Here is a 57,671-nt window from a genome sequence, read left to right on the forward strand (position 1 = left end):
TGTTGGTGCTTTGCCCGCTTCGCGGGCAAAGCACCAACATTCTGGGTAAATTCTTATGCAGAAACCTCTTTACATCACTTTGTGCTTGAATCAGCCATAGCTGTTTTTGTGAGAGCCGTGTGGAGTGTGGCTCTCACAAAAACAACCAAAATTTAAGCGCTTGAAAAGCGCTGTAATCAATCGGAGTTTGGGTTAAATAATGACGAAAAAAGGACGGGATTGTTCCCGTCCGTTCATTCTGATTGAGATGTAGCTACGAGAAACCCAACCGTTATTAGGTAAGCGCTTCTGCGCCCCCAACCACCTCCAGAATTTCCTGGGTAATAGCAGCCTGACGCGCTTTGTTGTAAGAAATTGTCAGGGTACTGATGAGCTGTGATGCGTTATCACTCGCGTTGCTCATGGCAGTCATCCGAGCCGCCAGTTCGCTAGCAGCAGACTCTTGTAATGCCCGTAGCAGTTGGTTATTCAAATACAGCGGCAATAGAGCATCAAGAATCTGAACGGGATCTTGCTCAAACAACATATCCTGTGGCGGTGGCTGAAGCGTAGGAGCGGTAACTTTCTGCCGCTCAACTTCAAATGCTCCACCCCGAGTCGTCAAGCGGAAGATTTCATCGTCTGATACTTCTAACCCTTGAGGGTCGAGAGGCAACAGGGTTTGTACAACAGGACGAGAGCTCACTAGCGAAACGAACTTGGTGTAAATCAGCTCGACCCGATCCACTTCCTCTGAGAGGAATAGGGACAGCAGTTCGTCCGCAATCATGGAAGCTTCCGAAGCGGTCGGTACTTGCTCTAGTCCAGAGAATACCGCCTCAACGGGCTCCTCGCGGCGCTGGAAGTACTGAGCCGCTTTGCGTCCCACAATGATGAACTTATAGTTACGGCCTTCAGCCTTTAACTCCTTCGCACGAGTCTCAGCCCGCTTGATGATGTTGGCGTTGTAACCGCCGCAGAGACCGCGATCGCCTGAGATGATCAGCAGACCTACAGTATTCACTTCGCGCTGTCTCAGCAGAGGCAGATCCGCATCTTCAAACCGCAGACGAGTTTGCAAGCCATAGAGAACCTGAGCCAGCCGGTCCGCAAAGGGGCGGGTAGCCAGAACCTGTTCTTGGGCACGGCGCACTTTAGCCGCTGCCACCAGCCGCATCGCTTCGGTGATCTTGCGGGTGTTTTTGACAGATTGAATGCGATCGCGAATAAATTTTAGATTTGGCATGTCGAATAGACCTCGGTTCGCTTCAGGTCATGGATAAGGATGTTTGAAGCGGAATGAACGTTGGATTTTTCCCACTATCTGCAGGAAAAATCCAACCATTCAAACATCGCTTAGCCAGCCAGGAAGGCTTGCTTGAACTCGGTAATACCGGATTTCAGAGCCTCAACGGCTTCATCGGTCAGCGCTTTTTCGCTACCAACGATTTCGTTATAGCGAGGCTTGCTGTTCGCCAAATACTCACGCAGACCCTTAGCGAACTCAGTCACTTTTTCCAGGGGAACCTCATCCAGGTAACCGTTGGTGCCGGCATAGATCAGAGCAACCTGATCAGCCAGAGAGAGAGGCGAGGAGGAAGGCTGCTTCAGTAGTTCTTGCAAACGCGCACCCCGGGCCAGCTGGTTCTGAGTCGCTTTATCCAGGTCAGAAGCAAACTGAGAGAATGCCTTCAGTTCGTCATACTGAGCCAATTCCAGCTTCAGCTTACCAGCCACTTTCTTCATGGCTTTGGTCTGAGCGGCGGAACCTACACGGGATACGGAAATACCCGCGTTAATCGCCGGACGAACGCCTGAGTTGAACAAGTCAGAGGACAGGAAGATCTGACCGTCGGTAATCGAAATTACGTTGGTAGGAATGTATGCAGATACGTCACCCGCCAGGGTCTCGATGATGGGCAGAGCGGTCATACTACCTTCACCCAGTGCGGGGCTTAGCTTCGCAGCGCGCTCCAGCAAACGGGAGTGGAGGTAGAATACGTCGCCAGGATACGCTTCACGGCCGGGCGGACGGCGCAGCAGCAAGGACATCTGACGGTATGCCTGTGCGTGCTTGGACAGGTCATCGTATACCACCAGGGTTGCTTTGCCCTTGTACATGAAGTACTCAGCCAAAGAAGCACCCGTGTAAGGAGCCAGGTATTGCAGAGCCGCAGAGTCGTTAGCGGTCGCGCTCACAATAATGGTGTAGTCCAGAGCGCCACGGTCAGCCAGAGTTTGTACAACCTGAGCAACGGTGGAAGCCTTTTGACCGACCGCTACGTAAACGCAAATTACGTCCTTACCTTTCTGGTTCAGGATGGTGTCTACAGCGATGCTGGTTTTGCCAGTCTGACGGTCACCGATGATCAGCTCGCGCTGACCCCGACCGACGGGAATCATCGCGTCGATAGCGGTAATCCCGGTTGCCATGGGCTCGTATACCGATTTCCGGGCAATGATGCCAGGAGCGGGAGATTCGAGCAGACGGGTATCGGTGGTGGCGATTTCGCCTTTGCCATCAATGGGACGGGCCAGAGCGTCAACCACGCGGCCAACCATTGCATCGCCTACAGGTACGGAGGCGATCTTACCGGTGGAGCGTACAGCGCTACCTTCTTGAATGCCTAAACCTTGACCGAACAGCACTACCCCAACGTTATCTTCTTCGAGGTTCTGAGCGATCCCAACGGTTCCATCTTCAAATTCCAGCAGCTCGGAGGCCATTACGTTGTCGAGGCCATACACGCGAGCAATACCGTCACCAACCTGAAGAACAGTTCCTACGTTGGAAACTTTAATTTCCTGGTCGTACTGCTCAATCTGCTGGCGAATAATGCTGCTAATCTCGTCGGGTCTAATTGCTACCATGGGTTATTCTCGCTGGCTACAAATAAACAGAATGAACATTCGCTGAACTGTGCAAAAGCGAGCTAAACCATTGCTTTTGCGGCACATTCAGATTCTAGACATTGGTGGAGAGGTTCAACCCGAGGCGACGAAGTTGTCCCCGCAGGCTTGCATCAAATACTTGAGAACCGACCCGAATAATCACACCGCCCAGAATGTCAGAGTCGATATGCTTTTCCAACTCGACCTGGCTAGCTCCCGTAAGGGAAATGACTTTCTGGCGAACGGCTTCCGTTTGCTCATCATTCAGTTCAACCGAAGAAATCACTTCAGCCAGAACGATTTGACGCATCTGACGCACCAGAGTCTGGTACTGCTTGCAGATAGGCGGCAGGAACTGACTCCGTCCACGATCTACCAGCAGTTGGAGGAAGCTTTGCATCACAGGATGCAGGCGATCGCTTGCCAACTGCCGCAACACAGCCTTCTTGGTTTCCGGCTTCATGAATGGGTTGACCAAAAACTGGTTCAACTCTTCGGATTCCGCCAGGGTTTCCAGCAGCACCGTTGTATCTTCGTTGAAGCGATCCACTAGATCTTGGGACTGGGCGATTGACATTAATGCCTGAGCGTAAGGCTCTACGATTTCAGCAGCTAATCTCATGCCCGACCTCCCAAAGATGCAATGCTCTGATCCAGTAGTTGATGTTGAGCATCCTGGTTCAAACCTGTTTGCAAACGCTCTTCCGCCTTTGCAATAGCCAGAGCCGCAATTCGCTCTCTCAGTTCGCGCGCAATCCGCTCTTGCTGAGTGTTAATGTCCTGGCTAGCCGACTGACGCATCCGAACCAGCTCTTCTTCCATCTCAGAAAGAATAGCGGCACGAGCTTTCTCTGCGCTTTTCTCAGCGTCTGCCAGAATGCGAGCAGCTTCTGATTGCGCCTGGGCCAGCTTTTGCTGTTCCTGGGCTAGAGAAGCTGCAGCGGATTTCTTACGGTCTTCCGCTTCTTTAATGGCTGTCTCGATGGCAGAGCGGCGATCGCCTAAAGTCTTACCAATGACACCACGACCAAAGTACAACAGCACACCAATAATGATGGCCAGGTTGATAATGTTGGTCTCCAGCAGGTTGAAGTTGAGGCCAAATCCACCTTCCGCTTCAGAAGCAAGCAAGAATACCTGGTGGGGAAGGGCCGTACCAAACAATTCGATACCACCAAAATTAACCAATGGAAACACCTCCCAGGAGCTTGTGCAAGATTTGCTGACTGAGGGCATCCACTTGTTGCTCAAGAGCCTGCAATGCTTCGGCTTTTTGCTGATCTAGCTCATGTTGAGCCTGTTCACGCTGAGCTTGGGCTTCCTGCTGGGCTACGGCAATTTTTTCGGCTGCAATTTTCTGAGCATCAGCTTGAGCCTTTGCTATGACTGCTTGAGATTGCCGACGGGTATCTGCCAGTTCCTGCTCAAATTGTTTGGCGAGAGCCTGAGCCTTCATCAGGCGTTCCTGAGCTTCTGCCTGGGTGCCACGAATATAAGCGTCGCGTTCATCTAACACCTTGCCTACAGGCTTGTAGAACAGAGCGTTGAGTACCGCAACAAGAATCAAGAATTGAACTGCCATCAGAGGCAACGTCGCATCTAGGTCAAAAAGACCCCCTTCCGCTTCGCCGACGGCCTCCGTTGCTAGCAGAATCAGTGAGTGCATCATAAAATTAACCCAACCCCTTCAGCTCGGTCAGAGCGCTCCGCTAAGTGAATGAGGGTAGGGGCACGTGGGCCGTACCCCTACTGAACCCTATGCTTAGGCAAAGGGGTTTGCAAACAGCAGTACCAGAGCAACAACCAGACCGTAGATGGTGAGCGCTTCCATGAACGCCAAGCTCAGCAGCAGAGTACCGCGGATTTTGCCCTCTGCTTCAGGCTGACGAGCGATCCCTTCCACGGCTTGCCCCGCTGCGTTACCTTGACCAATACCAGGGCCGATTGCGGCAAGGCCCACAGCCAGAGCAGCAGCCACAACAGAAGCAGCAGCGATTAATGGATCCATAGTGAGATTCCTTCCCTTGTGTTACAGAATGACGAAACGTGAACCATCTAGAAAAGCGCTTGCACGCTGGCGACCTAATTGTGAGTAGCAAAGGCTACCGACAACGGTAGGTCACAATAATGGGGACGCAATGCCCCGTCTGAGAAACTAGTGTTCCTCATGCCCTTCGTGGTGATCCTCCATAGCCTCGCCAATGTAGGCAGCGGCCAGTGTCGCAAAAATCAGAGCCTGAATTGCACTGGTGAAGAGACCCAACGCCATCACAGGCAGCGGCACAAACAGAGGCACCAGCAATACCAATACGCCCACAACCAATTCATCAGCCAGAATGTTTCCGAAAAGACGGAAGCTTAGGGAGAGGGGTTTGGTGAAATCTTCAATAATCTTGAAGGGAAGCATAAAGGGTACCGGCTGAACGTAGTTGCCGAAGTAACCCAAGCCCTTCTTGCGGAAGCCCGCGTAAAAGTATGCCAGAGAGGTAAGCAGCGCCAGAGCAACCGTGGTGTTGATGTCACTGGTGGGAGCCGAGAGCTCACCAGCCGGGATGTGAATCAAACGCCAGGGTACCAGAGCACCGGACCAGTTTGAGACAAAGATGAACAGGAACAAGGTACCAACGAATGGAACCCAGGGCCGATAGTCTTTTTCTCCAATCTGACCGCGTGCCAGATCGCGAACAAACTCCAGAACATACTCCATGAAATTCTGGAAGCCTGTGGGGATGCGCTGGGGATTTCGGCTGCCTAGGAGGGCGGCAATAACCAACACACCAATCACGAACCAAGAGGTCAAGAAGATCTGGCCGTGTAACTTCAAATTGCCCAATTCCCAGTAAAACTGTTTGCCAACTTCCAGTTCGGCGAGGGGCAATGTATGAAGAATATTCAGGAAATTGAGGGTTCCCATTGGATGAGTCTTTCCAGAATCGTTAAGTGGTGATAGTATTCCTGGAACTTATCGAGATCCGGGTAATATGGCGGTTTGCATCATGTAATAGATGACGGCCACTTTATAAGTCAGGAAACCAAGAAAAATTGGCATGATTTGAAGTTGATCTAATCGCGATGCAACTACGATCAACCCAATCAACAGAGCCAGCCGAGTAGCACCCAATTGACTCTTTTCCCGACCCAGTTGTGCCACGTTTTTCGCCAACATTCTCAAGTAAACCACACCTGTGCACGCTCCTATTAAATAATTCAGAGCGATGTTGAGGGAGTAGAAAATCCATACTGAAACGAACACAATGCCGCTTAAAAGCAGTGTGATTTTCAGCAAATCTTCCTGGAGTTTGTAAAACTCCTGCATGGAAGGATCGGGTTCAGGATTGATGCCCGACGGGGCGGGCTGTTCCTCAATGGGAGGTGTGTTAGGAGGGGTGTCTGACGAGTTCACAGGAATAGTGGCAAAGGTCCAGTGAAACGGAAGCAGCATGGCGCTGGTATCACAGTGCGATCGCCCATGGCTTTCGGTGTGATTGCGCTTGCCACTCCCGATCATATCACCGACAGGTAACAATACTTAATGCTGTGTTCGTCCCTGTCGGGTGAGTTTTTTTGAATCCTACAGGCGGATTAGTTTGATGCCGTAATGGCCTATTTGATGGTATCAGCTACCTGGAGTCAGCATCAGGAGTTGTTGTTGGAGGAGCGATCGCACCATCTCCAATCCTCCCGGTACCGATTCTAGGATTTGCCCAACGGTTTGCTGGGTATTTCCATCGGCAGCTTTCAGGAAAGCCCACTGATCATCGGTCAACGTCACAATCTGATAATCAAAATTAAATAGAGTGCGACTATCCCAACCATCCATACAAGGATTGCGTTCAGGGATGGCGGCTAGAAGAGCTGTATCGGAAGACCAATCGGATTTCTCAATGGGAGGACGACCCAGGAAAAATTCGTAGTGTGTGATGGATTCTGGATCGAGAAGTTCGATCAGTCGGTACCGTTCCCACTCCGAAAGATTAGCGGCTCGTTCCATCAAGTCGGGTGCTTTCCCAATCAATCTTTCTAAATCCCAAACTCGTGGATTTGAGAAGCCGAGGAATTCTAAGCCAGAGGCACGAATTAACTCATGCAGACTGTGAACGGTGTAGTCAATCTCCTGGGGATGGACGTACATGTCTGCAAAATTTTCATCTCGCTGATTTTCTAACGACCAGCGTTCCTGTTCCCGTTTCACCAGGCGATTGTTTTCGGGCAGGCTGGCAAAGAGATTACGCCCCACCTGTACGCCGTCGCGATAGTCACCGCGCTGGTCGCCCTGGAGGAGGGCGATCGCCTCTTGCATTAGCTGAATTTCCCATCGGCCCAAGGCACCATATACAAAGATATGCATCAGCCCGCCAGGAGCTAACTTTGGTGCAAGAGCCTGAATTCCCCGAATTGGATCCGGCAGGTGATGAAGAACACCCACACAATTAATTAAGTCAAATTCACCGGGAAGCTCAGCCGCATTATAAAGACTGAGGTGGTGAAAGGTCGCGCGATCGGCTCCCGATCGTTGGCATCGTTCCTTGGCAACCGCCAACGCACCCGAACTCAAATCAAGCCCTGTTACTTCAGCTTGAGGATTCAGGTGCACCAGATATTCAGTACCGACCCCGGTACCACAGCCCGCATCCAGAATTCGCACATCCTGCCGAGACGGTTTACGGCCCAGGCAAAAGTTGTAAGCGGCCAACCAATTCCAACGCCAGTTATAACCGGGAGGCGGCTCGTCCAGTAACGGTTCTGGTGGAAATGGATAGGTGTCGTAAAGGCGGGCCACAGCCGCACTAATCTGAGTGGGGTCGGTCATAATCGATTGAGATCCAGCATGATGAGTGTAGCGCCTGATAGACGCCTTTTTGATGGGGTCGGAGAATACGGGAGTGGTCAATTGATGAGGTGAGAGGGGTGCGATCGCACAGAATCCCGGCAAATTGGATTCTGTAGATGTAACGGGGAAAGTTACAAAACTTATACTGTCTCTAATGTAGATTCCCCCTATCCCGTATGATTGGCACAGCAATCCTGGTAACGCCTCGTAAACACTTCTTAATAAAGCGGTGCTGCGTAGACGAAACGCTCTAATCTAAGAGTTGGATTTGACCCTGATCCACGGGGTCATCACTATCCCGGTAATCTTGAAGGCTTCTGGGTCTTCGTGCGAATGGCTTTATTTTGTGCGAACGACGGGGAGCGCTCTCAGGTGTCTCGGAACCCCATCGACAAACTATAAAGAGATCACATTGAAGGGAGCTTTAGAAATCCAATGAGTGTTAAGGCAAGTGGTGGAAGCTCTGTTGCACGCCCCAATCTTTACCAAACCTTACCCGTTTCCACGATTTCCCAGGCCGAGCAGCAGGACCGCTTCCTGGGAATGGGGGAACTCAGTGAACTGTCAAGCTTTTTCAGTTCTGGTCTCAAACGGTTGGCGATCGCAGATGCCCTTACCCGGAACTCTGAACTGATCGTGTCCCGTGCGGCCAACCGTATTTTTGTCGGTGGTTCTCCCATGGCTTTCCTCGAAAAGCCTCGTGAAGAAACCCCTGTGCCCGTTGGTATGGGTGGCGTTGCCATCGATACTCAAGAAGGGATGAAACTGGGTACCGTTACCTATGTTTCTGGCGGTGGTGGCGGCATTCTAGAAGGGCTACGCACCCTATTTCTTACCCCCAGCAGTGGTCCTACTCCTCCTGGTTTCCGTCCGATTAACGTAGCCCGCTACGGCCCCGGTAACATGGCTAAGTCACTGCGTGACTTGAGCTGGTTCCTGCGGTATCTGACCTATGCGATTGTGGCAGGCGACCCCAACATTATTTCTGTTAACGTTCGTGGTCTGCGGGAAATCATTGAGAATGCCTGCTCTTCTGACGCAACCGTTGTAGCGCTGCAAGAAATGCGTCTTGCAGCCCTTGGTTATTTCCGTCAAGACGAGGAAGCTGCGTTCATTGTTGAACAGTACTTTGGTGTACTCATCAACGAATTTGCGGCTCCCACTCCTTCCAACAAGCTGCGTCAGCGCCCTTCTGGCGATCAGCAAGGCTTAACTCTGCCTCAGATTTACTTCAACGCAGCAGAGCGTCGGCCTAAGTACGCGATGAAGCCTGGTCTGTCTGCTCTGGAAAAGAACGACGTTATCAAAGCAGCCTACCGTCAGGTATTTGAGCGTGATATTACCCGTGCTTACTCTTTGGGAATTTCCGATCTGGAATCCAAGGTGAAGAACGGCGAAATCTCCATGAAGGAGTTCGTCCGCCGTCTAGCGAAGTCGCCTCTGTACCGCAAGAACTTCTACGAGCCCTACATCAACAGCCGTGCTCTGGAACTGGCATTCCGTCATATCCTTGGCCGTGGCCCCAGCTCTCGTGAAGAAGTTCAGAAGTACTTCTCTATCGTGTCCAACGGTGGTTTGTCTGCTCTGGTAGATGCCCTGGTGGATTCGGAAGAATACGCGGATTACTTCGGTGAGGAAACTGTTCCTTATCTCCGTGGTTTGGGCCAAGAAGCTCAGGAGTGCCGCAACTGGGGTCCTCAGCAAGATCTGTTCAAGTACAGTGCGCCCTTCCGTAAAGTTCCTCAGTTCCTGACCACCTTTGCTAGCTACGAGCAGCCTCTGCCTGATCAGCATGTGTATGGTTCTGGCAACGATCCACTGGAGATTCAGTTCGGAGCTATCTTCCCGAAAGAAACCCGCAATCCCAGCGCCAGCCCAGCACCATTTGGTAAGGATACCCGCCGGATTCTGATCAATCGTGGCCCTGGTATCAATAACCAATTGAGCAATCCTGGTGCACGCGGTGTTGCTCCTGGTAGCCTTGGGCCTAAGGTGTTCAAGCTGGATCAAATTCCCAGCTATACCAAGAGCTTTGCGAAGGGTGGTGGTAACAGTAAGGGCGTCAGCGTTAAGTTCTCTGAAAGCTCTACCCAAGCTGTCATTCGTGCAGCTTACCTGCAAGTATTCGGGCGTGATGTCTATGACGGTCAGCGCCAGAAGATTGCTGAAATCAAGCTGGAAAACGGGGAAATCACTGTACGAGAATTCATCCGTCAGTTGGCGAAATCTGATGTATTCCGCAAGCAAGCTTGGACTTCGCTGTACGTGGTGAAGGCGATCGAGTACATTCACCGCCGCCTGTTGGGCCGTCCTACCTACGGCCGGAAGGAAATGAATGCTTACTTCGACCTGTGCTCGAAGAAAGGATTCTACGCTCTGGTGGATGCAATTCTAGATACCGAGGAATACAACGAAACCTTCGGTGAGGACACCGTTCCTTACGAGCGTTATGTGACTCCGGGTGGTTTGGCCCTGCGTACCAACCGGGCTGGCAGCATCAGCGACAAAGGCTTGACGAAGGTCACGGTTGAGGAAGAGCCTCGCTTCGTTCAACTGGGTGCCGTATCTGAAACCCGTACTGAACCGGATATCCAATTCCGTGCAACTCAGGGTGTCAGCAAGAAGCGGGAACAAACCAAAGTCTTCAAACTTACGACTCGTACGGATGTTTCCCAGGTTGGAACCGTTATTGGTGCTGCCTACCGTCAGGTGTTTGAGCGGGATATTCCTCCTTACCTCGCTAGCAACGAGTTCTCTGCACTGGAAAGCAAGCTGAAGAACGGGGAAATTACCCTCAAGGAGTTCCTGGAAGGGCTGGGTACTTCTAGCCTTTACATTCGGGAGTTTTATACCCCCTATCCCAACACCAAAGTAATTGAGTTGGGTACCAAGCACTTCCTGGGTCGTGCTCCTCTAGATCAAGTTGAAATCCGTAAGTACAACCAGATTCTGGCAACCCAGGGTCTGAAGGGCTTCATCAACGCGATGCTGGCGAGCCCTGAGTATGCGGCAACCTTTGGCGAAGATACGGTTCCCTACAACCGTTATCTGACCCTTCCTGCTGCGAACTTCCCCAACAGCCAACGGCTCTACAACAAGCTCACGAAGCAGGACCGCGAATTGGTGGTTCCCAGCTTCAAGCCTGCAGATACCCGTACGGATGTTTCCAAGCTGCCGTTGCTGGGTCAGGCGATCGCCGCCCAGTCCAAAACCGACTACGTTGACCTGAGCCGCTCCACGGGTGGAGAAGCTCTGGTTCAAGACACCGATCGCAAAGCAGCCCGTATCTTTCGAGTAATGCCTAGCACTGGTGCAGTTGAGGTTAAAGAGGCGATTGAAGCCATCTATCGTCAAATCATGGATGTTTCTGATGAAACGATTCCTACTGAGTTACGTCGCCCTGAGCTGGAGGCCCTGCTCCAACGCGGTGAAATCACCGTTAAGGAGTTTGTGAAGCGTTTGGTGGTGTCGCCTGTATATGGCGATCGCTTCCTGCAGCCCTATCCTCCTGCCAAAGCAGCCGAGTTGCTGGTTCGTCACCTGCTGGGCCGCACTCCTGCGAATACCGCAGAGCTGACTGAATATGCAGCGCTTCTCGCTGAGAAGGGATTGGTTGCTGTTGTATCGGCTCTAATGAACAGCCCTGAGTATGGCCGCTTCTTCGGTGAAGATGTAGTGCCCTATGCTCGCTGCTCTCAAGTTCCGATGATTTAAGAGGAAACAGTCTTGCAGAGGTTGATTTTTGATGGGCTAAATCAATAAAGTCAACCTCGCGGGCATCCTCTAGTTTGATTCGTTTGGGGTTCTGTGGAAGAGCGATCGCGTATTCTCAGGAATGGCGATCGCTCCTACTCAAATCCCTAAAAGAATGTGTTTCCTTCTTCCAAGTTTTTTGAATCGTTATATCAGCTGCTTTACCGAAGCTAAGGACACGCCATCACACAGTAGTGAGTGTGCTCTTATTTGTTGTTCGGTGTATGAAGTAGTGCTCGTTAAATATTTCCCACTGAAGGCTGCATTTTGAATGCTTTCTGAATTTCCTCAATTTTTTAGGCTCTAGATATAGTTCAAACCTCCTAGTAATTTCCATTTTTCTAACTGCTTCTTCTGAAGAAACCCGTAGGAAACTGACCCAAGAACTTATATAAAGTAACCTTCGTTTAACTTTCAATTTGTGCTAGAGGAGCTCCAAATAATCGAGCTCCTTTTTTGTAAAAAACTGTAAATTCCAGGTGAGCTGTTAAATTCCGTAAAGTTTTATTGGAGGAAGGCTATCTACTATTCCTATTAACCGTATGATGTTGAGTAAATTTTGTAAGGATTTGTAAGACACAGGGAGTTTAAGTAGGCGTGGCAATTCCTCTGTTACAGTACAACCCCTCCAGCCAAAACCAGCGAGTTGCTGGTTACGAGGTTGGAAGCGATGAGCAACCCCGTCTCTTCTCGACGGATAACCTGCTCTCGCCAAGTGATATGGATAACTTGATTGAAGCGGCTTACCGTCAAATCTTTTTCCATGCGTTTAAAGCAGACCGGGAAGTAACTCTTGAATCCCAGCTGCGGAATGGGCAAATCACAGTACGTGATTTTATTCGTGGTCTATTGTTGTCTGATCGCTATAAGCGCAGCTTCTATGACTTGAATAGCAACTATCGTTTTGTTGAACAAACTGTTCAGCGCGTTCTGGGCCGGGATGTTTACAGCGAACGCGAAAAAATTGCTTGGTCCATCGTAATCGCGACCAAAGGTATTGCTGGCTTCTTCAACGATCTGTTGAACAGCGACGAGTACCTGGAGAACTTTGGTGATTCCATCGTTCCCTATCAGCGTCGTCGAGTTCTGCCCGGTCGCACTGCTGGTGAGCTGCCTTTTAATATCAGGTCTCCTCGCTACGACGAATACTACCGTGGTAAGTTTGGCTTCCCGCAAATCGTCTGGCAGACCACTGTTCGGAGCTTCAAGCCCCAAGACAAAGTTGCTCGTGCTGGCGATCCAGCAAGTTTCCTCGATATGGCTCGTAGCTTGGATGCGCGCGGTAGTGCTCCCCAAAGCCTGTCAGCTCAGAATGTTGATTACCTAAACGCTGTACCTTACCGCAAGGTTGGCTAAGGTCTGTATTGCAGATGAATAGAGCCAGGGGGCGATCGCTCCCTGGCTTTTATATGTGAAGGAATGAGATTGGATGCGAAACAGCAGTTTCACATTCAATCTCATTCCTATATAGCGGTGTGCAAGCTCGTTAAGTACAGAAACGGTGTTGTGGGGCGCTCAGCGCCCCACAACACCGTACTGAATAAGCCCACACAGCGCTATATTTAGCAATGGAAGATAATGCTATGGCACGACAACTTAAAAGCGGTCAAGGTTGGCAAATTGGTTGGGATCCTGAAGCTCCTCTCTACCGTGGCTTAGTGGGTACAGAGGCATGGGCTTTAGAGCTGACTGAGGAGGAACTTGATGACTTTTGTCGTCTTGCTACTCAGTTGGCCGATACTCTAGCTCAAATCGCCTCAGAGCTGATGGATGAGGAGCGCATCACCTGTGAAGTGGAGAGCGATCGCATCTGGATGGAAGCTGAAGGCTTTCCACACTCCTTTAGCTTACGCTTCATTCTGCTTCAGGGGCGTCGGGGTGAAGGTTATTGGGATGCAGAGGCTGTGACGGGTCTCATTCAAGCTATGCAGAGCCTCCAAGTATTTTAAGGACTACTTGTACAGGAAATATGCCTTCTCGAGCAAAACCAGCCTACTATGGCCGTGACTGAGTTGCTTCTGTACAGCTTCTGTACATATGTTGTAACAAATCAATTCTCCTTATACTCGTAGCTATTTGAACCAGGACAAAAAGAGAGGGTGCCAAGCGCCCTCTCTTTTTGTCTTATAGCCTGTGTTGTGTTAGTTAGCCTGAGTTCGGATTAAGTACTAGCTTAAACGGCTGTAGCCATAGATTTGCTTGATCAGCCAATATGTGCCATCGAGATCAGCAATACCATTCAAATATATTTTGTAGATGAGTTTGGAAGTTGACACAATAGGCAACAAATCAGCAAAGTGATTCCGTATTATTTCGGATTTAAGAGAAGTAGTAGTTTTAAACTGAAAAATAATCCGTGTTTCCGCTTATAGTCTCTATTTCGTTTCTATTAAGTTGGGAAAAATGAAGTCTTTTTCCGGATAACTATTAATGATTTAGAAGACGTACTAATGTGCGTTTTGGTTTTATAGTAAGTCGTTAGAAATCCTTTATTACAGCGCTTTTTATGCTTTTCTCTTAAATAAGATTCCATATTCTTCCTGATGTATTTGTATGTCCTAGAAAGGAGTATAAGAACATTGGAAATAATTGAAAGTGCTTCATTGGACTTCGACTTTTTTCTAAGGTTCATTGTTAGTCTGACCTGTGTTTTGGGAAAGATACAATTGTCTCCCTCCACAGGGCATCTGCTAGAAAACCCCTAGCTATTTCCTTCTTAAGGAAATCGCCCGTTGACATTGTAATTGCGGCATATTGTGCCTTTAAGGCTCCGTTCTTAGATGCTCTGATGATTATTCGGAAATCTTTGAATGTTCAAAAATGTCTAATCCAAGCAATTGTCTTGGCAATGTTAACTTCTGTTGGGTAGGGGAGTCAGTTTATTTCATTGCTCACACGTACAAAGTTTTAGGTGGTTTAACCATGGCTGTTGAAAAAGTAAACTCTTCCTCCAGCTTGGCCGAAGTAGTTGATCGGATTTTGGATAAAGGCGTTGTTGTTGATGCGTGGGTTCGCGTATCTCTGGTTGGTATCGAACTGCTGGCTATTGAAGCTCGCATCGTTATTGCTTCCGTTGAAACCTATCTGAAGTATGCAGAAGCTGTTGGTCTGACTGCTCAGGCTGCTGTTCCCTCCGCATAAAAGTCTCCGATTGGGGAGCCTTGATTGGCTCCCCAATCCTCACACTTTCATCTCCCCGTTTTCGTTAATTCGTTCGTGCTCGGTAGGTTTGCAGGCTTTCGGAAACACTAGCGTCCGGCCTGTCTTCACAAAATGGCTTCTTAGGAAGCCGGGTTAAGTTAGCCTCGTCGGAGGAGGTTTCTGTGGCTGCTCTCAAGGATCAATGGAAAGAGCAAAGACGCCAGCGGCAGTTGGAACTGGAGCGACGTCAGAGAGATGTGCGCGAAGTGCTGGATGGGTTTCAGCAAGAGCGGCAGGCCATGTCTGCTCAGCTTCGGAGTGAATTGAGTGCCTTCCAACAGGCAGTTCAAGAGGAGACACAAAGTTTTCTGGCTGATGCCTATCAGAAACGGCTGGCAAATGCAAAAGTAGTCGCTGATGCATTGCAGGCTTATAAAGCTAATCTGCATGAGCAGGTAGCTCAATTTCTTTCAGTCACGTCGGCAGAGCGATCGCTCATGTCCCAGGAGCTGTTTCAAGCTCTAGAGGCATTCCATGCATCACTGTCCGCCTCAGTTGCCGATTTGCGCTTAGCGCTGCAACAGCGCATGCAAGAAATTCAATTAGAAGTACAAGTTCTGCAGGCCGACACCCAGGATATGCTGGTGGGCTTCAAAGAACAACGAATTCAAGAGCAGCAACGGCTCCTAGCAGAACTGGCTGCTTACGTAGACGGTCTGCGGGATGACGTCCATGCGTACCTGTCGGAGTTAGAGTTGGCGCGGGTAGATCGGGCTAACCAGCTGTGGGCTATGCTCCAACAGAGCCGGGATAACCGTGCTGTTGAAATGGAAGCCCTGATGACCGAGTTTGCTGAGTTCCGCAACTACTTACAGAGCTATCGGCAGTCTCTCCACAATCTCGTGTGGGGCAACGGCGAAGCATCTGTAGAACCGCAACCTCCTGCTGTGGCTCCTCAACGTAAGGTTGCCGCTGCACCAGTTCGTGGATTCCGCCCGGTTCGCCCTGTCGCGACTGCCCAACCGAAAGTTGAGCTGCCCAAGGCGCCTCGTAGTATCCCACCAACTCCCGCTGCTGCTACACCCGCTTCTGAGCTACCGAACGTTGTAGCGCCCCCAAAGCCTGAGCCACCCAAGGTTGAGCCGCCGAAGGTGGAAGAATTCGCGCCGGCTCCCGTCATCCTTGCTGAAGCATCTTCTTCTATCGATAGCCTTGAGGCGTTGAGCGAAGCAATTCCTTTGCCAGCGGTCAAAACTGAGTCTGTAGAAGAAACACAGCCTGCACTTCGTGATCCTGCTCAGTTAGAAATGGATATTTTCAAGTACATCCAGGCCATCAATGGCGCACGCCTAACTGAGATTGAGACAGCTCTCAGCATTAACCGCTTCCAGGCTGTTGATGCTCTCCGCTCGCTCATTAAGAAAGGCAATGTGACCCAGCGCGATCGCATCTATCTGATTCCTGAGGAAGTGAACCTGTGACTACTGTCCTACAAGCCCGCCCCCGAAACTTTGTCAGCACGCCTGCCATTGAGCGTGTAGCAGCCCGTTCCCTCCGTTACCTGCAATCCGGCTATTCCGTTCACTTGCGGGGACCGGCAGGTACTGGCAAAACGACTCTGGGTTTGCACCTGGCTGATATGCTGGGGCGGCCCATCATGCTCCTGTTTGGCGACGACGAGTTCAAAACCTCTGATTTAATCGGTAACCAGACTGGTTACACCCGTAAAAAGGTGGTGGATAATTTCATCCACAGTGTGGTCAAGGTTGAAGATGAATTGCGCCAGAATTGGGTGGATTCGCGTCTAACTCTGGCTTGCCGAGAAGGCTTTACCCTGGTTTACGACGAATTTAACCGTTCTCGCCCTGAGGTTAACAACGTCCTACTGGCGGCCCTGGAAGAAAAGCTGCTGGTGTTACCCCCCAGCAACAACCGTCCCGAGTACATTCGAGTCAGTCCTCACTTCCGCGCCATCTTCACCTCGAACCCAGAGGAGTACTGTGGCGTACATGGAACCCAGGATGCGTTGCTGGATCGTTTGATTACCATCAACATGCCGGAGCCGGATGAGCTGACCCAACAGGAAATCGCTGTCCAGAAATCCGGCATTGATCGAGAGAGCGCCAGTATCATCGTGCAGTTGGTTAAAGCCTTCCGCGATCGCGTTGGAGCTGACAAAGCTTCCGGGTTGCGGGCCTGCTTGATGATCGCGCGTATCTGCCATGAGCACGAAATTGTTGTGACGCCTGAGAACGTCGAGTTCCGAGATATCTGTCAGGATGTGTTGCTGTCTCGCAGTGAGCTGTCCCAACAGGATTCCACTCGTCTGCTCTGGGACGTTTTCAATGAGCTGATCTGTGCAGAAGTGCGGGAATCAGATGTGGCGATCGCCCTCAACGTACCGGATCTCGAAATCCTGGATTTGGATTCGAGTATCACGCCCAATGGGGTTGTTGAAGATTCTCTGGCCGAGACTGTGCGTGCCTTGCAAGGGGATGAGCCTGTTGCGGGAACTGAGGAACCCTCTGTCGAGGTTTCTGACGTGCCTCACGAACAGGAGGTCTACCGCTATTTGCAAGACCATCCTCGGGCTCGGACTTCAGCAATTCAGGCAACATTGAGGCTGAGTCGCGTACAGGTCATCGACGCTATTCAATCCCTATCCCAAAAAGGGCTCCTGCCGATTCAAGGCGAAACTGATACAGCGCAATCCATTTCTGAGGAGGGCTAATCATCATGACGGCTACGGTTCCAGTACGTCCTACTGCTTCCAGCCGCCCGATGCTTACGTCTACCCAGGGATCTGGCCTGGCTGATGTTCTTGAACGGGTGCTGGACAAGGGAATTGTGATTGCAGGTGACATCACCGTTTCGGTCGGTTCGACCGAGTTGCTCAATATTCGGATCCGATTGCTAATTTCTTCGGTAGACAAAGCCAAGGAGATTGGGATCAATTGGTGGGAGAACGATCCCTACTTAAGTAGCCGATCGCAAGAACTCCTGGACGCTAATCAGCAGCTCCAGACCCGCATCGAAAGTCTTGAACGCGAGTTGAAAGCGCTCCGGGGTGCCTAAGATTAATCTTATCGAGGCGAACCATGACTCAATCCACGAAGAAACGCTATATTGACTCTGAACAATACCGTCAAATGCGTGTGCGTGATGGCGATCGACGCTTTCAGGAATGGCATTCTGCATTCCTGAAACACCAGAGAGAGTTTCTGAAGGATTTGGGTAAACGGCGCGATCGCTCAGCCTGATTGAGTAGTTTTATCAGACTTCTATACTGGAGCGTGGCAGAGGTGCGTCGGATGACCTTCGATACCTGGGCCACGCTCTTTGATAATTGTGTGTTGGTGCGTGAAAGGCTTCGGCAATGGCCAGATGTTCTAGTTGGGCCAGTCAATCCGATTTAGCCTTTCCAAACTTGGTTGCCCATGGCAACGTTAAAGCAGACCTGTCAAGTGTGTGGCGATGTCTCCCTCCGAAGCCTCTGATGCTCCCATCCAAATTGCCCCCGGCGGCGCGTTAGATTCTCCTAAAAAGGGCAAAGATGCTGGCTTGGCTCCCCTATTGCTGACGGTAATCGAACTTGTGCGTCAGTTGATGGAAGCACAGGTGATTCGCCGTATGGAAGGGGATGAGCTAAGCGAAACTGATCTGGAACGAGCCGCTGACAGCGTGCGTAAGCTCGAAGAGCAGGTTATACGCCTCTGCGAAATTTTTGAAATTGATCCGGCCGATCTCAATGTAGACCTTGGGGAATTCGGTACATTGTTGCCTAAAACCGGAGGCTACTACCCCGGTGAGACCTCCGCCAGCCCGACTATTCTCGAATTACTCGACCGTTTGCTGAGCACTGGCGTGGTGCTAGAGGGGGATGTAGATTTGGGACTGGCCCAGATCAATCTAATTCATGCCAAATTACGGCTGGTTTTGACCTCTAAGCCTCTATAGAAATTTGAGTGATTGCCTTCCAGAAGCCAATCCTCCAGGATTTATTTTATTTAAAAAGGTGGGTCGTCCTGAGAAGTTGAAGGGTATTGGCCCGGAGGCTCGGCTGCTGTGCGGCGGGTTGGCTTCAGATATTTCTCGTAGGGGGAGGGGGGCACCAGCTCTAACTGATTCTCCTTACGAGGCGGTTTGCTACCGGTGCGACGCCGGCGGGAGACGCCTTCTTCTGTCGTTTCCTCAGCTACGACTTCATATAGAATGGCTTGCTTCTCGCCTGTTCCCTTTCGCAAAATTCGCCCTAAACGCTGAATGTATTCCCGGGTGGAACCACTACCCGATAGGAGAACCGCTACACGAGCGTCGGGTACGTCTACTCCTTCATTCAATACATGGGATACGACCAGGGTATGGTAGGTACCGTCGCGAAACTTTTGCAGAATGTCGTGGCGCTCTTTGACAGGGGTTTGGTGAGTAATCGCCGGAATGAGAAAGCTTTGGGAAATTCGATAAACCGTTGCGTTGTCGTTGGTAAAGATGAGAGTGCGATCGGGGTAGTGCTGGGCTAGTAAGTCAGCTAATATCCGTAGTTTACCCTCGGTGCCGAGAGCGATCGCCCGTGCTTCCCGGTGAGCCAGCATCGCCCGTCGCCCGGCCTGAGATCGAGCACTGGCCTGCACAAACCGTTGCCATCCCTCAAGCGATCCAAGCCAGATATTTGATTTTTCTAGAAATTCGTTGCGAGTAGCGATTAAGGTTTCGTAGCGATCGCGCTCCTCTGGCGAGAGCTTGACCCGGATCGGAACAATATCATAAGGAGCCAGCGCATGACCTGCCAGTTCCTCCGCGGTGCGCTGATATACCACAGGTCCAAGCAGTTCATTCAGATCCTGGTGGCGACCGTCGGTGCGATCGGGGGTGGCTGTGAGACCGAGACGGTAGGGAGCGATGGAGGATTCGGCGATCGCCCGATTAAAATCGCTGGGTAAATGATGGCACTCGTCGCAGATCAGCAGCCCATAACGATTGCCTAAAGCTTCGGCATGGATGGCAGCGCTGTCATAAGTCGCCACGAGAATGGGGGTTCGATCCTTGGAGCCCCCACCGAGTAGGCCAACCTCTTCATCCGGGAAAGCGGCCAGTAGATGGGTGTACCATTGATGCATCAAATCCAGGGTGGGAACTGTAATCAGCGTGCTGCGAGGGGTGACCTGCATGGCCATTTGCGCCAGATACGTTTTCCCCGAAGCGGTGGGCAGCACCACGACGCCCTGTCGTTTTGCCTGAACCCAGGCAGCCAAGGCCTCCTGCTGATGCGCGTAGGGTTGTCTTTCTAAAGACGCTGCCATCTTTAGCGGTTCAAAGCCTTTTGCCTCATCTTTGAACTCAACGTCCTGTTGTTGTAGTGCTTCTACCAGTGCCCGGTAATGGATGCCAGGAATGCGAAATCGCTCAACCCGGTCATCCCAGGCGGCAAAATCGAGCCAGTCTTTGCCCCGTGGGGGCGGGTGCAGAATCAGGGTGCCCCGGTCGTAAGTCAGGGTGGAGATGCGTGCCATCAGGTTTTGCGGCCATTACTGCTTGTATTCTAGGAAGCTCGGCGGCGATCGCACCAACATTCTCGGCTAATGACAGGCTAAATCCGTCAGTGACTCCTGTCTGATTCATCAGGAGAAAACTTGCCCGAGTGATGCAGTTACCCAGTAAACTGTAGTTTGGCTAAAAACGTTATCAACCCCAACTGAATTACCGTGCGCAGGAAGGTTATCGCTGGCAACTGGAAAATGTATAAGACTCAGGCGGAGGCTAAACAATTCCTTCAGGAATTTTTGCCCCACATTGAGGATACGCCCGAGGATCGGGAAGTCATTCTGTGTGTCCCATTCACTGATTTGGCAGTGATGTCCCATAACCTGCACGGTAGCCGTGTTCGACTGGGCGCACAAAATGTTCACTGGGCAGCAGAAGGAGCCTACACAGGTGAAATCTCCGCTCCGATGTTGGTCGAACTGAGCGTTCGCTATGTCGTGATTGGGCACAGCGAGCGGCGGCAGTATTTTGGGGAAACCGACGAGACGGTTAATTTACGCTTAAAAGCAGCGCAGCAAGCTGGTTTAACTCCCATTCTCTGTGTGGGTGAAACGAAGCAACAGCGTGATGCTGGGCAAACCGAAGCTGTGATTCTGAAGCAGATCGAGAGCGATCTCGTAGATATTGATTTGAGCAATCTTGTGATTGCTTATGAGCCCATCTGGGCGATCGGAACAGGGGACACCTGCGAAACATCCGAAGCAGATCGAGTGATTGGAATTATCCGTAAAGAATTGAAGAATCCTGATGTTCCAATTCAATACGGCGGCTCTGTTAAGCCTGAGAATATCGACGAAATTATGGCTCAGAACGAGATTGATGGAGTTCTAGTAGGCGGTGCTAGTCTCTCTCCCCAGGGATTTGGGCGCATTGTGAACTATCAGTAGTAATCGACTGATCCAAACTGAACATCCTCCTGAAAAACATTTTCAGGAGGATGTTTTATGTTTGGCTCACCGGGAATTTAGCGCATTACTTAAAGTGATGATGAGCCCTCTTTTCTGTCGGGAATCCTGAAATTAATCAGGAGGCTCATCTATGCATTCAACAACACAGCACGGTTGGGATGTTGTTCGCGCAGAATTTCAACGAATTTGGGGCTATTCCGACTTTCGGCCGCCTCAAGGGGAAATTGTACGGTGTCTATTAGAAGGAAAAGATTCCCTCATTATCCTGCCGACAGGGGGAGGAAAGTCTATTTGCTTTCAACTTCCAGCGTTGATGCAGCAAGGGTTAACATTAGTTGTGTCGCCTCTCGTAGCTTTAATGGAGAATCAGGTGCAGGAGTTGCGATCGCGCGACTTACCCGCTGCCTCTCTGCACAACGAAGTTTCTGCTCACCAGCGCCGCCGAACACTACAAAATCTCCAGCGGTTGCGGTTGCTTTACCTTTCACCTGAGACTCTACTCAGTAGTACAGTCTGGGAGCGTCTTTGCGACCCAAAACTTAAGATTAACGGCCTCATCTTAGATGAAGCGCACTGTCTCGTTCAGTGGGGAGATACCTTTCGCCCTGCCTATCGGAGGTTAGGAGCTGTACGGCCTGCCTTGCTCAAACACAAACCACCAGGGAGTCAGATCGCAATCGCCGCCTTCACAGCCACTGCTGACCCAGCAGCTCAACGTATTATCCGTGATTGCCTGCAACTCCAGAACCCGGTGCAATTTCTCAATAACCCTTATCGAGAAAACCTGGCTCTTAGCGTTCAGACAGTTTGGACACCTCGCGGTCGTCGCCAAACTTTACTGAACTACATTCGTGAGCATAAAGACACTGCGGGTTTGGTCTATGTACGCACCCGCCGCGATAGTGAAGAATTAGCTGCCTGGCTAGGCGAGAAAGGGTTTCGCACGACAGGCTATCATGCTGGGCTTAGCCCACAGGAGCGGCGTCAGGTCGAAAACGCTTGGATAAACGACGAAATGCTCTTCGTAATTTGTACCTCTGCTTTCGGCATGGGCATCAATAAACCAAATGTCCGTTGGGTCATTCACTACCATGCGCCAATGCTGCTTTCAGAATATGTGCAGGAGGTGGGGCGAGCCGGACGGGATGGCAAGCCGTCAAAGGCCCTGACGTTGGTCAGTGAACGAACAGGGTGGCTTGATCCCGATGATAAGCAACGGCAGCAGTTTTTCCGAGAGCGGGAGCGATCGCTCCTTCGCACGGCTCAAAATCTTGCAGGCCAGCTTCCCAAATTGGGGGAGGTCGCGACGGTATCCCGACAGTTTAAGGATGGGGCGATCGCTCTTTCCCTCCTCCACAGCTCAGGTCAGCTACGGTGGACCGACCCCTTTCACTATGTAATTCAATCCAAAGCGAATTCTGCTGTGCCCCAAACGGCTCAACCTATAGAGGCGTACCTTTATGGGCGTGGGTGCCGTTGGCAGTATTTGCTACGAGCATTTGGATTTACAACGGAAGCGGAAGGTTTTTGCTGTGGGACGTGCGATCGCTGCCTTCGCCGTTAGTCATCGCTACCTCAGCTCAAGAGGGAGTGAGAGCTTTGCTCTCACTCCCTCTTGAGCTGAAAGGATAAAACTTATGCTTGTACGCTAGCTTCCTCTGTCCAGGTTCGTGCCGGATTGAGAGGCAGCGTGAACCAGAACCGGGCACCCCCTTCAGGGCAATTTGCGACGTGGATATCGCCCCCGTGAGCTCGAATAATTTGTTGGCAAAGATGAAGTCCAATTCCCAGGCCATTGGTATGGCGGGTATTCGGCCCCCGCTCGAATAGCTTGAACAGATACTCGCATTGCTCTGCCGAGATGCCAGCCCCGTTATCCTGCACACTGCATTGAATGCGATCGCCCACCAATTGAGCTTCAACTTGCATCTCAACACCGGGTGGATTGTGCTTCAGAGCATTTTCCACCAGGTTCTTCAACACTCGGCAAATCTGGATGGGATCAAGTTGGATTGTCGGCAAATCAGTCGGGATGACATAGTTTAAGGTCGCCTGGTTTCTGTGAAGCCATGGCTTCATTTCACAGAGGATGGTGGGAATAAACTGCCCCAGGGCAACGGGTTCGTAGTGCAAGGACAGAGGGCGAGTTACTTCAGTGTGGGTATCGAGAAGCGCATCGATCAGACTGAGGTGGCGATCGCTCCCCTGCACCATCCGTTCTACAAAGGAGCGGGGAACAGGAATCTGTTCATCATTTTGAGTGCAGGTAATACTATTTCCCTGAAGCAGATTTTGAAACACCATCTGCATACCCAATACGGGGTTCCGCAGGTCATGGGATACCGCATGGAGCAACAGCCGCAGAGATTGTTCGGTTCGCTGGAGCTGCTGCTGTTGTAAGTAGGACTGCTGCTCTAATTTGCTAAGTCGAAGCCAGGTGTCGACCCGTACTTGAACTTCGCGAAAGCTGAAAGGCTTATATAAATAGTCGGTAATACCAAATTGGAATCCCTTGTCTTTATCAAAATTTGTTTGGGTTTCCGTAATTAGCAGAATTGGAATGGTTTCTAAAGGAGGATAACCCCGTAGCTCAGTGCACAAGGTAAAACTGTCCATCCCTACCGTGTTCCAGTCCATCAGGATGAGAACCGGTAAGCAGTGAGCAGCCTGAGCGATCGCCGCTTTACCATTTGCTACAGCGACTACTGGGCGATCTACCGTCGATAGGGCTTGGCTTATGCCATCTTGTACCGCCGGATCCGTTGTAATTAGCAAAATCGTCTCAGCTACCAACGCCGTGTCTATGCCTCCAAGAAAACCATAAGCTCCTTAACCTTGTCCCTCATCATAATGGCCCCCGAAAGGAGGCTACCTCATGCTAGTGGGTGTTTTCCCCTCTGGTGTTTCTTGCTCTGCAGATGGAGAGCGTGATGCATCCTATACGTTTTTTAACTATAGGGTGCCGTGATGAAGGGGAGCGATGAACCTATATGCCCGATCTGAAAACCATGCGTTAAAATGAAATTTAGTGGAGGTGCAGCCTCTGCACCCTCGGACATATTTCTGTCAGAAGTGGGCCAAACCCGCTTTTTTTTGTTTCAATTTTTCGGGAATTTGCTCCCGCCTTCGCTACTATGACCCATCCCCTTATCCCACAAGTCCTCGAATTGGCTGCCCCTGTCGCAGAACCCCTGGGGCTGGAAGTTGTAGGGGCTGTGTTCCATACCAATCAAAATCCACCCGTGTTGCGGGTCGACATTCGCAATCTTCAGCAGGATACAGGTCTTGAAGACTGTGAGCGCATGAGCCAGGCCTTAGAAACAGCCTTAGATGAGGCCGCTCTCATTCCTGACGCCTATGTCCTGGAGGTATCCAGCCCGGGAGTCCCCGAATTGTTGACCACTGAGCGAGAATTTATTTCTTTCAAGGGGTTTCCGGTAACGGTGACCGTAACAGAACCCTATAAAGGTCAAATGACCTGGAGCGGTCAGCTCGTGCGACGGGATGACGAAGCCATTCACCTCACTCGTAAGGGTCGGGCGATCGCCATTCCCCGCTCACTCATTCAATCCGTTCACCTGGATAATCATCCGGAGTCCTAACTTCTATATCGCTCACCTGTCTGGCACCATCGCACCTAGTCGCCCCCACATCATTTCGGAGGTTTTCCCTATCTATGTCAATGTTTACGCTAGCCGGCCTTCAAGACATGATCGACAGTATCAGTCGCGAGCGCAATCTGCCGAAAACAGCCGTTCATGCGGCGTTACGGGAAGCCCTCCTGAAAGGCTATGAGCGGTATCGCCGCACCAACCGCCCCGATAGCCAGATTTTTGATGAAGAATATTTCGATAACTTTGAGGTCGAGCTCGATATCGAAGAAGAGGGCTTCCGTATTCTGGCAACCAAAGCCATTGTTGAAACAGTTTCTAACCCTGACCACGAAATTGCTCTGAATGAAGTACAGGAAGTAGCTCCCGAAGCTCAATTGGGTGATACGGTTGTGCTCGATGTCACGCCAGACCAGAGCGACTTTGGTCGGATGGCTGCTATCCAGACGAAGCAGGTGCTCGCTCAGAAGCTGCGGGATCAGCAGCGTAAACTGGTGCAGGAAGAGTTTCAGGAGCTAGAAAATAGCGTTCTGTCAGCTCGGGTGCTGCGATTTGAGCGCCAGTCTGTCATCATGGCCGTCAGCAGTGGTTTTGGCCAACCGGAAGTGGAAGCTGAATTGCTCAAGCGAGATCAACTTCCCAACGATAATTATCGCGCGAATGCCACCTTCAAAGTTTTTCTGAAGCGAGTTTCTGAAGGTGCCCACCGGGGACCGCAGTTGCTTGTGTCGCGTACGGATGCCGGTTTGGTGGTTGATTTATTCGCCAATGAGGTGCCGGAAATCGAGGAGGAAATCGTACGGATTGTGGCCGTCGCGCGGGAAGCCAATCCTCCGTCACGCTCCGTTGGGCCTCGTACCAAAATTGCTGTAGATACCTTTGAACGGGATGTGGATCCCGTAGGAGCGTGTATTGGAGCTCGGGGTTCTCGTATTCAGGCTGTGGTTAACGAACTGCGGGGTGAGAAAATTGACGTAATTCGTTGGTCTCCCGACCCTGCGACCTACATTGCTAATGCCCTCAGTCCTGCGCGGGTAGAGCAAGTTATTCTAGTGAATCCTGAAGAAATGCAGGCTCACGTCCTGGTTCCAGATGACCAGCTTAGTTTAGCGATCGGTAAGGAAGGCCAAAACGTGCGTCTGGCAGCTCGTTTGACGGGCTGGAAGATCGACATCAAGGATTCTGCGAAATACGACTTTGAAGCCGAAAGCCGCAAAATGGCTGAGCTGGCTGAGCAACGGAAGGCCGAGCAAGCTGCCCGTGCGTTAGAAGATGCCTATGAAGACGAGGACTACGAAGATGAGGACGATGTAGCTCCCGAAGAGGCAGAAGAGGCGATCGCCTACACCGATGAGAATGAAGTGAATGCCGACGGGTTCGGGGTTGCTAGTGCCAGTGCTCTACAACGACCCGACGCCAACGCTTAATCACGGTTAGGGCGCGTTTTAAGCTTGCTGAAGGCGTTGTTTTCGTGCGCGAAGCGCACGAAAACAACGATCAAAGCAGGCTCTAGTAATTCAGGCCATCCTGTTTGTTGATCAATAATGCTGGAAGAGCCTGAGCTGTAATTTAGCCCCGTACCTTTACACTAGTAGGCTGCGGCTTAAGTTTGCAACCTATGTTTTTGTGTGGGGTGCGAAGCACCCCACACAAAAACATAGGTGATGGATTTCCGCCTCAGCGTACTAGGCTTCTAAAATCTAAAGGCTAAAATTTTCCTATCTGAAGTGGGAGAAATTGGAAGTTGGGAAAATTACAAAAACCGAAAAAAATACGGAAATCCTCCACAACCTCCGGCTTTCACGTTAAGCTGGTGTAGGTAGGTACTATGGAACGGGATTATAGACGGTGTGTTGGCTGTCGCCAAGTAGCTCATAAACGCTACCTCTGGCGTGTGGTGCGTGTTTTTCCATCACGCTCTGTGCAGCTAGGCGAAGGGACTGGGCGTTCAGCCTATCTCTGCCCAAATGAGGCCTGTCTGCGAGTCGCGCAAAAGAAGAACGCTTTAGGGCGATCGCTAAAAGTTCCAGTATCGCCAGAAACCTATCAAATGCTTTGGCAACGCCTCTCTGAGGCAGAGCACGACCAGACCAAGCTTTCGCAGGGAGGCGCTGTGACACTGATGAACGACTTAAACCGCTAACCTGCGCTTCATGAATTCGAAGCCTTGGTCGGACAAAACCTGTCGATTGATAGTTAAGCGATCGCTACAGGGTAGATATTTCAACCTTTTGTTTCCCGACTAAGCGTTTCTTCGTTAGGATGTAAAACGAATCACACCACCACGTCATTGGATTAGAAACGAATCGAAAAACATTCGATAGATGACTCAAGGGCGTCACCCAGGTGTGGAATGATGAAGATGTAATCCTATTCCAGGGAGTAGGGGCTATGTAACAATGGGTCGGTGCAACGAGGGGAGAGTGGATGAACAACGGCAAAGTGAGAATTTACGAACTTTCCAAAGAATTGAATCTAGATAACCGAGAAATTTTGGACGTCTGCGAACAATTGAACATTCCAGTTAAAAGCCATAGCAGCACTATCTCCGAAGCGGAGGCTGCTCGTATCCGTTCGGCTGCCGAGAAGGGGGTTCAGCACTCCGTTGCGACCCGCTCTAGCACCCCTTCTTCTACGCCTTTGCCACGTAAGGATAAGCCTCAACCACCAATTAAGAAGAAACAACAAATTCTAGAGATCCGTCGTCAACCTCCATCCGCCGAGCCGCCTAAGCGCCCGGCTGTTCCGGTGCCGCCATCATCTCCTGAGCCGGTTGCAAGTGTGAGCCCCGAGCCTGCATTTGCACCTGCACCTGTTGCGGCAACTCCTACGCAACCCGTTCCGCGGCCTGTGTTGACGAAGCGTCCCGCACGGCCTAACGAAGAAGAAGTGGCTATCGAGCCAGAAGAGGCGCCAGTTTTAGAGGCTCCTCCTCAAGAGGAGGTTGCGGCACTTCAAGAACCCGTGGCCCCAGTGCCATCGGCCCCTGTTCCTGAGCCTAAGGCTCCTTCGCTAATTGGGCCGCCTGTTAAGCCTTCTGTTCGGGCTCCGGAACCTTCCCCTGCCCCTACACCTGCAGCACCTCCTGTCGCTACATCAGGGGTTGGTCGGCCTGTGTTGAAGAAGCCTAGCCAGTTGCGACAGCAACCTGCTATGGATGATGATACGTCTGCGCCGCCGAAGCGACCTATGGTGGTTGTGAAGCGGGGGCAATCCGATGAGAATGGCAATAATGGTGGTCGGCCTGAGGCCACTCCTCCAGTTCGTCGTGATAAGCCCGTCATCGAACTGCGGAATAAGCCTGTGCGTCCCGCTGATCGGGTTGCCGCTGATGGATCTGCTACAGCAGGTACGGTCCCAGTTGCTGATGTTGCAGATTTAGAGCTGAAACGCCCTGATCGTCCCACGCCTTCAAAATCCATCAAGCGTGGCGGCCGTCGTCGGGATGAGGATGAAGAAGAGCGGGAAGCCGCTCGGGTTGCGAAACCTGCTGCCAAAGGGAAGCGGCGATCGCAAGTTGAAATTGACGAAGACATTGAGTTGGATGATACTCTGGACGGCCAGAGTGAAGAGGACGCTAATGCCGCAATGGTACGGATGTCCTTGGCCCGCCCACCCAAGCCTAAGAGCAGTAAACCTGCGGCTAAGCCTGCTGCGATTGCTGCTCCGAAGAAGAAATCCTCCTCTTCGGATGGGCGGAGTCATCGTCGCGATCGCCGTGAGCAAGATGTTCAAGAACGTCCGGAAGTCATCACGCTTACAGGTGGTGTAACGGTGGCAGAACTGGCAGAACAATTGGTGGTTCCGGAAACCGAAATCATCAAAGCCCTGTTCATGAAAGGCATCATGACCACCGTTAATCAGATGCTGGACGTGCCTACAGCCACTGCAGTTGCTGAAGAATTTAGCGTTCTTGTGGACGCAGCTGTGGGTGAGGCAGAGGCGAAGAAAGTTACCGAAATGCTGGATGCAGCCGACATGGAAAACCTCCATCGTCGTCCCCCAGTGGTAACCATCATGGGCCACGTAGACCACGGGAAAACCACCCTGCTGGATTCCATCCGGAAGACCAAAGTGGCTCAAGGCGAGGCTGGCGGTATTACCCAGCACATTGGCGCTTACCACGTTGATGTGGAGCACAATGGCCGGGAAGAGCAGGTTGTCTTCCTGGATACGCCGGGTCACGAAGCCTTTACCGCCATGCGTGCTCGGGGTGCCCGAGTGACCGACGTAGCGGTGCTGGTTGTAGCGGCTGATGACGGGGTACGTCCTCAAACAATTGAGGCTATCAGTCACGCCAAGGCAGCAGAAGTTCCTATCGTCGTTGCTATCAACAAGGTTGATAAGGAACAGGCCAACCCCGATCGGGTGAAGCAAGAGCTGATGGAGTACGGCCTTGTGCCTGAAGAGTGGGGCGGCGACACCATTATGGTGCCGGTCAGTGCACTCACAGGCGATAACCTGGACACCCTCCTGGAGATGTTACTACTGGTAACTGAGGTAGAAGACCTCCAAGCTAACCCCGATCGCCCAGCCAAGGGTACGGTGATTGAAGCCAACCTTGATAAGGCGAAAGGTCCTGTTGCAACACTGCTCGTACAAAACGGTACGCTGCGGGTCGGTGACGTGCTGGTTGCAGGTTCTGTCTTGGGCCGTGTGCGAGCCATGGTCGATGACCGGGGCAAGCGCGTGAAGGAAGCTCTCCCATCCTTTGCGGTGGAAGTGTTGGGTCTGAGCGATGTACCTGCCGCTGGTGACGAGTTCGATGTGTATCGGGATGAGAAAGAAGCCCGGTCACTCGCCGATCAGCGCACAGATCAGCAACGTCAGTCTCGTCTGCAACAGGCTATGGCCTCTCGCCGTGTGAGCCTCAGCACCCTATCTGCTCAAGCGCAGGAAGGGGAACTGAAGGAACTCAACTTGGTGCTGAAGGGCGATGTGCAAGGTTCGGTGGAAGCGATTCTGGCTTCCTTGCAGCAGCTGCCTCAGAAGGAAGTGCAGATTCGTGTACTACTGGCAGCACCGGGCGAAATCACTGAAACTGACGTGGATCTGGCGGCGGCTAGTAACGCAGTCATCATCGGGTTCAACACAACCTTTGCAAGCGGTGCCCGTAAGGCAGCCGATGATGCAGGGGTGGATGTGCGGGATTACAACATCATCTACAAGTTGTTAGAGGATGTGCAGGGGGCCATGGAAGGTCTGCTAGATCCCGAACTGGTGGAAGAGCCTCTGGGTCAGGTAGAAGTGCGAGCGGTATTCCCCGTTGGCAAGGGTACGGTGGCTGGATGTTACGTACAGTCTGGCAAGATCATTCGGAACACCCGGATGCGCGTGTCTCGTAATGGCTCCATTGTTCACGAAGGTAATCTCGATTCGCTTAAGCGGATGCGGGATGATGTGAAGGAAGTGGCAGCTGGATATGAGTGCGGTATCGGCTCCGATGACTTCAGAGATTGGAAGGAAGGTGACATTATTAATGTTTACCGCCTGGTAACTAAGCGCCGTACGTTGACGGTGTAAGTTGTTCAATCTGCGATAGTTTCAAATCAAAAAAGCGCGACCCATTAGGTCGCGCTTTTTATTTGGACAGATTGCAAACGATTACTGTGTATGTGCAGGAAGGGGTATGAAGTGGTTCTTTCTGCGTGCCAGCTTAAAGACAATACAACCTTCTAGGGGTTCTTATGACTTGAAATTTCGATGTGAATGGCCTGGTCAATGTTGTGGAACAAAGCTTCTAGAGTTGAGTTGTTGTCGATAATAATATCTGCCCGTCGGAGTTTTTCTTCAATGGGCATTTGGCTGTTGATGCGATCGTGAATTTGTTCTAAGGTCAGGAGGCCGCTGGTGTCGCGTTCTTGGAGACGGTTGATTTGGCGCGATCGCTCACACTGCACCACCCAAATCTCTGTTACCAGATCTGTCATGCGGGCCTCGAATAGAAGTGGAATAACCAGAACGACGGTGGGATAGGTAATGGGATCAAGGCCACTGAGTTCGGATTGGATGCGATCGCGCACATAGGGATGAATTCGTTTCTCTAGCCAATGCAGTTCTGTCTGACAGCTGAAAACAATTTCACCAAGTCGCACCCGGTTCAGATCCCCGTTTGGCAGCAATACGTTGGAACCGTAGCGCTCTCCAATTTCCTGTACTAAAGCTGAGCCTGGGGCAACGGCGTCTCGTGCATAAATGTCTGCATCCAAAATGGGCAGTTGGTAGGCTGTGGCCAGGTAATTTGAAATTGTTGTTTTGCCCATGCCGATACCGCCCGTGAGCCCGATAACTCGTTGGGATGGACGGTTGGCCTGACCCTGCGTTGCCATGCTGTCGGGGATGCCTATTCCGTAATCGGATCTGATGAGGATGCCCATTGCGCCAGTGTCGTTGTGAGTCCTTCTAGAGTGTATTCTGTGGCTTCTATGTCCACCCGCCCCAGCCATCGGCGGCAGGCATCTGAGGTTTGGGGGCCAATGGAGGCAATGCACACGGAGGCTAATAATGGATCGACATCAAGCCCATGCTGTTTTAATAACTGATGGAAGCATTGCACCGTTTTAGAACTGGCGAACGTAATCGCCTGGATGTGCTGTGCTTCAAGAGCTTGCTGAATATCCACTGTTAATGTCTGCGTACACCCTGATTGATAAGCGGCTACTTCTGTAACTCGAGCACCTGCTTGAGTGAATTCCTGCACCAACACATCCCGGCCCCCAGTTTCAACGCGAGGAAAGAGGATCTGAAGCTCCTTGAGAGGTTCAGGAAAGTGTTCTACCAGGGCATCGGCCACAAAATCGGGTGGTATGAAATCAGCCTGAAGGCCATAACCTTTAAGCTGTTGAGCAGTTTTCTTCCCAACAACGGCAATTTTGACTTCCGCCAGGGCACGAGCATCCTTTCCCTGAGCGGTTAACCGTTGGAAGAAGTAATCAACACCGTTCGTGGATGTCAGAATTAGCCATTGGAATTGGGAGAGCTGAGCGATCGCCCCGTCCAAAGCATTCCAGCTAGAAGGCGGACCCACCTCGATAGCAGGCATTTCTAGTACGGTTGCTCCCTGAGCTTGTAGCAACTTGGCAAACTGGCTGGACTGTCCCGCTGAGCGAGTGATCAGCACCGTGTGCCCCGTTAGGGGAAGGGGGAGGGTTGACGTTTCAGACACGGTCAGAGGAGGAGATGTTTCAGGATGATTATACGGGGTGGGGGGATTTCCCTGAAGGTATGGACGTAGACCCACCACTTCTCCGATGACCAAAACCGCTGGAGAGAGAGATTGGCGGGCTACCTGCTGAACAATGGTTTGTAGAGTTCCGGCCCAAACTTGTTGATCTGGATGTCCGGCCCAGCGAATGATGGCGATGGGAGTGTGTGGCGATCGCCCTGCTGCGATCAGCCGCTCCACAATATTTGCCACATGCCGTGCCCCCATAAGCATGACCAGGGTTTCAATCCCAACCAAGCTACTCCAATCCAAGGCTTCCGGTTCGTGAGCGCTGAGCACGGCAAAGCATCGGCTCATCACAGGATCGGTCAAGGGGATTCCGGCCAGTAGTGGGCCTGCTAGTGCGGATGACAATCCTGGGACGACTTCAACGGCAATGCCTGCACGGGTAAGTGCCTGAATTTCGGATGTGCTACGACCAAATACGAAGGGATCGCCGCTTTTCAGGCGTACAACCTGATGACCTTGCTGGCAATGCTGTACGAGGAGATCATCAATCTCGGATTGAGTCAAGCTGGGTTGACCACCCCGCTTACCGACGCTGATAGAAGTGCAGGTCTTGGGGACAACATCCAGCATTGCCGGATCAACCAGGGCGTCGTAGAGCACGACATCAGCCTGCTGAAGCAGGTGATATCCCCGTAGCGTGAGGTAATCAATCCGGCCAGGACCAGCACCAATTAGATAAGCTTTGCCAGCGGGCATAGGAACGAGAGGGGAACAGCAACCAGTGACTGTACAATCCACCTGATCTAATTATCGGCTTTTCCAGGTGCCATGAAAACTGTGGGGAATGACGCCAGGGAGAGCGAGGCGGCAGCAGGGGCCCTCTTGAAGGCGATCGCTCTCATAGACCCAAACCTCACTGCGATCCAGGTTGCCATCGTAAACAACCGTTAAAACCCAACCGCACTCCGGATCGTCAGAGCCTGGGGCAAACAGGGGCTCAGATGGGTAACGCCCTAAGCCAGCATCGGCAATGGTAAGGGTTTCACTGGGATGGTGGTAGCGGGCGATAGTTCCAAACAATTCTCCCCGTTCCATATCGCCGGGGCGATGAACGCACAGGTAAGTGTAGGGGGTCGCTTCCCCAACGTAATGTAGAGGTATGGTAGGAAACTCGCAGTCCGCTTCAACCAGAGGTTCCGCCCCAATAACCTGGCCTGACTGGGGATTGATGCGTATTTGCCAGAAGCTTCCTTGTGCGCGCGTCTGGACCTGGCCCTGAGCTACTTCCTGCAGATACGCATTGGTCTTGAAATCGGAGTACCTCACCATGGTTAAGCCAATTGAGCCATCAGCATCAATCAGCCCATTGCCAAAGTGCCACTGATACCAGGGTTCTGCCTCAGCCCGACTGATGAGTTGTAGGGTTTCTCGGTCAAAGATGAGAATTTCGGTACCCTGTTCTGGTTTCCAGTACATAGCATCGCTGGCACTTTTGAGATTGAGAAGCAGGGGCAGGATTTGGATACGGACGGGAGGGATGGCAAACACCAGGTAGGGGCCTGCCAGCACAAAATCATGAATTAAAGGAATGCCCTGAAGCAGGAAGGTATTTTGGCACAAGAGGCGACCGTGGCGATCGCTTCGATACAGATTCAGCGTTGCCTCTTTCCCGAAGCTCACTCCAAAATTGTAGATTTCGCCCGTCTGGGGATCACGCTTGGGATGGGCGGAGTAGGGTTTGGATTTCAGCCCTTCCAAGGGACTGATTCCCTGGGTTATCAGGGTATCCAATGTCAGGGCATGGGGTTCCCCAGCTTCCCAGAGAGCCAGGAGGCGATCGCTGTTGCCAGCTTCAGTTTCACCTTCCACGACCATGACGGAAGTGTTCGCCACATTTTTGGGTGGTTTGCCAAAGCTGGTCCAGATGGGACCGGATGGGATCGTTCCGTAGTTGCCAAAAATGAGGCGATCGGCTTTGGCCTCAGCTTGATACCCTGCCGTTTGGACGTAGCGATAAGTCGCCGTTGCCTGTCCTTCGCCAATGTGAACCGCTAGAATCGCTCCGTCGCCATCAAACCAGTGACCCATCCGTTGGCTGCCCCGTTCCAATCGGGCCGGGCCATTGCGGTAGAGGGTGCCATGCAAATCTTCTGGGATAGAACCTTCTAATAGGGTCAGGGGTGTCAATGGAAATTCACCCGCCGGACGAGTTACTGCCGTTGCCCACAAGGGAAGGCGAGGGGAAGAAACAACCATGAAAAGATTTCCTGAGGAAAATTACAGCGGGAAGTTGTTCATCCCTGTACTCTCTGCGATCGCACACCCAGTTGGATGTGCTCGCCCAAGTCGCTATCCCACCATACCAGGCGGTTCTAACGTTGGGCCTGTGCTTCGGGGCAGAATTGATTAATCCTCCTCCTAAGGTTATATAGGCAAGGAACCGTATCAAGTTATACAAATCTATGAAGGGTTAGGGCTGTAAATCACTCTGCTCCAGATATACTGTTTGGGAATTTAGTAAAGGAATCTTTGAAGCATTAATTTGTTCTATGTAATGCATAGAGGGATAACCCTTTCTTGGACCTGCCAAGCACTTAGTATTTAGCAGAGATCTCCTGTAATTTGTCATTTCAAAGCCTACGGAATTATCGAGTAGTCACAAACAATGAGCCAGAACCAAAATCCATTTACGTTCACTCGCACTGTCTTGCTTTGGACTTCACTAGGAATTGTTTGCGGTCTATTTGCCTCAATTTATTGGATTGTTTTGTCTCATCTTATTCAAGGTTTTGAACAAGTTAGTGGAATTTCTCTACTATTTGTAATGCCTCTGGCTGGATTACTGATTGGCCTGGTCATTCATAAATTAGGAAATCCTGGGGAAATTGGCTTAATTATTGACAATATTCACCTCAACGAAGGGCGCTTATCTATGAGGGAAAATCCCTCTATGATTTTGTCGTCTTTGATTAGTATTGCAAGTGGCGGAAGTGCCGGACCTGAAGCACCGATGGTGCAGGTAACAGGTTCGATGGGAACCTGGTTAGCCGATCGCTATCGTGTTAGTGGAGATGCCCTACGAACCTTGAGTATTGCCGGAATGGCATCAGGGTTTACGGTGCTCTTTGGAGCTCCTTTAGGAGGAGCTTTTTTTGCACTAGAAATTCTTCACCATCAGCATGTTGTTGAATATTACGAAGCTATCTTGCCAGCTATTATCGCAAGCTGTGCAAGCTATGTCGTTTTTGTGGCAATTACTCAACTGGGGCTTGGGCCAACCTGGCACTTTCCCCAATACAGCATTAATAGCGTGAATGACTTTGTGGCAGCGATCGCATTCGGTATTGTGGGGGCGATCGCTGGCTGGCTATTTATTCTAATTTTTCGTTTCTGTACTCGACAGTTTGAATCCTTAAAAGCAATTTATGTGCGAACAACCCTGGCAGGCTTGGGGCTTGGAATTTTGGCCAATTTATTTCCCCTGACTCGCTTCTTTGGAGAGCATCAATTAGAACAGGTGATCGATGGTAACTTTCAATTACCGTTTTTGTTTGGGTTAATTGTTGCCAAGATGCTTGCTATCAGTATTACTGTAGCGGGAGGATGGCGTGGAGGAATTATTATTCCACTCTTCTTTATTGGTGCTTGCCTCGGCAAGGCTATGATTATGCTGAATGCTGGGTTAGACGAATCTTTGGCGATGATTTGCATTATGGCGGCCCTCAACGCAACCGTAACTCGAACACCCATTAGCACCACATTATTACTTGCTAAGTTAACTGGATTTAGCACCTTTGCTCCGATTCTTTTTGCCAGTGTCGTAGGTTTCTTGCTGGCTCCTCGGCATCCCTTTATTGCCTCTCAAATGAAAATGCGCCAGGAATGATTTAGATTCTCAATTATCATTCCTGCTGAGACATAGGACAAAAAGAGTGAGGCGGCGCATTGCGCCGCCTCACTCTTTTTGTCCTAACGAAAATGGCTACAGCTGTATATCTTAAGAACTCGTTTGAAACGAGTGATTTTTCATGCACTAAATGCACGAGAAATGAACCCAAAGTTGAATTAAGCGGTTGCAGTGACGGACTGCTTGTAAGCAACCCAACCACCGTAATTAGAAATATCTTCCCACCCATATTCTTCCACTTTCTCACGAGGGTAGAGAAAGGCTGTGGCAACTCCACCGTCTTGCAGAGGTACTTCTACCGGATACATGTGGGGGGGCTCGTTGGTAGCCAGGTAATCAAACTGTTCAATCGTCATTTCATACACTTCACCGGGAATAGAAATGCCGCCTTCTTCAACTTCATAAATTCCGGGATGCCAACCATTTTGTACAGAATGCAGCCGATAAAGTGGTTGTGTTTTGGCCTCTGCAATGAATTTGGCTTCCCCTAAATTCTGGTGGTCGGGTTGCCCCCGCAGCGCTGAACCACAGATAAAAACACGGCGAGTCTCGGTCATGGTGTAGTCCTTCCTGACAAAATCAAATGAATTAGACTGTAGAGTAATTTCCGGCCTTCCTGAGTGCAGAGGCCAAAGAATTTCCCGAATGGTATTACTTGTTACCCTATTTCTTTTGGGGAAATTGTATACAGTATACAATTCGGTGAGGTTTTCTGCTGCTGAACTGCTTTGGAAAGCCACATTGTAATTTCTACTCTCATAAGGGGTGCTGTATGGCTGTGCTTTCGCGGTTGGGGGTGAATGGCGATCGCCTGATGGGCTGGATCAATCGCCTGGCGAAAGTAGGGCGACAACCCAATGGGGATATTTGTCGTCTGGCCTTCACCCAGGAGGACTTGCAGGCTCGCTATCTCGTGCAGCAATGGATGATGGAAGCGGGTCTGACCGTTCGTACCGACGCGGCTGGTAACTTGATTGGAACCTATGCGGGGTTATTGGATGGGGTTCCGGCTCTGGCCACGGGTTCTCATATTGACACCGTGCCGTCGGGCGGAGCTTATGATGGCGTGCTGGGTGTACTGGCTGGCATCGAAGTGGTCAAGACCTTGCAGGATAATCAGGTGCGGCTGAAGCACCCTCTTGAGGTGATTGTCTTCACCGATGAGGAGAGTAGTATGGTCGGTGCCCGTAGTATGGCGGGGCTGGTGCCCGAATCTCCAGCCGATCTCAAGTTACGAGATGGGCTGAACATCACTGACTGCCTGGAGGCAATTGGCGGGAATTGGGAGGCAATTAAAACGGCAAAGCGTGGGCGCGATCGCATCGCCGCCTTTGTTGAACTTCACGTTGAGCAAGGGGCCGTGCTAGAGCGTGCTGGGAAAGAGATCGGTGTCGTGCAGGGCATTGTTGGCATGCGCCGCAGCAAAATTACCATTTTGGGTCAAGCTAATCATGCGGGCACCACCCCGATGGATATGCGCCAGGATGCCCTGGTTGCTGCCGCTCAGGTGGTATTGGCCGTGCGTGACATTGCTCTGGTAATGCCGGGTGATCCGGTCGCAACGGTTGGTTATCTGACCGTCGCCCCCAATGCTGCCAACATTGTGCCGGGTCAAGTGGAATTGACGGTGGATATTCGCGACCTCTCCCAGGGCTGTATGGATGCCATGCAAGCACGATTGGAGGCGGAATTGCGGGCGATCGCCACAGCCACCGACACCACCATCTCCACCGAACTTATTCTGTTTGTCCCCCCATCTCCTGCCACCGATCGCATTCAAGCTACGATCGCAGCCGTTTGCGAAGACTTGCACCTGAGCAGTATTTCCATGCCCAGCCGAGCCGGCCACGATGCTATGGAAATGGGCCGTATCACTGACATGGGCATGATTTTTGTTCCCAGTCAGCAAGGCCTGAGCCACTCAGGTCGAGAATACACGCCACCTGAGCAATGTATTCAAGGCGCAAACGTCCTGTTACAAACCTTCTTAAGGTTGGATGAGATGTACTGAGGCAAAAAGGGAATGGGTAATTGGTAAGCGAATAGGGATAATACCAACCTTCTCCCACTTTCCTCTTGTCCCTCCACTTTCCTGTTCCTTTGATCCCTCTCCCTCTTCTCGACAAAAAAGTTATTTGGGATACAGTCTCTTCTCTGGTAATCGTTTGTAGTAGTCACTAAGCAAAGTGCCTTATGCAAACCGAAAGCAAAACCAATGGTTAACGCAACTCTGGCCAGCTCATAAGTTTTTTTGCCTAATTAGGATTTATTCTCCAGGACAAAGCTATGGCTCAATCCTCCGATACTTTGCCCCTTCTAGTGCCAGCAGAATCACCGTCCGATCACAGTTTGCAGCAAGAATTGGCATCCCATTCTGCCGGGGTGTCATTGCGAAATGTTAGCAAGACCTATGGCAACAACTTTGTTGCAGTTCAGGATATTGACCTGGATATTCCGGCTGGTTCTTACTGTTGCTTGTTGGGGCCAAGCGGATGTGGTAAAACCACGACGCTACGGATGATTGCAGGCCACGAAACGATTACCAGCGGAGACATCTATATTGGTAGCACGCGGATTAATGATCTGCCACCTACCCGCCGGAATACGGCGATGATGTTTCAAAACTATGCCCTGTTTCCCCATAAAACTGTTTGGCAGAATATTGAGTTTGGCTTGCGGATGAAGGGTATTCCTAAGGCGGAGCGCGATCGCCGCGTTAGTGAAGTGGTCGAAATTGTCGGCCTCAATCGCTTTGTCGATCGCAAACCTGCCATGCTGAGCGGTGGTCAGCAACAGCGCGTTGCCCTTGCCCGTGCGTTGGTCACCCGCCCGGCTGTGTTGATGCTGGATGAACCCCTGAGCGCTTTAGACGAAAACCTTCGGGTTAAAACTCGTAGCGAACTGCGTCGGCTTCAGAAACAATTTGGCATGACCTTTATTCAGGTCACCCATGGCCAGGATGAAGCCTTTGCCCTCTCAGATCAAATTGTTGTGATGGATCACGGACGAATTGATCAGATAGGGACTCCAGGTGAAATTTTTGCCAAGCCATCGTCTCGCTTTGTCGCTCGGTTTGTAGGTGATAACAATATCTTCGTCGGCAAAGTGGCGGGTGTCGCTGGTCCCAGTGGGCCGGTGAAACTGGAAGTGGACCAATTGGGGACATTCCTGTGTCAGGGAGAAGGAGCTTCTGAGGGGATGACGGCTGCCTGCTGTGTGCGGAGCGATCGCCTCACCCTCCTTCCCTACCCTCCCGAAGATCCCGATGCCCTTAACCAATTCCCCGCGCGCGTGATTTCGGTGGAGTTCACCGGATATATCACTCGCGTCACGTTGCTCACTGAAGCAACAGCAGAAGAAATCACCTATAAGGTTCGCAGCCATGACTGGATGGCGAATCCAGCCCGAGAAGGGCAGTTGGTCACATTAGCCTGGAGCCCAGAAGATTGTATCTTCCTGGCCCATTAGTCCGGGCGAATGTGGCTTTGTCGGTGACTATCTCTTGGCCATCCATGCGGTCTTGAACCGAGTTGCGATCGCCAATTTTTCGGAAGGTTGAAACTCTTAACCTCGTTCAAACTTTACATTTTTCTAAAACTTCAGGATAACTATGGCCAAAATTTCTCGTCGTCAGGTGATTCGCACGGGTTTAGCGGCTGGAGCGGCGATCGCAGCGACTCGCTGTGCCCGTAGTGAAGCTCCCAGTGGTACTCCCAACAACCCGGCTCCCGGCCCCGAGGTCAATACCAATCAGATCAAAGACGTAACCCTCCGCTTTATCGGAACTGGGGTATCGCAGATCAACGAAATCCGCGACAAAGCCCAGAAAGACCTCGGCTTTAAGCTGGATATGCGGGCGCTGAGTACCGAGGAAAACAACCAGATCGCTATCACTCAACCGGGCCAATACGACATCTTTGACGGGGAATATTTCAGCTTGCCGCTGGTCGTACCCTCGGGTAATCTCCAGCCTATCGACGTGAGCAAGATTACCAATTTCGATAAAATTGTTCCCTTCTTCACCAGCGGTAAGTTTGATGGGATGCCTGTGGAAAAATCCCAGGGTACAGCTCCTTTTAAGGTGATGTACGTGAAGGATGCAACCTCCTCGGAGTTTTCCCCCACCCCCACGAACTTTGCAACGCTGATCCCATTCCAGTACAACGCGGATACCCTGGGCTATCGTCCTGATCTAGTGGGTCGCAAGATTGAGTCCTGGGCTGAGCTGTTCAATTCTGAATTCAAGGGCAAAACTGCCATCCTGGATATTCCTCAGATTGGCATTATGGACGCTGCTATGGTGGCTGAAGCCTCAGGCCTGATGACTTTTGGCGACAAGGGCAACATGACCCGCGAGGAAATTGACAAGATTACGGACATTCTCAAAGAACAGAAGCGCAATGGACAGTTCCGCGCTTTCTGGAAGACCTTTGATGAGTCAGTAAACCTGATGTCTTCTGGCGAAGTGGTGTTGCAGTCCATGTGGTCGCCCGCGGTAACAGCGGTGAAATCAAAGAACATTCAATGCGTATATGCTCCGCTAAAAGAGGGCTATCGTGGTTGGGGTGGTGGCATTGGCCTTTCCAAGAACCTCTCAGGTGTTGCGCTGGATGCGGCATACGAGTATATCAACTGGATGTTGGAAGGCTGGGTAGGTGCATTCCTCGGTCGCCAGGGTTACTATAGTGCCGCTCCTGAAACCGCTAAGAAGTACATGTCTCAGGCCGAGTGGGATTTCTGGTACGAAGGGAAGGCCGCTTCTGAGGACATGGTCGATCCCTTCGGCAAGACTCTGGAGAAGCAGGGTGCTATCCGGGATGGTGGTTCCTTTAAGGAGCGCTTTGGCAACATCGTCTGCTGGAACTCCACTATGCAAGAGAACACCTATCTCGTGCAGAAGTGGAACGAATTCATCGCATCCTAATTTGAGGAGTTAGTGGTTCGTGCCTGTTGTGCACGAACCACTAACTTTTTCTCATGCCTTTATTTAAGAATTAATCTCCTGCCATCTTCCCTGAAGGCCCATGGATAGAACCGTTAAAACACTTCAAATTTACGGCCTGGCGATTCCTCAAACCCTTGTTTTCCTGCTATTCCTGGTATTTCCAATCCTGGGAATTGTGGTTGTCAGCTTTTGGCAATTCAACGGGTTTGCTATGGTGCCAGGGTTTACGCTGGATAATTACCGCGCCATTTTTACATCTGATGTCACGCTCAGAACCTATCTGAATACATTTAAGTATGTATTCCTGGTTTGGTCTTTTTGCTTGGTCATTGGTTATCTAGTTGCTTACTTCCTGGCATTTTATGTGGAAGATAAGCGGCTACAAATCATCCTTTTCTTGATATGTACAGTTCCATTCTGGACGTCCAACATTATTCGGATGATTTCCTGGATTCCCCTATTAGGTAAAGAGGGGTTAATCAATAGCTTTTTGATTCATATTGGTTTGATCAATCAACCCCTTGAATGGTTGCTATTTTCTGATTTCGCCATTGTCTTGGGGATGGTGCATCTCTATAACTTTTTCATGATTGCGCCCATCTTCAATAGCTTGATGCGAATTGATCGAAACCTGATTACTGCCGCTGAAGATATGGGGGCATCAGGTTTCCAAATTTTCAAAGAGGTGATTCTGCCGCTGTCGGCTCCCGGTATTGCGATCGGGTCGATCTTTCTGGTCACCATCATTATGGGTGAATTCGTCACCGTTCGTCTGATGGGAGGTGGTCAGTCAGCCTCGGTTGGAAAGCTGATTCAAACTCAAATTGGCAGTATTCAGTATCCCCTGGCTGCGGCGAATGCTGTCATTTTGTTGCTGGTTACTTTGACACTGGTGCTAGCAATTCTGCGCGTTGTCAATATTCGAAAAGAACTGTAATCGCAACGGTGCTGATATGAGAAAGCGATCGCTCACCTTCTATCTTTTAGCCGCCTTCTTTGGGCTCTTTGTGCTGTTTCTCTACGGCCCGATGATCTCCATTTTCATCCTCAGCTTTCAGGGGCCAGAGGGCGGTTTGACCTTCCCGATGCGCGGGTTTAGCCCCACCTACTGGTTGTTGCAAGTGTTTCAGGAACAACGGGTGGGAAACTTTGTGGAGGCGTTCTGGCGATCGCTTGCCCTCGGTTTAGTGGTTACCCTGCTGTCCTTGATTGTCAGTGTTATGGCAGGTTTGGCATTCCGCAGCCGCTTCAAAGGCTCTGGTGTGCTGTTTTATCTCACCATTGCCAGTCTGATTGTGCCAAGCATCCTTATTTCTCTGGGTATTGGTATTGTTTTCCAAATTTTAAAGTTGGAAACCAACTGGTTTTCCTCGGGGCTAGGGGCGCATCTTACCTGGACGGTTCCCTTTGCTTTTCTTATCGTGCTGGGCATTTTCAACCGCTTCAATCCTTCCTATGAGGAAGCTGCCCGTGACCTGGGAGCTGGAGATGTAGTCACATTCTGGGATGTAATTTTCCCGCTGATTGCCCCAAGTCTTTTGGGTATTGGCATCCTGGCGTTTACGCTGTCCTATGACGAGTTCACCCGTACATCTCTAATCTCTGGGCAAAATAGTACCCTGCCGCTAGAGATTTTCGGGATGACGACTAACGTGACTTCCCCCGCTTTGTATGCGCTCGGGACTCTCACGACCCTGTTCTCTTTTGCGCTGATTATCATTGCACTTGTTGCTTACAATGCCCTCAACAAACAGCAAAAAACTTGAGATATCTGGTTTAGAGTAAAACGCACCATCCTACTCTTTTTACCCTAACGAAAATGGCTACAGCTATATATTCAAGTCTGGCACTGTGTCAAAAAAGCGAACCCAAAGCCCTGATTTTGCTGCTTCTTTACAGCGACAAAATCAAGACTTTGGGTTGGGGGTCAATCTATTAATCGGCTCAGTTTTCCACAATTCAAAACGTTATTGCCAGTAGCCATTCTCGCAATTCAATAATCGGTCCAGGATGGCGATCGCCTCCTCATCCCCTGACGTTCGAACCTGGGCCTCCATTCCAATATTGATCAACTCCATTCGTATCCGCTCCAAGTACGTGAGTGGAACTTCTCCCATTGCCACTCGGCTCTGAAGATCAGTTTGATTTTCTATAAACGAGCGATTGAGATCAAAACCAAAGGATTGGGCCAGGGCTTCCACCACGTAACGCTGTTCAGGACGGGCTGTTTCCAGAGTGGCTTGCATGGGTTGATTGAGGATTGCGTCCTGAGTGGCGATCGCTGCCTGTTCCTGCAACCACACCTCTGATGTGGATATGGGTAAATCCGTTGTCTCTTCGTCTACCTTAGCGAAGGCATGGGCCTCTGCATACACGACATGTCCATCGCGGTTGTAATCAGCAGAGGACACCCGTTCTCCAGTACGACTGATGCCGCTCAAGCCTGCGAAGAAGCTGGAGCTGTAATCTTCATAGTCTGCCTCGTTTACCTCAGGGGTACAACCGACTGAGGGGAGGGTACGAATTGTGGCGAAGAAGCCACAGCGGTTTTGAGAGGCTACCCGGTTAAAGGGTTTGCCACCTTCGTACATTAAGTTGGCGAAGGAACCCGAATAACACTGGGCCATCATCGCAACGACGGGTGTTTCTGGTGGGAGGGTGTCGAACACCTGAGCTAACTGTTGAACAGAAACCTGCTGATTACCCCAGAGGGCAATGGCGTTGTTGTTAAGGTCCTGTTCGTTACGCAGACCATGCCCAGTGAAGTAGAAAAAAATGGGACGTGTGCTTCCTGCTTCGGCTCTCTCTGCCACCCAACTGCGTAGATTGTTAAAGGTGGAAGCGCCGGTCAAATTAGGGATGTCGGGCACTTTAAACTGTATCTGCCCCTGCTCATCCATGTAGCGGATGGTGGCCTGCCCGTTCGTTCCGTTGGCGAAGTAAACCTCTGCCGCACTTGGATTGAAACCCATTGCCTGCAGCGTTCGCTGAAAGTAGAGAACGTTCTTTTCCAGAGCAATTTCGTTATAGCTGGGCGCACCGCCACCACCCGCGACAAGGAAATCAGTGGATGAGGCGGCTTGGCAGTTTTGTTGGACTGTTGATCCGGTGCGATCGCCCAAAACCTCCTCCAGCACCACAGGCAGGCCTACGCCAAACAGAAGACTTCCACCAATACTGAGCAAAGAAAGACGCCACCAGGGAAATCGATGGGGCATGGTGCGATCGTCCTTATGTAGAATTTGCCCCTGATCATAACCTTCCAAAGAAAAGCGTGGAAGCTTTGCTCCCACGCCTTTTATATCTTTTCAATATGAAGATGCGTCTCATGTTCTACATCTTGCCTAAGCAGGCGTGGAACGTTAAGCGCATCTCCACATTGGATTGGTAATAGAAGATCTTAGCGAATTCCTTTACCGATCATTCCATTCTGTTGCGGCATCCGTTACCGCTTGATCGACTGTTTTATCGCCCAACATCGCTGCTTGCAAATTGTCATACACAATCTTTTGCAGTTCCTTAATATCTTTGTTGGCGGGTAACAACACCTCAGCATCCTGCATCTGCTGAGCGCTCACAGCGCGGGCTTTATCCAGATTAGGGGCCGACTCGGCCACATCTGTAAAGTAGGGATCTTCTAAAGCCTTCGTGGTAGACGGCAGAACATTGGCTGCCTTCGCAAAAGCCAACTGGTTCTCATCGTTGGTGATGAACAAGGCAAACTTCACAGCGGCATCCGGGGCATCCGTGTTGCGGGGAATCACCAGATTCATCACGGCAACGCTCTTTTTGCCCGTGGAGCCAGTGATTTGGGGAGCGGTTTGGGAGACCTGGGCGATCGCCGGAGCATTAGCTTCAATGGTCTTCAAAAATTGGGGTCCCGAATTCAAAATAGCGGTATCCCCAGTCTGGTAAAGCTCTAAGGCTCGACGGTGACCCTGGGTCAAGACTTCTTTGGGAAGCAATCCGTCTTGATATAAAGTTGTCCAGTATTCAAATACAGCCCGACCTTCCGACGTATCGAACGCTGCTTTACCGTCTGCGTCCAGAAGCTGCGCTCCCATCTGGGTAAATGATTGCAGCACATCAGCAGAATCCGTTGGAACAAAAGTGGAGAAGAAGGCGTACTTTCCTGTTTTTTCCCGTACCGCTCGGGCTACTTCTGCCAGTTCTGCATAAGTGGTCGGAGGCTGTTCAAACCCGGCCTGTTTCAACAAGTCCGTGTTGTAAATTGCCAGGCTTGTAGTCAGGTACCAGGGAATCCCAAAAGTTTCTCCATCGAGAGAATTGGCCTGCCAAATTTTAGACAAATATTGTTGCTGAACTTCAGAGGGAATCTTGTCGTTTAAGGGCAACCAGGCGTTACGTCCTGCCAACTGAGCAGCAAAGTCAGGGTTCAGGTTGACGACATCAGGAGCCGTGTTCGCCGAAACCGCCGTCAAAATTTTGCTTTGCATATCTCCCCAGGGGACATCCACCCACTTCACCGTAATGCCCGGATTCGCCTGTTCAAAGGCTGCAATCCGCTCATTAAAGTAGTCAGTGAACTGGGGTTGGAGCTGCATCGTCCAAAACTCGACCTCCGCCTCCCCCGATGCATTGGACGCCCCTGAATTATTGCCAGGGCTGCAACTGATTAGCCAACTCAACGCCAGCCCCAGCAATGCCAAAATCCCAAATCGCTTCCAGGCACGCATTCGGCTCATGATCCCTCCACAGGATGCCATAGTCTTTGCGGCAATCAGGACTCGCTGAATCCGCAGACCTTGATCAATCGTCCAGATTAACCTAAAAAGGACATCCTTGACCGAGCCGCCCTTGTGCTTATGAGTGCTCGGAGGCTTAAGTTGGCCTATGTTTGATGGGGCGGGATACGAGCACTCTACCCCATCAAACAACCCCACCAATCCCGAAATAAAACAACAGTACTCTTGAGTCCGTATGTTCACGGAGAAGGCAGTAGATTTTCAATCTTTGCTGCACTCCATCCGGATAGAGAATCTTTATCCACGAATCAAAAAGTGAATTCCCTACTGAATCCCCTACCCCAAAGGGTTAGAGCACTGAGGATAAGAATTCACAAAATGTGTCTCATTCGGGGTTATCGAAGCTAAGATTATACCTCTAGAATCCTGAGCTCTAAAATTTCTCTAAGAGGTTCAAAGTCCATCCCACCCATTTCTCTCCCTAGTAAGCTTTGTATTGCTGCGCAACCTGAAAAAAAGTGAACTAAATTGGGTACCATGCGCTAGCATCAATCGTTGAATCTATATATTCACTTCCCTTATACTGCGCTGTCTTGCATCCCGCTATTCTGAATACCCGACGGCAAAACTGTGGTTAGCAACTTCAAAGGTCTCTTCTCGAAAAAAACTAAGGGCATTGGTATCGAACTGACCCCAGATCGAGTTAATGTCGCTCGCCTCAAAAAGAAAGGTCAAGGCTTTCAACTGACAACCCTCGCTTCCGCTGAGGTGCCGGAGGGTATTTATCAGGAAGGCCAGATTTTGGACTCGCCAACAATGGCAGAAATCATCCGTTCTGTATTGGATGAAAGTAAGCTCAAAATAAAAAATGTTTCCACGGCGATTCCGGGTGGGCGCGATACCGTAACGCGCATCATTCCCGTTCCTGCTGAGCTAGACGACCGCGAATTGCGCGAGATGGTTTTGAACCAGGAAGCTGGCCTATATCTTCCCTTCCCCCGTGAGGAAGCCGATGTTGATTATCAGAAGCTAGGCTTTTTCGTGGATGAGGACGGTATTGAGAAAGTTCAGGTTTTGCTGGTAGCAACCCGCAAAGAAGTGACCGATTCCTATATCGAAACCTTCGAGCAGGCTGGCCTCACGGTCAATATTCTGGAAATCAGTAGCTTTTCGCTAATCCGTACTATCCGTGATCAGTTGCGCCAGTTCACCCCTCAAGAAGCAGCGGCGATCGTCGATATCGAATTTGAGAATACTGAAATTTCCATCGTGGTCGATGGGGTACCTCAGTTTTCTCGAACGGTACCCATCGGCACGTATCAAATTCAAACCGCCCTTAGCCGTGCAATGAACCTCCCCCCCTCCCGTAACACGGAATTGTTGCAAGGGATGACAGTACCGGTGACGCCGATGGATAGTGTGGGGAGTTCCCCAGGAGTTGCCTCTAACCCTGGTACTGCCGCTATGCTGCGGGTGTTGGGAGAGTTGGCCGATGAGTTGCGGCGATCGATCGACTTCTATTTGAACCAGGGCGACAACATGGAAGTGGCTCAATTGTTGCTGGCCGGGCCAGGTGGGTCGATTGGGCAATTGGATGAATTTTTCTCACAGCGTTTGAGTTTGCCCGCCAGTCAGGTTGATCCCATTGCGGCCCTTTCTCTAGAAGTGGATCAGGAAGTCCCTCTGGCCCAACGTACAGGTCTTGGAGTGGTTTTGGGATTGAGCTTGCGGGAGGCGTGGTGATATGTCGGGAGGCGGGATGTAATGTACAGCTTAGATATCAACTTCTTAAATGACCGGGAGGAGCGGGCTGCTGATGTAGCGGGTCCGCGTGTGCGGGAGGTTTCAGATAGCCCCCGGCCTCTTTATTTAGGAGCGTTAGTTGGGCTGCTGTTGCCAGCTTTGGCTGGGGGCTTATGGTTTTTCTTGCAAGCACAGCGTAGTAGCTTGCAAGCAGAGCTGGATGCCCTGAACGCTGAGCTAGTCAATGTGCAGGCAGCTCTACAAGAGGTGCAAACCATTCAGGGGCAAGTGCAGCAAATTGATGCTGAAAACCAAGCCCTTGCCACTGTTTTTGATCAGATTCAGCCATGGTCTGCACTACTTCAAGATGTTCGGACCCGAACTCCAGGTGGTGTACAGGTCTCTAATATCATCCAAACACAACCAGAACCGACAGCGGCTCCGCCTCCGGCTCCAGCTCCAGCGGCGGATCCTAATAACCCTGAAGCTTCTCCGTCTCCGGCGGCCCCAGCACCTGTGCCTGAGCTGCCCCCGGCCCGGTTACAAATTCAGGGCATTGCTCGTTCCTTTGATGATGTCAATGATTTTGTACTGCTGCTCAAGCAGTCACCTTTTCTAACCAGTGGTACTGTTCGCCTGGTGAGTTCGACGTTGCAGCCCTATCCGGCTCAAGTTCAATTTCCGGAAGGGGTACAGCCTACGGTTGAAGTGGAACTGCCAGATGTGGTGAATTTTCAGATAGAAGCAGAACTAACTAACCGTCCTGCGTCTGAGTTGTTGCAAAACATGCGAAGCGCGTTGGCGGTTGGTCTACCCGCAAGAATTGATGCACTTCGTGATTTGGGGGTGATTCAGCCATGACCGCTGGTGGAGACTTTATTCCCGTTGATGATTTTGATGCCGATCAGCCGAGTTACCCTGTCGTTTTTGGTGTTCGGCTGACTCCTACCGTCAACGGAATTTTATTAGCCCTGGTAGGGGCAGCGGCGGCTACCTGGTTGCTGCTTAATGTGGTGAAACCCGCCTGGGAGGCCAACCAGGCCATTCGGCAGGAGATTCAGACCAAACGTCAACAACTTGTTGATCAGGCTGAAATTCAAAAGCAAATCCAGCAGGCACGACAGGATTTGGCGGAAGCTGAGAAGCTGCGAGCCGACGTGCTGACCTTGTTTGCTGATGAGGAAAGTCTGGAAACGTTGCTGATTGACCTAAATGCCCGAGTTCAAGGGGCTGAGGTGGCGAGTCCAGCCATTGAAGTTGGTGAGGTTCAAACAGGTGGTGCAGCAGTTCTGGAACGGTTCTCGCGGGTTGCCCCAGCGGATACCGGCACACCAGGTGCAGCGGCAGCGGGTGGTGGCGATGTCGTTAACAACGGTTCCTTTGGCTCTGCTGTTAATGGACGCTTACGTCAGCAGGTTTACGACGTTCAAATTAATGGTACCTTTGGCCAAACCCAATCGATCATTCGCAATATTGAACGACTGCGCCCCCTGTTAGTGGTGCGGGATTTGAAAATGCAGCCAGCTAATAATGGCTTACTTCTCGTGAATGAGCGAGGCCAGATTCAGCCTCTAGGTGATCCTCGCTTGCAGACATCTTTCAGGTTAATCGCGCTACTGCCTCCGGAAGAAACGGCAACTGGGGCCCCGGCCGCAGGAGCCACTCCAGCGGCAGGAGCTACTCCGGCTGCTCCAGCCGCTGGAGCTACTCCGGCTGCTCCGGCACCGTCTCCGGCCCCAGCCGCGCCGTAGTCCCAGTTTGAGGCATATTGCCTCAATCACCTGGGTCAGGGTGTCGTCGTTATTGAATGCATGAGTCCGCCATTGCTTTTTTCGCCTGTTTTGCTAAGGAGGAGTGAACTGTGAAACATCTTGGACTGCTTGGACTTTTGGGGGGAGGCGCGATCGCCCTAACCGCATCACTCCCCGCCTATGCCGCTGCAACAGAAGTGACCGATGTACGGGTCAACTCGACAAATGACGGCGGTATGGAACTGGTGTTGGAAACCAGCAGCGGTGAACGGCCCCAAGTCTTTACCGTGAACCGAGGCAACACGCTGGTAGCCGATCTGGTCAACACCCAGCTGAACCTGTCAGATGGCAATGGTTTCCTGCAAAATAACCCGGCACCTGGCATCTCGGCGGTAATGGTCAGCCAGTTGGATTCGAATAGTGTGCGGGTGAGCATCACTGGAGAGACCGGAACCCCTGTTAGTCAAGTGAATCAGACAGATAACAGTATCGTGTTTGATGTGGGCAATGGACCTGCGCTTGCCGAGTCTGATGACGATATCACCTTTGAGCAGCCCTCTTCTCGGGAAACACAGGTTGCCCAGAATCCAGATCCCCTACAGGTGGATGATGGAGATGTGCTGATTCCGGACCCAAATGTGGTCATTGATGGAGTTCAGGTCCAACCGAGTCAGGTAGGTGCTCCTCCAGCGCGTCCGAGGGCGATCGCACCCCCCGTTGGTGACATTGCCGTAGCCACGACTGATATTAGCCCCGAACCGATTAACCTCGGAACTAATGAAATTGTTCCCAGACTCGTTCTGCGGGATGCCCCCGTACGGGATGTGCTCTCGTTGCTGGGTCGAGCAGCAGGACTGAACGTTGCTTTCTTGACCTCTGGTCAAGGCGCTAACAACGCGGGTGGTGGGACGGGGCCTGAAGGAACGGCAGATAACGAGCCACGAATTTCGCTAGATATTGAAAACGAGCCAGTTCAAAACGTATTTAACTACGTGCTGCGTATTAGTGGACTGCAAGCCTCGTTGGAGGGCCGCACGATTTTTGTAGGCCAGACTCTGCCTAACGAATCTCGTAACCTGCTCATGCGTACCATTCGCCTGAATCAGGTCGATGTAACTTCTGCTCTTAACTTCTTGGTGGCGCTCGGTGCCGAGACGGCAGTTAGCCGCGAACGTCTTATTACCAGCGTGAATGCTGTTTCGGTAGCAACCGCTGCTGAGGGGAGTACTGGACCAGCCGTCACCCAAACGCAGACAACAACAGAAAATCGAATTGAAGTCCAACGGGTTGAATATACGGATTCCAACCCTATCCTGCGAGGCTTGCAGGTGACAGGGGATGAACGTACCAACACGCTTACGTTGACTGGGCCGGGGCGTCTCATTGATATCGCAACCAGTCAGTTGACGACTATCGATATCCGCCGTCGTCAGGTTGCTGTTAACGTCCGCGTCATTGACGTTAACCTGCTTGAAACAGATCGCCAAAACACTAGTTTCTCCTTCGGCTTGGGTCGTACAGACTTTATTAACAGCGGAGGGGTTGGGGTGATTAACTTTGGTGAACGAACTCCTGTCTCCGTTATTGGTAACGTCGTAACCGGAGGACAGAACCTGGGTATTGCCGATAATTTCCTAGCACAGCTGTCAGCATCGGTTCGAGAAGGAAACGCTAAGATCCTGACTGATCCAACGCTTGTAGTGCAGGAGGGGCAAACGGCGCAGGTTCAGCTAACACAGGATGTCATCACGAACTTTGAGCGAACTGTCGATGAGGGCGATGGCGAGAATGATGATGGTGGTGGTGGTACTGTTACTGTAACAACGGAAACCGAACCCGCAGGTTTGATCCTTCAAGTTGCAGTGGATCGAATTGATGATAATGGTTTCATTTCCCTTTCTGTCGCGCCATCTATCTCGGCACCTTATGATGAGGAAACTGTCGAATTTAACGGGGACGAGTTTACTGTTACTCTGTTGTCTGAACGTCGCTTGACCTCCGGTCTAATTCGTGTGCGCGACGGGCAGACGCTTATCCTTTCAGGGATTATTCGTGATGAAGATCGAATTGATGTCACTAAAGTACCTATCTTAGGAGACATCCCAATTCTAGGAGCTTTGTTCCGGAGTAGCAGGCGTGACAACGTCCGCCAGGAGTTAATCGTTATTCTGACTCCCCAAATTTTGGATGATTCTGACCAATCCGTATTTGGTTACCGCTACACACCTAGTCGTGATGCTCAGGAGCTGCTGAATCGCTAAAAGTAAGGAAGAGAGGCGATCGCTCCTCTCTTTCTCGTAAAAGGAGCGTGGCGTTGAAGCCACGCTCCTTTTTGATTTGAATTATCTGTGATTACTGAATTGGAATAAAACGCATATTTCAGGAAGGCAAGAATCGATCAAGGGCAGATTTGAGGGCATCAATCTCGGCGTCAATGCTGCCATCTTCTGCGGCCCGCACCATACATTCCGTAAGATGCTCATCTAAGATACGCCGAGCTACTCGATCGAGAGCACCACGAACGGCGGCGATCTGCATTAGCACATCTGGGCAGGGGCGGCTCTCAGCCACCATCTGCTTGATACCGCGTACATGCCCTTCAATGCGGGAGAGCCGGTTCATAATCTGCCGTAATGATTCGGGATCGTGCACATGGGGGTGGGAGTGCGCTCCGGTATCTGCATGGGCGTGGTCGGGCTGGGGGCTATGCATGAGCGCTGCCTGGGGAGTGGAACTTCCCCTGATTCTATCCCAACGTTTGTTTGGCAGCTCAATACAGGGCAATTCAGATTTGCCATCGGACTGGCTTAGCTAACACAATGACAAATCTGATTCTTAGAGAAATGCCGCTTCGTCAATGGGGGGTAGTCTCCCTTTCAACCGAACTTACGAATGGATGGGGCGATCGCTACCATAATAAGAATGAGTCAATGTCTGAACAACTGTCCGTAGTTGATACACAGAACAGGTAAAGGTTATGCGACCGGAATCTCTTCAACGGCGCTGGCGATCGCTCCTGCAGCGCATTTTGATGGTTGGACTGGCGGCTTATCTGGCCTTCAGCCCCCTTCATCCTGCTCCCGTGCTGGCACAAACTCAGGCGGCCTCAACGCGCCATAGCACGAGTTTTGTGGCAGCAGCAGTCAATCGAGTCGGTACAGCAGTGGTTCGTATCGATACTGAGCGTACGGTCACCCGCGAGCCAACGCCATTTTTTAACGATCCCTTCTTTCGAGAATTTTTTGGCGATCGCGGCTTCCCACAGCAGGGTCCCTACGAGGAGCGTCTGCGGGGCCAGGGTTCCGGTTTCATTATTGATGCCGATGGCTCTATTTTGACCAATGCTCACGTGGTGAACCAGGCCGATCGCGTAACGGTGACCCTGAAGGACGAGCGGCAGTTTGCTGCCAAGGTTCTGGGGGTTGATGAAGTGACCGATATGGCCCTTGTAAAGATTGACGACCCTGATGGCAATCTGCCCGTTGCTCCCTTGGGAGATTCAGAACAGGTGCAGGTGGGCGATTGGGCGATCGCTGTCGGTAATCCCCTCGGCCTCGACAATACCGTTACTCTGGGGATTGTCAGTACCCTCAATCGCTCCAGCGCTCTGGTGGGTATTCCTGACAAGCGGCTGGACTTTATTCAAACCGATGCTGCCATTAACCCTGGCAATTCTGGTGGGCCATTGCTCAACGAAGATGGCGAAGTGATTGGTATCAATACCGCTATCCGTGCCAACGCCATGGGTATTGGGTTTGCCATTCCCATCAACAAGGCGAAAGAAATTCTGCCCCAACTGGCCCGAGGCGAGCATGTGACTCACCCGTACCTGGGCGTGCAAATTGCCACTCTGACGCCGGATTTGGCCCGACAGAATAACAGTGACCCCAACTCCTCGGTTCTTCTACCAGAAATTACAGGAGTATTGGTTATTGGTGTCGTTCCGAATTCCCCAGCCGCTAGTGCTGGCCTGCGTCGCGGCGACGTTATTACAGAGTTAGAAGGGCAGGCAGCCACCTCCGCTGATCAGGTGCAACGGACTGTTGAAAATAGCCGCGTGGGTGAACCTCTGCGACTCACCATTCGTCGGGGCGATAACACCCAGCAGTTGTCAGTCCGCACGGCTGAGTTGCAGGGGCAATCCTAGGGCCCGCTTTAAAGTCGAAGAGTTGTTTTTTCGCGTAGGAAGCGCGCGGAAAAATAACCTTTAAAGTAGGCTCTAACCCTTTCATCGAATTCAACATAGGGAGGGTGCACTGCATCCTCCCTTTTCCTTGTTGGAAGGAGCGCAGGGCTTAGTTCCATACGCTTCTTTTGCCACCATGAAACCTTGAGATCGACTGAAAATGGTTCAACTGAAAATGGTTTAATAATGAAGTTTCTTAGAGGTAAGGTTCAGTGCAGTGCCCGAAAGATAAAACCGAATCCCTGATGGATGTGGTGCTTGCGGGAGATTTACCCGCAAAACACTGCCCTGCATGCGAGGGAAACTGGATTTTACCGGAGGTCTACCATGAATGGCAGCAGCAGCAGGAACCTTCCAAACTGGAGCCAGTTCCTGCTGATTTGGATATTGGCTATGAACCTGCTGCTCTGGATGCCCGAGCGGGGCTTTGCCCCGAGTGTCATGGCTTTTTGGCCCGTGCCCGGATTGGGCTCAATCCGGCTTTTTATGTAGAACGATGTGCTCGCTGTGGTGGTATCTGGTGCGATCGCCATGAGTGGGATGTTCTCATTCATCTTGGGCTGCACACTGATGTTCCCTACCTGTTCACGGCAGACTGGCAACATCAAACCCGTGAACAGGAATATTTGGATCGTGAGCGCCGCGCTACCGTCGAGAAGTTGGGGGAGGAATTAGCCCAACAAATTTTCGATCTGGCCGAAAAGCTGGAAAACCACCCCAACGGAGATTTTGGGGTGGCGTACTTGATGCGCCGTTTTACTGCGTAATACTCACTGGTCGTTTTCTACGCATTTGGATGGGGTGTGGTGCAATAGGCAGGAAGTGCCTATTGCACCACACCCCATCCATCGGTTTGAAACATGATCGGTGGATTTTGTGAGGCGCATCGCACCTCACAAAATCTTGCTATTCAATTTTGTGAGGCGGTTTCAACGACCTCTTGCGGATGATTGACGGTCAATCGGGGCAACCGATGCTTGAAGCCACAGAGAATTTCCCAGGAAATAGTGCCGAGGGTATTGGCCCAATCATCCGCTGAAATTGACTCCTGCCCGTCACGGCCCAGGAGCGTTACGACATCTCCAGCCTGCACATCAGGAATAGCACTCACATCCAGCATGAGCTGGTCCATCGTTACAGCACCAATCTGAGGAACACGCTGGCCTCGAATCAGCACCTCCATCCGATTCGTCAACAGCCGGGGAACCCCATCTGCATAGCCAATGCCTATAACAGCCATTTGCATATCCCGGTCAGCAATGAACTTGTGACCATAGCTGACGCCAGTACCTGCGGCTAAGGGCTTGACCTGGGTAATGCGGGCTTTGACCTGAAGAACGGGTTTAAGTGGAATTTTTGCAACTAGATGGGGAGCTGGATGTAGGCCATACATAGCTAACCCTGTACGTACCAGATCGTAGTGTAGAGATGGGTCTGCCAGAGTTGCAGCGGAATTTGCCAGGTGGAGCCGAGGGGGGGTAATTCCAGCGGCTTTTAGGTGAGCGATCGCTGACTCATAACGTTGATACTGCAACTGCATAATCCCTGGGTTTGGATCATCAGCTGTGGCCAGATGAGAATAGACGCTGGCAATTTCTAAGTGAGGTAGACTTTTCACCAATTGCCCAAACTCAGCGGCTTGTTCCCAAGAAATTCCCAGCCGCGACATTCCTGTATCCAGCTTCAGGTGAACGGGCAGGGGAGAACGGGAACGCATCGTACCCATGGTCTCGGAGAAAATGAGTGCTTGCTTGGGGGTGCAGAGGGTCGGTTGTAGTTTCCATTGAGCGATCGCTCTCACCTGCTCTGCCGTGTTAGTAGCTCCCAGCAGCAGAATAGGTGCTTGAATACCTGCTTCTCGTAGTTCAATGCCTTCAGGAATGGTAGCGACTCCTAGCCAAGTGGCTCCGTGGCGCAGGGCAGTGCGAGCGATTGTTACGGCCCCATGGCCATACGCATCGGCTTTGACGACCGCCATCAATTCGGTTCGCGGGGCCAATCGCCGCCGGATTTGCTGGACGTTATGTGCCAGCGCTCCCAGGTCTACTTCTACCCAAGCCCGTTCCCGTAGCATGGGTATGAGATTTGGGGAATGTTCCCAACTCAACATCACATCACTCCTCCATCACACCGTTCACACACTGCCATCAAACCGCAACCTTTGAATTTTCGCTACGGTTGCTGGACAGTTGTTGGCTATTTGTGCCTTTCATTTAAGCAGTACTTTTTCAAATCGATAACTCCATTTGGGTTATTGCTAGCGTCACGTTAGTTAATCCCAATTCGGAATAAGCCCAAGTGCCCATTTTGGCGTGCGCTCTGCACGCACCAAAATGGGCTTTCTCGAACTCAGATTAGTTATGGTTATTCAGGCTGTGTGGTTTCTTTGGCTTCCCAGGAAGGCTTTTTGCCCGTTAGCCAATAGGTCTGCATCAGCCCTTTGCCCTTGATTTCGATGATTTCCCGCTTCTCAAAGCGGTAGTCGTCTTTCAACTTTTCGTAGACTGACTCGGTGACCTGGATGCGACCGGGTTCTCCCTGGGTTTCCATACGACTGGCGACGTTAACCGTATCGCCCCAGAGGTCGTAGCTAAATTTGCGCGTGCCGATAATGCCGGCAATAACGGGGCCGGTGTGAATCCCAATTCGCAAACTTAAGGGAATGCCTGTCGGAGTGTGAAATGTGCGAATGAGCTCCTGCATCGCCAGAGCCATTTCTGCGGTTGCGGCAATGGGATCCGGTATTGGTGTGGGGACGCCGCCCACGACCATGTAAGCATCCCCGATGGTCTTGATCTTCTCCAAGCCCTTAAAGGTTGCTAGCTCGTCAAAGGCCGTGAAAATGGCGTTGAGCAATTCCACCAATTCCACCGGGGAAATGTCTGTGGAAAGGGCCGTAAAATTGGCGATATCAGCAAATAGAACCGAGGCACGTGTAAAGCTATCAACAATGGTCTTCTGACCCCGTTTTAGGCGTTCGGCGATCGCCTGAGGCATAATATTCAGCAGCAATTGCTCGGTTCGCTTTCGCTGATGCCGCAGTTCGGCCTCTGTCTGTCGACGAGTGGTTATGTTTTGCACGCTTCCTTCATAGCACACCACTTTTCCTGCTGCGTCTCGGATTAACCGCACGTTCTCTGCTACCCAAATTTTGGTGCCGTCTTTGCAATACACCTCCGATTCAAAGTCGGAAGCTGATTCAAATCGAGATAGGTAAGCAATTAACTCAAATCGTCGTTGGGGTTGAACGTAAAGTTGACGATCCAGGCTAACGATGCTTTCCATCAGCTCCTCGGGCGAATCGTAGCCCAAAATTTCAGCCAGGGCAGGGTTCGCACTCAAGTAACGCCCTTGGGGAGAAATTTGATAAATTCCTTCGACTGCATTCTCGAAAATGCTGCGGTACTTGGCTTCCACCTGCAACAGTGCATCGCTGCGTTGTTCAACCCGTTGTTCTAATTCTTGGGCCTGTTGCTCTAAGCGTTGTTGGTAGTCCAGAAGCGCGGCTTCGGCTCGCCTGCGATCGCTAATGTCATACAGCGTTGTTAATAACGCCTGATTCCCACCCAACTGCAGCGAATGGACGGAGGCCGATACCCAAACTTCCTGGCCATCGACCCGGCGGATTTGCATTTCATAATTGCGCACATGTCCTTCGGTCTGGAGCCTCTCTAGCAAGTGCTCCTCAGCGTCCGGATTGACCATAAAGTCTCGGAGTTTGTGCCCAACCAGAGCCTGGGGTTCTAGCCCCAGGTGATCACGCGAGGTGATGTTGGCAAAGGAAATGACCCCATCTAACCGTTGGGTCAGAATCATCAAAATAGGCGTTGATTCAGCGATGGCTCGGAAGAGAGCTTCGCTCTCCCGCATGGTTTCGACAGCCTGGGTGTAGAGCTGGTATTCCAGGGCATCACCATGTTCTGCCGTAGCCTTTAAGATCAGCTCAAGGTCTTGCTTATCCCGTAAGACGGTAGACAAAATATCTTGCAGGGCTGTCTCCGCCATTTGGCGCTGCGTCACTTCCGCCTGCAGCCTTTCATTGGTAGATCGCAGTGTAGCTTCTACAACATCGCCATGTTCTACGGTGGCCTGAAGGGTAATGCGTAAATCTTCATTCTCCTGTTTTAGCCGTGCAAGTTCCTCACGGAGAACCGCTACATCTGAACCAGATTCAGGCTCGATCTTAACGTTCGGCTCCATTGATGTTGAACCGGTTACACATATTCCAACGTTAGACTGGGCATCAACCGTTGCAAATTCTTTAATGATTTGGTTTGCCAGAGGACTTTTTCAGAGCCCTTCAGCACAAGATGCACATCTTTTCGTTCACGCACCTTGACAACAAACATGGAAAGTGTACTGATGCCAGAGCTGTTGAGAAACTCCAGATCTGTCAGATCGAGCGTTAATCGCGCCGCTCCATCCACTGCACTCAGTAACAGATCCATGATTGGCTGATACTCCTCCATTCCATCTAACCGCAGAAATCCTTGAATGACGACCGTGGAGGTTTCTGGATACTGAATGATACTATACTCGTCTGTCTTTATTTCCACAGGTTCCCATTGCTCCCGTTCTGTATGGTCAGGCTGTGACATCAACC

48 protein-coding genes are annotated in these 57,671 nt (G+C 51.2%); 27 read left to right on the forward strand and 21 right to left on the reverse strand.

The annotated features are described in order from the left end of the window. Nucleotides 1-274 precede the first annotated feature (274 nt). The 9 genes from H6F91_RS19595 to H6F91_RS19635 form a co-directional block, all read right to left on the reverse strand. On the reverse strand, nucleotides 275-1,225 hold the full coding sequence (locus H6F91_RS19595) for a F0F1 ATP synthase subunit gamma (RefSeq protein ID WP_190774547.1): 951 nt from the start codon (nucleotides 1,223-1,225) through the stop codon (nucleotides 275-277). Nucleotides 1,226-1,335: 110 nt separating this feature from the next. Further along, nucleotides 1,336-2,850 carry a F0F1 ATP synthase subunit alpha gene (atpA, locus tag H6F91_RS19600; RefSeq protein ID WP_190774548.1) on the reverse strand — a complete coding sequence of 505 codons (1,515 nt, stop codon included), beginning with the start codon at nucleotides 2,848-2,850 and terminating at the stop codon, nucleotides 1,336-1,338. A gap of 94 nt (nucleotides 2,851-2,944) precedes the next feature. Beyond that, nucleotides 2,945-3,493 (reverse strand): ATP synthase F1 subunit delta, encoded by a 549-nt coding sequence (gene atpH / locus H6F91_RS19605; protein ID WP_190774549.1) that lies wholly within the window; start codon nucleotides 3,491-3,493, stop codon nucleotides 2,945-2,947. Next, nucleotides 3,490-4,059 carry a F0F1 ATP synthase subunit B gene (locus H6F91_RS19610; RefSeq protein ID WP_242035883.1) on the reverse strand — a complete coding sequence of 190 codons (570 nt, stop codon included), beginning with the start codon at nucleotides 4,057-4,059 and terminating at the stop codon, nucleotides 3,490-3,492. Before H6F91_RS19610 ends, atpH begins: the two co-directional genes overlap by 4 nt. Further along, the gene (locus tag H6F91_RS19615; protein WP_190774551.1) at nucleotides 4,052-4,540 is read right to left on the reverse strand and encodes a F0F1 ATP synthase subunit B'; all 489 of its coding nucleotides are present in this window, start codon (nucleotides 4,538-4,540) and stop codon (nucleotides 4,052-4,054) included. The genes H6F91_RS19610 and H6F91_RS19615 overlap by 8 nt, the downstream gene beginning before the upstream one ends. 93 nt (nucleotides 4,541-4,633) lie before the next feature. Next, entirely contained in the window at nucleotides 4,634-4,879 is a 246-nt protein-coding gene (gene atpE, locus H6F91_RS19620; protein WP_190774552.1) for an ATP synthase F0 subunit C, read from the reverse strand. 147 nt (nucleotides 4,880-5,026) lie between these two features. Next, a complete protein-coding gene (gene atpB, locus H6F91_RS19625; protein ID WP_190774553.1) occupies nucleotides 5,027-5,785 on the reverse strand; it encodes a F0F1 ATP synthase subunit A in 759 nt (252 codons plus the stop codon). 48 nt (nucleotides 5,786-5,833) lie between these two features. After that, nucleotides 5,834-6,379, reverse strand: a complete 546-nt coding sequence (locus H6F91_RS28015; RefSeq protein WP_242035884.1) for an ATP synthase subunit I — start codon at nucleotides 6,377-6,379, stop codon at nucleotides 5,834-5,836. Between the two features lie 108 nt (nucleotides 6,380-6,487). After that, nucleotides 6,488-7,681: a class I SAM-dependent methyltransferase gene (locus H6F91_RS19635; RefSeq protein ID WP_190774554.1), complete on the reverse strand. Its 1,194-nt coding sequence runs from the start codon at nucleotides 7,679-7,681 to the stop codon at nucleotides 6,488-6,490. Between the two features lie 456 nt (nucleotides 7,682-8,137). Between H6F91_RS19635 and H6F91_RS19640 the strand changes: the two genes are divergently transcribed. From H6F91_RS19640 to H6F91_RS19680, 9 genes are all read left to right on the forward strand, one after another. After that, a complete protein-coding gene (locus H6F91_RS19640; protein WP_190774555.1) occupies nucleotides 8,138-11,416 on the forward strand; it encodes a phycobilisome rod-core linker polypeptide in 3,279 nt (1,092 codons plus the stop codon). A gap of 636 nt (nucleotides 11,417-12,052) precedes the next feature. After that, nucleotides 12,053-12,811, forward strand: a complete 759-nt coding sequence (locus tag H6F91_RS19645; protein ID WP_190774556.1) for a phycobilisome rod-core linker polypeptide — start codon at nucleotides 12,053-12,055, stop codon at nucleotides 12,809-12,811. A 227-nt stretch (nucleotides 12,812-13,038) separates the two neighbouring features. Beyond that, entirely contained in the window at nucleotides 13,039-13,404 is a 366-nt protein-coding gene (locus H6F91_RS19650; protein WP_190774557.1) for a DUF1818 family protein, read from the forward strand. 973 nt (nucleotides 13,405-14,377) lie between these two features. Beyond that, nucleotides 14,378-14,596 (forward strand): gas vesicle structural protein GvpA, encoded by a 219-nt coding sequence (gene gvpA / locus H6F91_RS19655; RefSeq protein ID WP_190774558.1) that lies wholly within the window; start codon nucleotides 14,378-14,380, stop codon nucleotides 14,594-14,596. 182 nt (nucleotides 14,597-14,778) lie between these two features. Continuing rightward, complete coding sequence (locus tag H6F91_RS19660; protein ID WP_190774559.1) at nucleotides 14,779-16,077, forward strand: hypothetical protein; 1,299 nt, start codon at nucleotides 14,779-14,781, stop codon at nucleotides 16,075-16,077. Beyond that, nucleotides 16,074-17,327, forward strand: a complete 1,254-nt coding sequence (gene gvpN / locus H6F91_RS19665; protein WP_190774560.1) for a gas vesicle protein GvpN — start codon at nucleotides 16,074-16,076, stop codon at nucleotides 17,325-17,327. Before H6F91_RS19660 ends, gvpN begins: the two co-directional genes overlap by 4 nt. Before the next feature lie 5 nt (nucleotides 17,328-17,332). After that, nucleotides 17,333-17,671 carry a gas vesicle protein gene (locus H6F91_RS19670; RefSeq protein ID WP_190774561.1) on the forward strand — a complete coding sequence of 113 codons (339 nt, stop codon included), beginning with the start codon at nucleotides 17,333-17,335 and terminating at the stop codon, nucleotides 17,669-17,671. A gap of 23 nt (nucleotides 17,672-17,694) precedes the next feature. Continuing rightward, a complete protein-coding gene (locus H6F91_RS19675) occupies nucleotides 17,695-17,856 on the forward strand; it encodes a hypothetical protein (protein ID WP_190774562.1) in 162 nt (53 codons plus the stop codon). Between the two features lie 214 nt (nucleotides 17,857-18,070). After that, entirely contained in the window at nucleotides 18,071-18,553 is a 483-nt protein-coding gene (locus H6F91_RS19680; protein ID WP_190774563.1) for a gas vesicle protein K, read from the forward strand. A gap of 50 nt (nucleotides 18,554-18,603) precedes the next feature. Here the strand turns inward: H6F91_RS19680 and H6F91_RS19685 are convergent, their stop codons facing one another. Then, nucleotides 18,604-20,106 carry a DEAD/DEAH box helicase family protein gene (locus H6F91_RS19685; RefSeq protein ID WP_190774564.1) on the reverse strand — a complete coding sequence of 501 codons (1,503 nt, stop codon included), beginning with the start codon at nucleotides 20,104-20,106 and terminating at the stop codon, nucleotides 18,604-18,606. 192 nt (nucleotides 20,107-20,298) lie between these two features. On the opposite strand from H6F91_RS19685, the gene tpiA reads away from it, so the two are divergent. Both tpiA and H6F91_RS19695 read left to right on the forward strand, forming a co-directional pair. Beyond that, nucleotides 20,299-21,024 (forward strand): triose-phosphate isomerase, encoded by a 726-nt coding sequence (tpiA, locus tag H6F91_RS19690; protein ID WP_190774565.1) that lies wholly within the window; start codon nucleotides 20,299-20,301, stop codon nucleotides 21,022-21,024. A gap of 151 nt (nucleotides 21,025-21,175) precedes the next feature. Next, nucleotides 21,176-22,609, forward strand: coding sequence for a RecQ family ATP-dependent DNA helicase (locus tag H6F91_RS19695; RefSeq protein WP_190789437.1), 1,434 nt, complete (start codon nucleotides 21,176-21,178; stop codon nucleotides 22,607-22,609). 71 nt (nucleotides 22,610-22,680) lie between these two features. Here H6F91_RS19695 and H6F91_RS19700 read toward each other — a convergent pair whose 3' ends face one another. Then, entirely contained in the window at nucleotides 22,681-23,838 is a 1,158-nt protein-coding gene (locus H6F91_RS19700; RefSeq protein WP_190774567.1) for an ATP-binding protein, read from the reverse strand. A gap of 341 nt (nucleotides 23,839-24,179) precedes the next feature. On the opposite strand from H6F91_RS19700, the gene rimP reads away from it, so the two are divergent. From rimP to infB, 4 genes are all read left to right on the forward strand, one after another. Continuing rightward, on the forward strand, nucleotides 24,180-24,647 hold the full coding sequence (gene rimP, locus H6F91_RS19705; RefSeq protein ID WP_190774568.1) for a ribosome maturation factor RimP: 468 nt from the start codon (nucleotides 24,180-24,182) through the stop codon (nucleotides 24,645-24,647). 74 nt (nucleotides 24,648-24,721) lie between these two features. Beyond that, the gene (nusA, locus tag H6F91_RS19710; RefSeq protein WP_190774569.1) at nucleotides 24,722-26,083 is read left to right on the forward strand and encodes a transcription termination factor NusA; all 1,362 of its coding nucleotides are present in this window, start codon (nucleotides 24,722-24,724) and stop codon (nucleotides 26,081-26,083) included. A 401-nt stretch (nucleotides 26,084-26,484) separates the two neighbouring features. Beyond that, complete coding sequence (locus H6F91_RS19715) at nucleotides 26,485-26,799, forward strand: YlxR family protein (protein ID WP_190774570.1); 315 nt, start codon at nucleotides 26,485-26,487, stop codon at nucleotides 26,797-26,799. A gap of 284 nt (nucleotides 26,800-27,083) precedes the next feature. After that, nucleotides 27,084-30,179, forward strand: a complete 3,096-nt coding sequence (infB, locus tag H6F91_RS19720; protein WP_190774571.1) for a translation initiation factor IF-2 — start codon at nucleotides 27,084-27,086, stop codon at nucleotides 30,177-30,179. Nucleotides 30,180-30,331: 152 nt separating this feature from the next. Here the strand turns inward: infB and coaE are convergent, their stop codons facing one another. The 3 genes from coaE to H6F91_RS19735 are packed head-to-tail and all read right to left on the reverse strand — an operon-like array spanning nucleotide 30,332 to nucleotide 34,086. Continuing rightward, entirely contained in the window at nucleotides 30,332-30,985 is a 654-nt protein-coding gene (coaE, locus tag H6F91_RS19725; protein ID WP_190774572.1) for a dephospho-CoA kinase, read from the reverse strand. Nucleotides 30,986-30,999: 14 nt separating this feature from the next. Continuing rightward, nucleotides 31,000-32,586, reverse strand: a complete 1,587-nt coding sequence (gene cobA, locus H6F91_RS19730; protein ID WP_190774573.1) for a uroporphyrinogen-III C-methyltransferase — start codon at nucleotides 32,584-32,586, stop codon at nucleotides 31,000-31,002. Between the two features lie 51 nt (nucleotides 32,587-32,637). Further along, complete coding sequence (locus H6F91_RS19735) at nucleotides 32,638-34,086, reverse strand: carotenoid oxygenase family protein (protein ID WP_190774574.1); 1,449 nt, start codon at nucleotides 34,084-34,086, stop codon at nucleotides 32,638-32,640. Between the two features lie 409 nt (nucleotides 34,087-34,495). On the opposite strand from H6F91_RS19735, the gene H6F91_RS19740 reads away from it, so the two are divergent. Beyond that, nucleotides 34,496-35,716 (forward strand): chloride channel protein, encoded by a 1,221-nt coding sequence (locus H6F91_RS19740; protein ID WP_190774575.1) that lies wholly within the window; start codon nucleotides 34,496-34,498, stop codon nucleotides 35,714-35,716. Nucleotides 35,717-35,895: 179 nt separating this feature from the next. Here H6F91_RS19740 and H6F91_RS19745 read toward each other — a convergent pair whose 3' ends face one another. Beyond that, on the reverse strand, nucleotides 35,896-36,294 hold the full coding sequence (locus H6F91_RS19745; RefSeq protein ID WP_190774576.1) for a gamma-glutamylcyclotransferase: 399 nt from the start codon (nucleotides 36,292-36,294) through the stop codon (nucleotides 35,896-35,898). Nucleotides 36,295-36,509: 215 nt separating this feature from the next. On the opposite strand from H6F91_RS19745, the gene H6F91_RS19750 reads away from it, so the two are divergent. The 5 genes from H6F91_RS19750 (at nucleotide 36,510) to H6F91_RS19770 (ending at nucleotide 42,448) form a co-directional block, all read left to right on the forward strand. Further along, on the forward strand, nucleotides 36,510-37,748 hold the full coding sequence (locus H6F91_RS19750) for a Zn-dependent hydrolase (RefSeq protein ID WP_190774577.1): 1,239 nt from the start codon (nucleotides 36,510-36,512) through the stop codon (nucleotides 37,746-37,748). Between the two features lie 275 nt (nucleotides 37,749-38,023). Further along, the gene (locus H6F91_RS19755; protein ID WP_190774578.1) at nucleotides 38,024-39,205 is read left to right on the forward strand and encodes an ABC transporter ATP-binding protein; all 1,182 of its coding nucleotides are present in this window, start codon (nucleotides 38,024-38,026) and stop codon (nucleotides 39,203-39,205) included. 142 nt (nucleotides 39,206-39,347) lie between these two features. Next, nucleotides 39,348-40,661 (forward strand): extracellular solute-binding protein, encoded by a 1,314-nt coding sequence (locus tag H6F91_RS19760; protein ID WP_190774579.1) that lies wholly within the window; start codon nucleotides 39,348-39,350, stop codon nucleotides 40,659-40,661. Nucleotides 40,662-40,761: 100 nt separating this feature from the next. After that, nucleotides 40,762-41,619, forward strand: a complete 858-nt coding sequence (locus tag H6F91_RS19765; RefSeq protein WP_190774580.1) for an ABC transporter permease — start codon at nucleotides 40,762-40,764, stop codon at nucleotides 41,617-41,619. A 16-nt stretch (nucleotides 41,620-41,635) separates the two neighbouring features. Beyond that, nucleotides 41,636-42,448: an ABC transporter permease gene (locus H6F91_RS19770; protein WP_190774581.1), complete on the forward strand. Its 813-nt coding sequence runs from the start codon at nucleotides 41,636-41,638 to the stop codon at nucleotides 42,446-42,448. 201 nt (nucleotides 42,449-42,649) lie between these two features. Here the strand turns inward: H6F91_RS19770 and H6F91_RS19775 are convergent, their stop codons facing one another. After that, on the reverse strand, nucleotides 42,650-43,975 hold the full coding sequence (locus H6F91_RS19775) for a Caspase domain-containing protein (protein WP_206754954.1): 1,326 nt from the start codon (nucleotides 43,973-43,975) through the stop codon (nucleotides 42,650-42,652). Nucleotides 43,976-44,095: 120 nt separating this feature from the next. Beyond that, entirely contained in the window at nucleotides 44,096-45,388 is a 1,293-nt protein-coding gene (locus H6F91_RS19780; RefSeq protein WP_190774583.1) for a sugar ABC transporter substrate-binding protein, read from the reverse strand. 630 nt (nucleotides 45,389-46,018) lie between these two features. On the opposite strand from H6F91_RS19780, the gene pilM reads away from it, so the two are divergent. From pilM to H6F91_RS19800, 4 genes are all read left to right on the forward strand, one after another. Beyond that, nucleotides 46,019-47,131, forward strand: coding sequence for a type IV pilus assembly protein PilM (pilM, locus tag H6F91_RS19785; protein ID WP_190774584.1), 1,113 nt, complete (start codon nucleotides 46,019-46,021; stop codon nucleotides 47,129-47,131). A gap of 21 nt (nucleotides 47,132-47,152) precedes the next feature. Then, entirely contained in the window at nucleotides 47,153-47,992 is an 840-nt protein-coding gene (locus H6F91_RS19790; RefSeq protein ID WP_190774585.1) for a PilN domain-containing protein, read from the forward strand. After that, nucleotides 47,989-48,882 carry a pilus assembly protein PilO gene (locus tag H6F91_RS19795; protein ID WP_190774586.1) on the forward strand — a complete coding sequence of 298 codons (894 nt, stop codon included), beginning with the start codon at nucleotides 47,989-47,991 and terminating at the stop codon, nucleotides 48,880-48,882. Before H6F91_RS19790 ends, H6F91_RS19795 begins: the two co-directional genes overlap by 4 nt. Nucleotides 48,883-48,992: 110 nt before the next feature. Further along, nucleotides 48,993-51,143 (forward strand): AMIN domain-containing protein, encoded by a 2,151-nt coding sequence (locus tag H6F91_RS19800; RefSeq protein WP_190774587.1) that lies wholly within the window; start codon nucleotides 48,993-48,995, stop codon nucleotides 51,141-51,143. 118 nt (nucleotides 51,144-51,261) lie between these two features. On the opposite strand, the gene H6F91_RS19805 is transcribed toward H6F91_RS19800, so the two are convergent. Continuing rightward, nucleotides 51,262-51,594: a metal-sensitive transcriptional regulator gene (locus H6F91_RS19805; RefSeq protein WP_190774588.1), complete on the reverse strand. Its 333-nt coding sequence runs from the start codon at nucleotides 51,592-51,594 to the stop codon at nucleotides 51,262-51,264. A 319-nt stretch (nucleotides 51,595-51,913) separates the two neighbouring features. On the opposite strand from H6F91_RS19805, the gene H6F91_RS19810 reads away from it, so the two are divergent. After that, the gene (locus tag H6F91_RS19810; RefSeq protein WP_347280062.1) at nucleotides 51,914-53,029 is read left to right on the forward strand and encodes an HhoA/HhoB/HtrA family serine endopeptidase; all 1,116 of its coding nucleotides are present in this window, start codon (nucleotides 51,914-51,916) and stop codon (nucleotides 53,027-53,029) included. Nucleotides 53,030-53,280: 251 nt separating this feature from the next. Further along, nucleotides 53,281-53,835 (forward strand): zf-TFIIB domain-containing protein, encoded by a 555-nt coding sequence (locus H6F91_RS19815; protein ID WP_190774590.1) that lies wholly within the window; start codon nucleotides 53,281-53,283, stop codon nucleotides 53,833-53,835. A 143-nt stretch (nucleotides 53,836-53,978) separates the two neighbouring features. Here H6F91_RS19815 and alr read toward each other — a convergent pair whose 3' ends face one another. The 3 genes from alr to H6F91_RS19830 all read right to left on the reverse strand — a co-directional run bounded on the left by alr (nucleotide 53,979) and on the right by H6F91_RS19830 (nucleotide 57,666). Then, nucleotides 53,979-55,178 carry an alanine racemase gene (gene alr / locus H6F91_RS19820; protein WP_190774591.1) on the reverse strand — a complete coding sequence of 400 codons (1,200 nt, stop codon included), beginning with the start codon at nucleotides 55,176-55,178 and terminating at the stop codon, nucleotides 53,979-53,981. Nucleotides 55,179-55,432: 254 nt separating this feature from the next. Continuing rightward, entirely contained in the window at nucleotides 55,433-57,268 is a 1,836-nt protein-coding gene (locus H6F91_RS19825) for an adenylate/guanylate cyclase domain-containing protein (RefSeq protein ID WP_190774592.1), read from the reverse strand. Nucleotides 57,269-57,282: 14 nt separating this feature from the next. Continuing rightward, nucleotides 57,283-57,666, reverse strand: coding sequence for an STAS domain-containing protein (locus H6F91_RS19830; protein WP_199307938.1), 384 nt, complete (start codon nucleotides 57,664-57,666; stop codon nucleotides 57,283-57,285). Nucleotides 57,667-57,671 lie beyond the last annotated feature (5 nt).

Origin of the sequence: Leptolyngbya sp. FACHB-8 (assembly GCF_014695575.1) — a bacterium.
Taxonomy (GTDB): Bacteria; Cyanobacteriota; Cyanobacteriia; order Elainellales; family Elainellaceae; genus Vacuolonema.

Bases quoted from the DNA above. Each gene is read 5' to 3' on its own strand.
- atpE (WP_190774552.1), bottom strand. From the start codon at position 4,879: ATGGATCCATTAATCGCTGCTGCTTCTGTTGTGGCTGCTGCTCTGGCT.
- H6F91_RS19715 (WP_190774570.1), top strand. From the start codon at position 26,485: ATGGAACGGGATTATAGACGGTGTGTTGGCTGTCGCCAAGTAGCTCAT.
- H6F91_RS19755 (WP_190774578.1), top strand. From the start codon at position 38,024: ATGGCTCAATCCTCCGATACTTTGCCCCTTCTAGTGCCAGCAGAATCA.
- nusA (WP_190774569.1), top strand. From the start codon at position 24,722: ATGTCAATGTTTACGCTAGCCGGCCTTCAAGACATGATCGACAGTATC.
- coaE (WP_190774572.1), bottom strand. From the start codon at position 30,985: ATGGCAACGCAGGGTCAGGCCAACCGTCCATCCCAACGAGTTATCGGG.
- cobA (WP_190774573.1), bottom strand. From the start codon at position 32,586: ATGCCCGCTGGCAAAGCTTATCTAATTGGTGCTGGTCCTGGCCGGATT.
- H6F91_RS19695 (WP_190789437.1), top strand. From the start codon at position 21,176: ATGCATTCAACAACACAGCACGGTTGGGATGTTGTTCGCGCAGAATTT.
- H6F91_RS19675 (WP_190774562.1), top strand. From the start codon at position 17,695: ATGACTCAATCCACGAAGAAACGCTATATTGACTCTGAACAATACCGT.
- H6F91_RS19595 (WP_190774547.1), bottom strand. From the start codon at position 1,225: ATGCCAAATCTAAAATTTATTCGCGATCGCATTCAATCTGTCAAAAAC.
- H6F91_RS19740 (WP_190774575.1), top strand. From the start codon at position 34,496: ATGAGCCAGAACCAAAATCCATTTACGTTCACTCGCACTGTCTTGCTT.
- H6F91_RS19830 (WP_199307938.1), bottom strand. From the start codon at position 57,666: ATGTCACAGCCTGACCATACAGAACGGGAGCAATGGGAACCTGTGGAA.
- H6F91_RS28015 (WP_242035884.1), bottom strand. From the start codon at position 6,379: ATGATCGGGAGTGGCAAGCGCAATCACACCGAAAGCCATGGGCGATCG.
- H6F91_RS19805 (WP_190774588.1), bottom strand. From the start codon at position 51,594: ATGCATAGCCCCCAGCCCGACCACGCCCATGCAGATACCGGAGCGCAC.
- H6F91_RS19825 (WP_190774592.1), bottom strand. From the start codon at position 57,268: ATGGAGCCGAACGTTAAGATCGAGCCTGAATCTGGTTCAGATGTAGCG.
- H6F91_RS19770 (WP_190774581.1), top strand. From the start codon at position 41,636: ATGAGAAAGCGATCGCTCACCTTCTATCTTTTAGCCGCCTTCTTTGGG.
- H6F91_RS19670 (WP_190774561.1), top strand. From the start codon at position 17,333: ATGACGGCTACGGTTCCAGTACGTCCTACTGCTTCCAGCCGCCCGATG.
- H6F91_RS19810 (WP_347280062.1), top strand. From the start codon at position 51,914: ATGGTTGGACTGGCGGCTTATCTGGCCTTCAGCCCCCTTCATCCTGCT.
- atpH (WP_190774549.1), bottom strand. From the start codon at position 3,493: ATGAGATTAGCTGCTGAAATCGTAGAGCCTTACGCTCAGGCATTAATG.
- H6F91_RS19780 (WP_190774583.1), bottom strand. From the start codon at position 45,388: ATGAGCCGAATGCGTGCCTGGAAGCGATTTGGGATTTTGGCATTGCTG.
- gvpA (WP_190774558.1), top strand. From the start codon at position 14,378: ATGGCTGTTGAAAAAGTAAACTCTTCCTCCAGCTTGGCCGAAGTAGTT.
- H6F91_RS19795 (WP_190774586.1), top strand. From the start codon at position 47,989: ATGACCGCTGGTGGAGACTTTATTCCCGTTGATGATTTTGATGCCGAT.
- H6F91_RS19635 (WP_190774554.1), bottom strand. From the start codon at position 7,681: ATGACCGACCCCACTCAGATTAGTGCGGCTGTGGCCCGCCTTTACGAC.
- H6F91_RS19680 (WP_190774563.1), top strand. From the start codon at position 18,071: ATGTCTCCCTCCGAAGCCTCTGATGCTCCCATCCAAATTGCCCCCGGC.
- H6F91_RS19760 (WP_190774579.1), top strand. From the start codon at position 39,348: ATGGCCAAAATTTCTCGTCGTCAGGTGATTCGCACGGGTTTAGCGGCT.
- H6F91_RS19735 (WP_190774574.1), bottom strand. From the start codon at position 34,086: ATGGTTGTTTCTTCCCCTCGCCTTCCCTTGTGGGCAACGGCAGTAACT.
- H6F91_RS19650 (WP_190774557.1), top strand. From the start codon at position 13,039: ATGGCACGACAACTTAAAAGCGGTCAAGGTTGGCAAATTGGTTGGGAT.
- H6F91_RS19790 (WP_190774585.1), top strand. From the start codon at position 47,153: ATGTACAGCTTAGATATCAACTTCTTAAATGACCGGGAGGAGCGGGCT.
- H6F91_RS19640 (WP_190774555.1), top strand. From the start codon at position 8,138: ATGAGTGTTAAGGCAAGTGGTGGAAGCTCTGTTGCACGCCCCAATCTT.
- infB (WP_190774571.1), top strand. From the start codon at position 27,084: ATGAACAACGGCAAAGTGAGAATTTACGAACTTTCCAAAGAATTGAAT.
- H6F91_RS19615 (WP_190774551.1), bottom strand. From the start codon at position 4,540: ATGATGCACTCACTGATTCTGCTAGCAACGGAGGCCGTCGGCGAAGCG.
- rimP (WP_190774568.1), top strand. From the start codon at position 24,180: ATGACCCATCCCCTTATCCCACAAGTCCTCGAATTGGCTGCCCCTGTC.
- H6F91_RS19745 (WP_190774576.1), bottom strand. From the start codon at position 36,294: ATGACCGAGACTCGCCGTGTTTTTATCTGTGGTTCAGCGCTGCGGGGG.
- H6F91_RS19750 (WP_190774577.1), top strand. From the start codon at position 36,510: ATGGCTGTGCTTTCGCGGTTGGGGGTGAATGGCGATCGCCTGATGGGC.
- H6F91_RS19765 (WP_190774580.1), top strand. From the start codon at position 40,762: ATGGATAGAACCGTTAAAACACTTCAAATTTACGGCCTGGCGATTCCT.
- H6F91_RS19685 (WP_190774564.1), bottom strand. From the start codon at position 20,106: ATGGCACGCATCTCCACCCTGACTTACGACCGGGGCACCCTGATTCTG.
- atpB (WP_190774553.1), bottom strand. From the start codon at position 5,785: ATGGGAACCCTCAATTTCCTGAATATTCTTCATACATTGCCCCTCGCC.
- alr (WP_190774591.1), bottom strand. From the start codon at position 55,178: ATGTTGAGTTGGGAACATTCCCCAAATCTCATACCCATGCTACGGGAA.
- atpA (WP_190774548.1), bottom strand. From the start codon at position 2,850: ATGGTAGCAATTAGACCCGACGAGATTAGCAGCATTATTCGCCAGCAG.